The 57,202-nt window shown below is 71.1% G+C and carries 50 protein-coding genes (2 of these 50 cut by a window edge); 22 read left to right on the forward strand and 28 right to left on the reverse strand.

The genetic code is table 11. From position 1 onward, the window contains the following. From IPN03_21335 to IPN03_21355, 5 genes are all read right to left on the reverse strand, one after another. On the reverse strand, positions 1-182 hold the beginning of the coding sequence (locus IPN03_21335; protein MBK9376194.1) for a hypothetical protein. The gene continues 2,779 nt to the left of window position 1, outside the view; only the first 182 of its 2,961 coding nucleotides appear in the window; its start codon is at positions 180-182; its stop codon lies beyond the left edge, outside the window. 75 nt (positions 183-257) lie between these two features. Continuing rightward, complete coding sequence (locus IPN03_21340) at positions 258-1,259, reverse strand: hypothetical protein (GenBank protein MBK9376195.1); 1,002 nt, start codon at positions 1,257-1,259, stop codon at positions 258-260. A gap of 107 nt (positions 1,260-1,366) precedes the next feature. Then, on the reverse strand, positions 1,367-2,134 hold the full coding sequence (locus IPN03_21345; GenBank protein ID MBK9376196.1) for a hypothetical protein: 768 nt from the start codon (positions 2,132-2,134) through the stop codon (positions 1,367-1,369). After that, entirely contained in the window at positions 2,131-2,676 is a 546-nt protein-coding gene (locus tag IPN03_21350) for a sigma-70 family RNA polymerase sigma factor (GenBank protein MBK9376197.1), read from the reverse strand. The genes IPN03_21345 and IPN03_21350 overlap by 4 nt, the downstream gene beginning before the upstream one ends. 65 nt (positions 2,677-2,741) lie before the next feature. Then, a complete protein-coding gene (locus IPN03_21355; GenBank protein MBK9376198.1) occupies positions 2,742-3,755 on the reverse strand; it encodes a PrsW family intramembrane metalloprotease in 1,014 nt (337 codons plus the stop codon). A 96-nt stretch (positions 3,756-3,851) separates the two neighbouring features. Here IPN03_21355 and IPN03_21360 point away from each other — a divergent pair, with 96 nt between their 5' ends. The 5 genes from IPN03_21360 (at position 3,852) to ppk1 (ending at position 9,654) form a co-directional block, all read left to right on the forward strand. Further along, positions 3,852-4,217, forward strand: coding sequence for an ATP-binding protein (locus tag IPN03_21360; GenBank protein MBK9376199.1), 366 nt, complete (start codon positions 3,852-3,854; stop codon positions 4,215-4,217). Positions 4,218-4,253: 36 nt separating this feature from the next. Then, positions 4,254-4,607, forward strand: a complete 354-nt coding sequence (locus tag IPN03_21365; GenBank protein MBK9376200.1) for an STAS domain-containing protein — start codon at positions 4,254-4,256, stop codon at positions 4,605-4,607. A gap of 3 nt (positions 4,608-4,610) precedes the next feature. After that, positions 4,611-5,891: a SpoIIE family protein phosphatase gene (locus IPN03_21370; protein MBK9376201.1), complete on the forward strand. Its 1,281-nt coding sequence runs from the start codon at positions 4,611-4,613 to the stop codon at positions 5,889-5,891. A gap of 80 nt (positions 5,892-5,971) precedes the next feature. Beyond that, positions 5,972-7,303, forward strand: coding sequence for a phosphoglucosamine mutase (gene glmM, locus IPN03_21375; GenBank protein MBK9376202.1), 1,332 nt, complete (start codon positions 5,972-5,974; stop codon positions 7,301-7,303). A 95-nt stretch (positions 7,304-7,398) separates the two neighbouring features. After that, a complete protein-coding gene (ppk1, locus tag IPN03_21380; GenBank protein ID MBK9376203.1) occupies positions 7,399-9,654 on the forward strand; it encodes a polyphosphate kinase 1 in 2,256 nt (751 codons plus the stop codon). Between the two features lie 4 nt (positions 9,655-9,658). Here ppk1 and IPN03_21385 read toward each other — a convergent pair whose 3' ends face one another. The 3 genes from IPN03_21385 to ligA are packed head-to-tail and all read right to left on the reverse strand — an operon-like array spanning position 9,659 to position 13,460. Continuing rightward, positions 9,659-9,874, reverse strand: a complete 216-nt coding sequence (locus IPN03_21385; protein ID MBK9376204.1) for a hypothetical protein — start codon at positions 9,872-9,874, stop codon at positions 9,659-9,661. Positions 9,875-9,909: 35 nt separating this feature from the next. Next, on the reverse strand, positions 9,910-11,379 hold the full coding sequence (locus IPN03_21390) for a sigma-54-dependent Fis family transcriptional regulator (GenBank protein MBK9376205.1): 1,470 nt from the start codon (positions 11,377-11,379) through the stop codon (positions 9,910-9,912). After that, on the reverse strand, positions 11,376-13,460 hold the full coding sequence (gene ligA, locus IPN03_21395; GenBank protein MBK9376206.1) for an NAD-dependent DNA ligase LigA: 2,085 nt from the start codon (positions 13,458-13,460) through the stop codon (positions 11,376-11,378). Before ligA ends, IPN03_21390 begins: the two co-directional genes overlap by 4 nt. A gap of 7 nt (positions 13,461-13,467) precedes the next feature. Between ligA and IPN03_21400 the strand changes: the two genes are divergently transcribed. From IPN03_21400 to IPN03_21410, 3 genes are read left to right on the forward strand one after another with little or no spacing between them, the layout of a single operon-like run. Next, positions 13,468-15,447, forward strand: a complete 1,980-nt coding sequence (locus tag IPN03_21400; protein MBK9376207.1) for a M1 family metallopeptidase — start codon at positions 13,468-13,470, stop codon at positions 15,445-15,447. After that, positions 15,444-16,415 carry a hypothetical protein gene (locus tag IPN03_21405; GenBank protein MBK9376208.1) on the forward strand — a complete coding sequence of 324 codons (972 nt, stop codon included), beginning with the start codon at positions 15,444-15,446 and terminating at the stop codon, positions 16,413-16,415. Before IPN03_21400 ends, IPN03_21405 begins: the two co-directional genes overlap by 4 nt. After that, a complete protein-coding gene (locus IPN03_21410; protein ID MBK9376209.1) occupies positions 16,412-17,002 on the forward strand; it encodes a tRNA-(ms[2]io[6]A)-hydroxylase in 591 nt (196 codons plus the stop codon). Before IPN03_21405 ends, IPN03_21410 begins: the two co-directional genes overlap by 4 nt. 98 nt (positions 17,003-17,100) lie before the next feature. On the opposite strand, the gene IPN03_21415 is transcribed toward IPN03_21410, so the two are convergent. Next, positions 17,101-17,493: a (2Fe-2S) ferredoxin domain-containing protein gene (locus tag IPN03_21415; protein ID MBK9376210.1), complete on the reverse strand. Its 393-nt coding sequence runs from the start codon at positions 17,491-17,493 to the stop codon at positions 17,101-17,103. Positions 17,494-17,639: 146 nt separating this feature from the next. On the opposite strand from IPN03_21415, the gene IPN03_21420 reads away from it, so the two are divergent. From IPN03_21420 to IPN03_21430, 3 genes are read left to right on the forward strand one after another with little or no spacing between them, the layout of a single operon-like run. Continuing rightward, entirely contained in the window at positions 17,640-18,563 is a 924-nt protein-coding gene (locus IPN03_21420) for a hypothetical protein (GenBank protein MBK9376211.1), read from the forward strand. 12 nt (positions 18,564-18,575) lie between these two features. After that, positions 18,576-19,031: a hypothetical protein gene (locus IPN03_21425; protein MBK9376212.1), complete on the forward strand. Its 456-nt coding sequence runs from the start codon at positions 18,576-18,578 to the stop codon at positions 19,029-19,031. 48 nt (positions 19,032-19,079) lie between these two features. Next, positions 19,080-19,634: a glutathione peroxidase gene (locus tag IPN03_21430; GenBank protein MBK9376213.1), complete on the forward strand. Its 555-nt coding sequence runs from the start codon at positions 19,080-19,082 to the stop codon at positions 19,632-19,634. Between the two features lie 55 nt (positions 19,635-19,689). Here IPN03_21430 and IPN03_21435 read toward each other — a convergent pair whose 3' ends face one another. After that, on the reverse strand, positions 19,690-22,881 hold the full coding sequence (locus IPN03_21435; protein MBK9376214.1) for a GAF domain-containing protein: 3,192 nt from the start codon (positions 22,879-22,881) through the stop codon (positions 19,690-19,692). Between the two features lie 285 nt (positions 22,882-23,166). Beyond that, positions 23,167-24,291 carry an NAD(P)/FAD-dependent oxidoreductase gene (locus tag IPN03_21440; GenBank protein MBK9376215.1) on the reverse strand — a complete coding sequence of 375 codons (1,125 nt, stop codon included), beginning with the start codon at positions 24,289-24,291 and terminating at the stop codon, positions 23,167-23,169. Positions 24,292-24,436: 145 nt separating this feature from the next. Here IPN03_21440 and IPN03_21445 point away from each other — a divergent pair, with 145 nt between their 5' ends. Further along, positions 24,437-25,693 (forward strand): MFS transporter, encoded by a 1,257-nt coding sequence (locus IPN03_21445; GenBank protein ID MBK9376216.1) that lies wholly within the window; start codon positions 24,437-24,439, stop codon positions 25,691-25,693. Beyond that, the gene (locus tag IPN03_21450) at positions 25,690-27,024 is read left to right on the forward strand and encodes a 1-acyl-sn-glycerol-3-phosphate acyltransferase (GenBank protein MBK9376217.1); all 1,335 of its coding nucleotides are present in this window, start codon (positions 25,690-25,692) and stop codon (positions 27,022-27,024) included. The genes IPN03_21445 and IPN03_21450 overlap by 4 nt, the downstream gene beginning before the upstream one ends. 52 nt (positions 27,025-27,076) lie before the next feature. Here IPN03_21450 and IPN03_21455 read toward each other — a convergent pair whose 3' ends face one another. From IPN03_21455 to IPN03_21465, 3 genes are all read right to left on the reverse strand, one after another. Further along, a complete protein-coding gene (locus IPN03_21455) occupies positions 27,077-28,048 on the reverse strand; it encodes a xanthine dehydrogenase family protein subunit M (protein ID MBK9376218.1) in 972 nt (323 codons plus the stop codon). A 4-nt stretch (positions 28,049-28,052) separates the two neighbouring features. Beyond that, positions 28,053-30,287 (reverse strand): xanthine dehydrogenase family protein molybdopterin-binding subunit, encoded by a 2,235-nt coding sequence (locus tag IPN03_21460; protein MBK9376219.1) that lies wholly within the window; start codon positions 30,285-30,287, stop codon positions 28,053-28,055. A 67-nt stretch (positions 30,288-30,354) separates the two neighbouring features. Further along, positions 30,355-30,999 carry a (2Fe-2S)-binding protein gene (locus IPN03_21465; GenBank protein ID MBK9376220.1) on the reverse strand — a complete coding sequence of 215 codons (645 nt, stop codon included), beginning with the start codon at positions 30,997-30,999 and terminating at the stop codon, positions 30,355-30,357. Positions 31,000-31,093: 94 nt separating this feature from the next. On the opposite strand from IPN03_21465, the gene IPN03_21470 reads away from it, so the two are divergent. Next, positions 31,094-31,387 (forward strand): hypothetical protein, encoded by a 294-nt coding sequence (locus IPN03_21470; protein MBK9376221.1) that lies wholly within the window; start codon positions 31,094-31,096, stop codon positions 31,385-31,387. Between the two features lie 77 nt (positions 31,388-31,464). Here IPN03_21470 and IPN03_21475 read toward each other — a convergent pair whose 3' ends face one another. From IPN03_21475 to IPN03_21485, 3 genes are read right to left on the reverse strand one after another with little or no spacing between them, the layout of a single operon-like run. Then, entirely contained in the window at positions 31,465-33,186 is a 1,722-nt protein-coding gene (locus IPN03_21475) for a PTS transporter subunit EIIC (GenBank protein MBK9376222.1), read from the reverse strand. Between the two features lie 50 nt (positions 33,187-33,236). Beyond that, the gene (ptsP, locus tag IPN03_21480; GenBank protein ID MBK9376223.1) at positions 33,237-35,777 is read right to left on the reverse strand and encodes a phosphoenolpyruvate--protein phosphotransferase; all 2,541 of its coding nucleotides are present in this window, start codon (positions 35,775-35,777) and stop codon (positions 33,237-33,239) included. A gap of 56 nt (positions 35,778-35,833) precedes the next feature. Beyond that, the gene (locus tag IPN03_21485) at positions 35,834-36,409 is read right to left on the reverse strand and encodes an HD domain-containing protein (GenBank protein MBK9376224.1); all 576 of its coding nucleotides are present in this window, start codon (positions 36,407-36,409) and stop codon (positions 35,834-35,836) included. A gap of 89 nt (positions 36,410-36,498) precedes the next feature. Here IPN03_21485 and IPN03_21490 point away from each other — a divergent pair, with 89 nt between their 5' ends. Further along, positions 36,499-37,296 carry a hypothetical protein gene (locus IPN03_21490; protein ID MBK9376225.1) on the forward strand — a complete coding sequence of 266 codons (798 nt, stop codon included), beginning with the start codon at positions 36,499-36,501 and terminating at the stop codon, positions 37,294-37,296. Between the two features lie 812 nt (positions 37,297-38,108). On the opposite strand, the gene groL is transcribed toward IPN03_21490, so the two are convergent. From groL to rsmA, 10 genes are all read right to left on the reverse strand, one after another. Beyond that, positions 38,109-39,746, reverse strand: coding sequence for a chaperonin GroEL (groL, locus tag IPN03_21495; protein MBK9376226.1), 1,638 nt, complete (start codon positions 39,744-39,746; stop codon positions 38,109-38,111). 15 nt (positions 39,747-39,761) lie between these two features. After that, a complete protein-coding gene (locus IPN03_21500) occupies positions 39,762-40,055 on the reverse strand; it encodes a co-chaperone GroES (protein ID MBK9376227.1) in 294 nt (97 codons plus the stop codon). 173 nt (positions 40,056-40,228) lie between these two features. Continuing rightward, complete coding sequence (locus tag IPN03_21505) at positions 40,229-41,374, reverse strand: DegT/DnrJ/EryC1/StrS family aminotransferase (protein MBK9376228.1); 1,146 nt, start codon at positions 41,372-41,374, stop codon at positions 40,229-40,231. Positions 41,375-41,444: 70 nt separating this feature from the next. Further along, on the reverse strand, positions 41,445-42,155 hold the full coding sequence (locus IPN03_21510; GenBank protein ID MBK9376229.1) for a rhomboid family intramembrane serine protease: 711 nt from the start codon (positions 42,153-42,155) through the stop codon (positions 41,445-41,447). A gap of 132 nt (positions 42,156-42,287) precedes the next feature. After that, a complete protein-coding gene (locus IPN03_21515; protein ID MBK9376230.1) occupies positions 42,288-42,575 on the reverse strand; it encodes an HU family DNA-binding protein in 288 nt (95 codons plus the stop codon). A 129-nt stretch (positions 42,576-42,704) separates the two neighbouring features. Beyond that, positions 42,705-44,042 (reverse strand): hypothetical protein, encoded by a 1,338-nt coding sequence (locus tag IPN03_21520; GenBank protein MBK9376231.1) that lies wholly within the window; start codon positions 44,040-44,042, stop codon positions 42,705-42,707. Continuing rightward, on the reverse strand, positions 44,039-44,965 hold the full coding sequence (locus IPN03_21525) for a methionyl-tRNA formyltransferase (protein MBK9376232.1): 927 nt from the start codon (positions 44,963-44,965) through the stop codon (positions 44,039-44,041). The genes IPN03_21520 and IPN03_21525 overlap by 4 nt, the downstream gene beginning before the upstream one ends. A 19-nt stretch (positions 44,966-44,984) precedes the next feature. After that, entirely contained in the window at positions 44,985-47,453 is a 2,469-nt protein-coding gene (locus IPN03_21530; GenBank protein ID MBK9376233.1) for a DNA translocase FtsK 4TM domain-containing protein, read from the reverse strand. Positions 47,454-47,458: 5 nt separating this feature from the next. Next, complete coding sequence (locus IPN03_21535; GenBank protein MBK9376234.1) at positions 47,459-48,295, reverse strand: undecaprenyl-diphosphate phosphatase; 837 nt, start codon at positions 48,293-48,295, stop codon at positions 47,459-47,461. A gap of 39 nt (positions 48,296-48,334) precedes the next feature. Next, positions 48,335-49,144: a ribosomal RNA small subunit methyltransferase A gene (gene rsmA / locus IPN03_21540; GenBank protein ID MBK9376235.1), complete on the reverse strand. Its 810-nt coding sequence runs from the start codon at positions 49,142-49,144 to the stop codon at positions 48,335-48,337. 74 nt (positions 49,145-49,218) lie between these two features. Between rsmA and trxA the strand changes: the two genes are divergently transcribed. Continuing rightward, on the forward strand, positions 49,219-49,548 hold the full coding sequence (trxA, locus tag IPN03_21545) for a thioredoxin (GenBank protein MBK9376236.1): 330 nt from the start codon (positions 49,219-49,221) through the stop codon (positions 49,546-49,548). Positions 49,549-49,588: 40 nt separating this feature from the next. Here trxA and IPN03_21550 read toward each other — a convergent pair whose 3' ends face one another. After that, complete coding sequence (locus IPN03_21550; GenBank protein MBK9376237.1) at positions 49,589-49,990, reverse strand: hypothetical protein; 402 nt, start codon at positions 49,988-49,990, stop codon at positions 49,589-49,591. Between the two features lie 150 nt (positions 49,991-50,140). Here IPN03_21550 and IPN03_21555 point away from each other — a divergent pair, with 150 nt between their 5' ends. The 6 genes in view from IPN03_21555 to IPN03_21580 are tightly spaced (at most 15 nt apart) and all read left to right on the forward strand, a layout consistent with a single transcriptional unit that may run on beyond the window. Continuing rightward, a complete protein-coding gene (locus IPN03_21555; GenBank protein ID MBK9376238.1) occupies positions 50,141-51,151 on the forward strand; it encodes a MoxR family ATPase in 1,011 nt (336 codons plus the stop codon). A 15-nt stretch (positions 51,152-51,166) separates the two neighbouring features. Continuing rightward, entirely contained in the window at positions 51,167-52,051 is an 885-nt protein-coding gene (locus tag IPN03_21560) for a DUF58 domain-containing protein (GenBank protein MBK9376239.1), read from the forward strand. Then, positions 52,048-53,121, forward strand: coding sequence for a hypothetical protein (locus IPN03_21565; GenBank protein ID MBK9376240.1), 1,074 nt, complete (start codon positions 52,048-52,050; stop codon positions 53,119-53,121). Before IPN03_21560 ends, IPN03_21565 begins: the two co-directional genes overlap by 4 nt. Further along, on the forward strand, positions 53,118-54,161 hold the full coding sequence (locus IPN03_21570) for a VWA domain-containing protein (GenBank protein ID MBK9376241.1): 1,044 nt from the start codon (positions 53,118-53,120) through the stop codon (positions 54,159-54,161). Before IPN03_21565 ends, IPN03_21570 begins: the two co-directional genes overlap by 4 nt. Beyond that, positions 54,158-55,915 (forward strand): VWA domain-containing protein, encoded by a 1,758-nt coding sequence (locus IPN03_21575; GenBank protein ID MBK9376242.1) that lies wholly within the window; start codon positions 54,158-54,160, stop codon positions 55,913-55,915. Before IPN03_21570 ends, IPN03_21575 begins: the two co-directional genes overlap by 4 nt. After that, on the forward strand, positions 55,912-57,202 hold the 5' portion of the coding sequence (locus tag IPN03_21580; protein ID MBK9376243.1) for a BatD family protein. It continues 563 nt past the right edge of the window; only the first 1,291 of its 1,854 coding nucleotides appear in the window; its start codon is at positions 55,912-55,914; its stop codon lies beyond the right edge, outside the window. The genes IPN03_21575 and IPN03_21580 overlap by 4 nt, the downstream gene beginning before the upstream one ends.

Raw genomic sequence — 57,202 nt, forward strand, 5'->3', positions numbered from 1 at the left:
TGGAAGCGGAGCGCGTTCTCGAACGAGCGGGCGACGTGGGGGACGAGGTACGACTGGCCCGGGGCGAAGTAGACGAGGCGCAGGTCGTCGGTCTCGAGCGTCGAGACCTGGCCCCTCGCCGGCAGGACGACCACGAACAGCACGGCCGCCGTGACGGCGGCGCGGACCGCAGGCGAAATCATGCCCGCAAAGGCATGCGACACATGCCGACCGGGAGGCGCCGTCGCGGCGCCTCCCGGTCTTTCGACGGGCACGTGTTACTGGGCCGACCGGGCTTCGTTCGACATCGCCCGCACGAACGCCTCGTTGGACAGCGCCGAGCGGAACGCCTCGTTGTCGAGGGCCCGCACGAACGCCTCGCTGGACAGGGCCGAGCGGAACGCCTCGTTGCTCAGCGCCGAGCGGAAGGCCTCGTTGTTCAACGCCCGCACGAACGCTTCGTTGGAGAGAGCCGAGCGGAACGCCTCGTTCGACAGCGCCTTCACGAACGCCTCGTTCGACAGGGCCGAGCGGAAGGCTTCGTTCGACATCGCAGAGCGGAAGGCCTCGTTGTCCATCGCCCGCACGAACGCCTCGTTGGAGAGAGCCGAGCGGAAGGCCTCGTTGTTCATCGCCTGCTTGAAGGCTTCGTTGTTCATCGCCGCACGGAACGCCTCGTTCGACATCGCCGAGCGGAACGCCTCGTTGGACATCGCCTGCTGGAACGCCTCGTTGTTCAGCGCCCTCACCATGGCTTCGTTCGACATCGCCGAGCGGAACGCCTCGTTCGACATCGCGCGCACGAACGCTTCGCTCGACATCGCCCGCACGAACGCCTCGTTCGACAGGGCCGAGCGGAACGCCTCGTTCGACAGCGCCGAGCGGAAGGCCTCGTTCGACATCGCCCGCACGAACGCCTCGTTGGAGAGGGCCGAGCGGAAGGCCTCATTCGACAGCGCCGAGCGGAAGGCTTCGTTCGACAGGGCCGAACGGAAGGCCTCGTTCGACAGCGCCTGCTGGAACGCCTGGTTCGAGAGGACGTTCCGGAGCTGGGGGTCCTTGACGATCTTGTCGTAGACGTCCGTCTGCATGAAAGCCTGGAGGTCCGGGTTGTCGAGAGCGACATCGGCCCTGGTGATCTGGCCGGACTGGTGACGCACCGCGGCGCCGACCGTCCCCTGGGCGCCCTCCTCGTTGGGCGGGAAGCCGTTGATCGCAAAGTAGCCGATCGCTCCGACTGCGACGATAGCGACACCCGACAGCACGACTTTCTTGTTCATCGCCTTCCTCTTCCTGAGCAGCCGTACGGGCTTGCTCCCGCCAGTTGAGATGTCAGATCAATTACACCAGAGACGGAAGAAAGTTGGTGACGCGTCCCGGGGGCTCGTCATCGAGGTCGTTCCCGGCCGATGGAGAGGTCCCACGCCTCTCCGTCACCCAGCCGCAGCCGCAGGGTGCGTCCCACCGGATCGCCGATGCCGAACGAAACCTCGTACCGGCGCCGGCCGACCGGGTGGGAAAAGCGCACCCGGCCCGATGCCATCACCACGTCTCCGCCCGAGGGTCCGTCCTGCGAGAAAGTAAGCGGAGAGAGGCTCGAGCCGTCGAGGTCGAGGGTCACGTCGAAGGGACGCGTCGCCTCGAGCTCGAGGTCGAGGACGAGGAGCCCCTCCTCGATTCGCGTAACCGCCTCTCCTGTAATCCCTTCGCGGGTGATTGAACGCCGGTCGAGGGTCCCGGCCGCCATCCGGTCGTGGGAGAGCGCCGTGCCCGACACCGCCGCCCGCTCCGACCGCGAGAGGACGGTTTCCGACGGGAGGAAGCCTCCCAGGAAGACTCCGAGAACCAAGGTGCAGGCGCACGCCGCGAGGGGCGCCGGGCTGAGGAGGGAACGAAGCACCTCGATCCAGCCGAGCCGGGGCTCCTTCTCCGGCTTCCGGTGCCGCACCGCGGACATCACGCCATCGACAAAGCCGGGCGGCGGGACGAGACGCTCCGCCCGTCCCAGCGTCTCCGAGACGCGCCGCAGGGAGCCGAGCCGGTCGTCGAGATCGGGATGCGCGGCGAGCAGGACTCGCAGGCGGGCCGCATCGGCGGCGGAGTTGATGCCGTCGATCTCGCCCTGGATCAGGTCGTCGTGCGCCGGTCGGCTCATCGGGCACCCCGGGCATCCAGGATCTCCGCGAGCCGCTGGCGGGCCGTGTAGAGCCTCGACTTCACGGTCTTCTCCGGAATCGCGAGCGCGACGCTCATCTCGCCGTACGAGAGCTCGGCGAAGTGCCGGAGGACGACGACCTCGCGCGAGTCGACCGGCAGGGCCATGAGGGCGTCCCGAACGGCCCGGCCACGCTCCCGCGACTCCAGGTCGTCCTGGGGGCCGCCGGGCGCCGCGACGGCCCACGCCGGCTCGAGGGACTGGCACGGTCGGTTCCGCTTGAGAAAGTTCAGCGTGTCGTTGACGAGGATGCGGTAGATCCAGCTGAAGAACTGGTAGCCGGGGTCGTAGGTCCCGAGCTTTTCGTACGCCTTCACGAAAGCTCCCTGCGCCAGGTCGCGGGCGTCCTCGCGGTCGTGGACCATCCGGTAGGCGACGTTGTAGAGAACCCGCTGGTATCTCGCGACCAGAGGGCGGAACGCCTCCGCGTCGCCCTGCAGGCACCGTCGCACCAGGTCGGCGTCGTTCTCATCCTGGCTCAATTACAGCAACGTCCCCGAAAAGTTGGTCGGGAAGCGCTCCCGACGTTCAGGCCTGCGCCACCGGGCTACCCGGTGGCGCCCTCGGTCTCGAGCATGTAGATCTGCCAGAGGTGCCGGCTCGAGGTCTGGAGCATCGGTTGCAGGGCCAGCCGGCCCGTCGGTCCGATCGTGCGCTCGAGGTAGCGCAGCTCCTGCAGGTTCGCCCTGACGTCCTCGCCAACCTCGATCGGGAGCCCTGCTTCCCGCGCCATCAGGATCCCCTTCGCACGGATCGAGAGCTCCAGGTGGACGCGCAGCAGGCACATCATGTCGGCCACGACCGGGCCCTCGAAGCGCGACTTCAGCGAGAGGAGGTACCGGCCGACGCGCGTCTGGGAGACGTCCTGTCCGAGCGTGGTCTGGAGCAGGTCCACCTCCGAGTCGAATCCTGCGGCGAGCCATTCCCGCGTGCCCCTCTCGCTCCTCGAGAAGACGGCGACGAGGAGAACCGGCAGCGTCACGAACAGAAGCAGCGTCGCCAGGACGGGGGGCAGGATGAAGTGGTTGTAGAGGGAGTGGATCGCGACGGCCACGGCGAGCCCGGGGAGCACGACGGCGATACCGGCGCGCGGATGGCGGTCCTCGAGTCCTTTCGCCACGACCGCGAGGATCGACGTCGTCGCGCCGTGCAGCACGGCGGTGCCGAAGCCCCGGACGATCCAGAGGAAGACACTGCCCTGCCCCAGGGCGCGAAGGTACTCGACGTTCTCGACGAGAGCGAATCCGGTGCCCACCGCGAAGCCGAGAATGGCCGCGTCGACCAGGAAGCCGACCCGCCTGCGGGCCAGCAGGTAGAGCAGCGGGAGCGCCTTGAGAAGCTCTTCCGTGACGGGCGCCACGTAACGGGAGAGCGTGACGCCGGAAACGAACTCCCCGTCCAGAAGCCCGCCGTGAAGCCGGGCCGCGACGAAGGCCGCGAAGGCGCCTGCCAGGATGAGCCGGAGGACCGCCTGGAGGGGAACCAGCTTGAAACTGTCCAGGAGGACGAGTCCGCCCAGGAACACGGAGACCGGCACGAGCGCCAGCGCTGCATTGAGCATTCGTGAAGCTATGATACATAGTCTCAGATAGGCACGATGCAGTATCCCGCTCGACACACGGTTTCCGTGGCGGGCTCGCGCAAGGGACTCGGTCGCGTGACCGAGGAGTTCGAGTGCTTCTCCTCGGCTCACGGGCTCCCGGACCCGGTACGACGATCGATCCAGGTCGTCCTCGACGAGCTCCTGTCGAACACGGTCCGCTGCGGGGGCGACGGCGGCCGGGAGGTCTGGATCGAGGTCGGCTTCCTGCTGGAACCTCATGCCCTCCGCGTGGAGATCGTCGACGACGGGACACCGTTCAATCCCCTCGAGAGAGAGGGCCCGGACACGTCGCTCCCCCTCGAGAAACGACCGGTCGGCGGCCTGGGAGTCATGCTCGTGAGGCATCTCGTCGACGAGATCGCCTGGGACGGCGAGGGAGGGCGGAACCGTGTCCGGCTCTGCAAACGCCTGGATGGGTGAGCGTCCTTCGCCTCACGCCTTTGGAGGTCAGCGCCGATGAAGATGAGCGACGACAAGCGGGGCGACGTCCTGATCGTCCGGCCCCAGGGCCGGATCGACACGACCACGAGCGAGGAGCTCGAGCGGTGGATCGGAACCCGCCTCGACGGCGGGACCCGGCGGCTCGTCGTCGACATGACCGCGACCGACTACATCAGCAGCGCCGGGCTGCGCGTGCTCCTCGTGACCCTGAAGCGGCTGAAGGGGAGCGGCGGGACGCTCGTCCTCGGGGGCCTGAACACCAGCGTGCGGCAGATCTTCGAGCTGGCCGGCTTCCTCTCGATCTTCGGCGTCGAGGCGGACGTGGACCGGGCCGTCGCGAGGGCGGCGGGTGCTGCCGGAGGAGCCTGACCCGTGAACCCCGCGTCCGAGGGGCGGCCGGGCGAGGCGACCCTGGTCCGGAACATGAACTCGCTGCTCGAGGTGTCGAAGGCGCTCGGCGCAGAGGCGCGGCTCGACTCGCTCCTCGCCGTGATCGTGAACAAGGCCACCGAAGTGATGGAGGCCGAGCGGAGCAGCATCTTCATCTACGACGACGCGACCGAGACGCTCTGCCTCCGCGTGTCGGAGGACCTCGCTCAGGGCCAGATCCGCGTCCCGCTCGGCGTCGGGATCGCAGGCCACGTCGCCCGGACGCGGGAACCCCTGAACGTCCCCGACGCCTACGCGGACCCGCGGTTCAGCCCGCAGTTCGACCGCGACACCGGCTTTCAGACGCGCTCGATCCTCTGCGCTCCCGCGCTCACGAACGCGGGCCGCCTCATCGGCGTGATCCAGGTCCTGAACAAGGTGGGCCGCTCCGCCTTCACGGCGGACGACGAGAGCCTGCTCGCCGCATTCGCCTCCATCGCGGGCATCGCGCTCGACCGGGCCCGGCTCGTCGAGGCGTTCCTGGAGAAGGAGAAGATCGAATCGAGCCTGCGGCTGGCCCACGACATCCAGATGGGGATGCTCCCCAAGCACTTCCCTCAGCGGCCCGAGATCGACCTCTTCGCCACCCTTCGCCCCGCAAAGTCGGTCGGCGGCGATCTCTACGATTTCCGGCTGGACGGCGACCGCCTCTGGTTCGTGGTGGGAGACGTGTCGGGAAAGGGTGTCCCCGCGGCGCTCTTCATGGCGGTCACGAAGGTGCTCTTCGGCGTGAGCGTCGAGGTCGAGTCGTCGCCAGCGGCCGCACTGGGCCGGGTGAACAGGGCCCTCTGCCGGGAGAACGAGCATTTCCTCTTCGTCAGCGCCTTCCTGGGACGGCTGGACGTGAGGACCGGGGAGCTCGAATACGCCAACGCCGGCCACAACCTCCCCTATCGCCTCTGCGGCGACGGATCCGTTTCGACCCTCCCCGCTTCCCCGGGTCTCGTCATGGGGGTGAACGACGACTTCGTGTACCGGACCGAGAGCGCCCGCCTCGAGCCCGGCGACGGCGTCTTCCTCTTCACGGACGGCGTCACGGACGCGATCGACACGAAGAGCGAGCTCTTCTCGGAGGCCCGCCTGGAGGCCTTCCTCGGAACCACGAAGGGGTGGAGCCCGGTGGAGGTCGTCGCCGGGGCCCTGCGGGCGCTCGACGACTTCGTCGGTGCGGCCTCCCAGTTCGACGACATCACCGCCCTGTCGATCCGCTACCGGCCCGACTGATCCCTCGCACCTCCCGGTCCCTCACCCGTCGGAGCCCGCCCGGCTTCCACGTCCCCCCGGTCCCGTAAACTCCGCAGAACATGCGTTCTCTCTTCGGCACCGACGGGATCCGCGGCAGGGCCGGCGAATACCCGCTCGATCCGGCCACCGTCTCGCGGATCGGCGCCGCCCTCGCCGTTTCGCTCCGCGACAGGGGCCGGACGGGAACGCTCACGGTCGTCGTCGGCTGCGACACCCGCGTCTCCTCCCCCGTCATCGTGTCCGCGCTCGCGGGCGGGCTCATGGCCGCCGGCGCCACCGTCCGCTTCGCCGGCGTCGTCCCGACGCCGGCCGTCGCCCACCTCGTGAAGGCGCTCGGTGCCGATGCGGGAATCTCCGTCTCGGCCTCGCACAACCCCTGGCCCGACAATGGGATCAAGATCTTCTCCTGGGAGGGCAGGAAGCTCCCCGATGCCGTGGAAGCCTCCATCGGGAAGCTCATCGCGACGGCCGAGGCCGTCGCTGGGGTCGAGATGCCGGAAGACCCGGGGCTCGCCGACCTCTACGAGACCCACCTCGTCGGGACTCTCCCGGCCCGCCTCGACGGCCTCAGGGTCGTCGTGGACTGCGCCAACGGCGCCGCGTTTCGCGTCGCGCCCGAAGCGTTCCGGCGCGCCGGGGCCGAGGTGATCCCGCTCGCGATCTCACCCGACGGCCACAACATCAACCGGGGCTGCGGCGCGCTCCACCCGGAAGCGATGGCCGAAGCCGTCGTGAAGGCGGGGGCCGACCTCGGCCTCGCCCTCGACGGCGACGCCGACCGGGCGATGCTCGCCGACGGGCAGGGACGCGTCCTCGATGGCGACGACGTTCTCCTGCTCTGGGCGCTCGAGCTCGAGCGGGAGGGAAAGAAGCCCGGCAGCGTCGTCGGGACCGTCATGTCGAACTGGGGGCTCGAAGAAGCCCTCACCGCTCGCGGTATCCCGCTCGTCCGGGCCGCCGTCGGAGACCGGTACGTCGTCGAGGAGATGGAGCGCTGCGGAGCCCTGCTCGGCGGCGAGCAGTCGGGTCACCTCATCCGTGCCGACCTCACGACGACCGGGGACGGGACCCTCACCGGCCTCCACGTCGCCGCGACCGTCGCGGCCACCCGCGTTCCCCTCGCCGCGGGGCCCCGCCTCGTCCGGGCCCCCCAGGTCCTCCTGAACGTACGGGTCCGGGAGAGGGTCCCCTTCGAGAGCATCCCGGGCTTCGCGCGCCTCGTGGCGGGCGCCGAGGAGCGGATTGCCGGGAGCGGCCGCATCCTGGTCCGGTATTCGGGGACCGAGCTCCTCGCCCGGGTCATGGTCGAGGGGGTCGACAGGGGGACCGTCGATGCGATCGCCGGCGAGCTGGCAGGCGCCCTGCGCGAGACCCTCGGCGTGTCACACTGAGCGGCGAAGGAGCGACACACGTGATCCGCCACGAGCAGCGCCCCCGTCGCAAGCGAAACGCCGACGTCCTCGTCGAGCCCGATCCGCTCCTGCTCGTGCCGTCCGCCCAGGTCGACGACTCCCCGGCGCCGCCCGAGGGAGACGACGCTCCGGCGGTCCCGGAGAACGACGCCAGTCCTTCCGCCACCCCGCTCACGCCGCTCCTGAACCGCGAGCTCTCCTGGCTCGACTTCAACCAGCGGGTCCTCGAGGAGGCGCGCGACGAGCGGTGGCCTCTCCTCGAACGGCTGAAGTTCCTCTGCATCTCGGAGAGCAACCTCGACGAGTTCTTCATGATCCGCGTCTCGGCCCTCCGCGACCAGCTCTCCGCCGACCTCTCCGAGAGGTCGGACGACGGGCTCACGGCGCGGGAGCAGGTGATGCTCGTGAGGAAAGGGGTCCTGGCGATGGAGGCCGAGCAGACCGCCTGCCTCCACGAGGACCTCCTCCCGCGGCTCGCGGCGGCGGGCATCTCGGTCCTCTCCTGGGAGGAGCTCGACGACGAGCGGAAGGAGGCCGCCCGCGGCTATTTCCGCAGGAACGTCCTCCCCGTCCTCACGCCGCTCGCGGTCGACCCCGGCCACCCCTTCCCGTTCCTCTCGAACCTCTCGCTGAACCTCGCCATCGAGACGAAGAACCCCGAGACGGGCGAGGTCAAGTTCGCCCGCGTGAAGATGCCCCCGGCGATCCCGCGGCTCCTCTCGCTGCGCGTGATCGTCGAGGGCAAGAAGAAGGTCAAGGCCGCGCGGGCGGAGTTCCTCCTCCTCGAGGACCTCGTCCAGGCGAACCTCGACGAGCTCTTCCCCGGCCTCGAGATCCTCGCTTCGTACCTCTTCCGGATCACGCGAGACGCCGACATCGAGATCCAGGAGGACGAGGCCTCCGACCTCCTCGCCACGATCGAGCAGGAAGTGCGGAGGCGGCGGTTCGGGGCCGTCGTCCGCGTCGAGGTGACGCCGAAGACGCCGAAGCGGATGCGCAAGCTCCTGATGCGGCAGCTCGAGGTGTCCGACTTCGACATCTACGAGGTGGCCGGAATGCTCGGCGCGTCCGACCTGATGGCCCTCGTGAAGCTGGACCGGCGCGACCTGAAGGACCCCCCGTTCACCCCCGCTCTCCCGGTGCCGCTCGCGTCTCCCGACGGGTCGATCTTCCAGGCGATCCGGCTGGGGGACGTCCTCCTGCACCACCCGTACGACTCGTTCGGCCCCGTCGTCGAGCTGATCGAAGAGGCCGCCGAGGACCCGAAGACCCTGGCCATCAAGATGACGCTCTACCGGACGAGCTCAGACTCGCCCGTCATCCCCGCCCTCATCCGCGCCGCCGAGAACGGCAAGCAGGTGGCCGTCCTCGTCGAGCTGAAGGCCCGCTTCGACGAGGAGAACAACATCGTCTGGGCCAAGGCGCTCGAGCGCGCCGGCATCCACGTGGTCTACGGCGTCGTCGGCCTGAAGACGCACGCGAAGATCGCGCTCGTCGTGAGGCGCGAGAAAGACGAGATCCGCCGCTACGTCCACCTCGGCACGGGCAACTACAACCCGGCGACGGCGAAGGTGTACACCGACCTCGGCCTCCTCACCTGCCGGCCCGAGTTCGGCGAGGACGCCACGCGCCTCTTCAACACGCTCACGGGCCTGGCCACCCGGACGAGCTACAACCGGCTCGTCACCGCCCCCCGCGACATGCACCGGACCGTGCGGGAGTGGATCGCCCGCGAGACGGCGCACGCCCGCGCGGGGCGGCCCGCACGCATCCGGGCCAAGCTGAACGCCCTCGTCGACCGCGGGACGATCGAGGCGCTCTACGAGGCTTCGCAGGCCGGGGTGCCGATCGACCTGATCGTCCGTGGCGTCTGCTGTCTCGTGCCCGGGCTCCCGGGCGTGTCGGAAACGATCCGGGTGCGCTCGATCGTCGGACGATTCCTCGAGCACAGCCGCTTCTTCCTCCTCGAGAACGGCGGCGAGCCGGAAGTCTGGGCGTCCTCGGCCGACTGGATGCCGCGCAACTTCTTCCGGCGCGTCGAGGCCTCGTTCCCGATCGTCGAGCCCGAGCTGGGACGGAGCCTCTCCGACGCGTTCGACGTCCTGATGGCCGACAACGTGAGGGCCCGGGCGCTCCGGGCGGACGGGACCTACGAGAGGTGTCATCCGGGGCGCGGCGAGCCCGCGATCGACTCCCAGGCGTACTTCCTCGACCAGGCCCGCCGTCGCGTCCTGAAGGCCGCGGAGCACTTCGTGAAGGGCTCGGCCGCCGACGATTTCGACCGCGTCCCCGAGCCGCGCGAGCGCGGCCCGGAGGACGAGGAGCGCTGAGGCCTTACCTCTCGAGCTCGAAACCCGGGGGATGCATCAGGACCGGCTCCGCGTAGAGCATCGACGTCTCCCCGACGGGGAGCAGCATCACGTGCGTGTTCGAGCCGTACTGGACGTGGACCTCGTAGAAGCCGTGAGGGGAGACGGCGATCAGCGTCCCGGGCTGCTTCTTCAGCTCCGCGCTCGCGCAGGTGATGTAGATCTTCGCCGGAATGTCCATGCGGCTCCTCCTGAGGCTGTGCTTGCGGGAGGATTCTAGCCGGAGGAGTCCGGCCCTTCGTCGTCGGCCTCGTCCTCTCCCTCGTCGCCTCCGACCCCGCCCCGGTACTCCTTGAGCTTTCTCTGGAGCGTCCGAAGGCCTATGTCGAGGCGCTCGGCCGCCTTCCGGCGGTTGCCTCCCGATGCCTGGAGCGCCGTGAGGATGGCCTCTTTCTCGATCTCCGCCATCGTCTTGCCGATGAGGATCGCCGAGGGCGGCACGTACCGGGGTCCTTCCGGCCGGACCCCCTCCCCTTCCGCGCCGTCCTCCGCGTCCCCCTTCACGTCGGGCGGCAGGTCGACGACGTCGATGCGCGGCCCGGCCGCGCTGAAGACCGCCCACTCGATGGCGCTCTTCATCTCCCGGACGTTCCCGGGCCAGGAGTAGGACATGAGGGCCGACAGCGCCGCGGGCGTGAAGCCGGTGACGGGGCGGTCGTGCTCCCTCGCGAAGACCTCCCGGAACCGCTCGGCCAGGAGGGCCAGGTCCTCGCGCCGGTCCCGCAGGGGGGGCAGGTCGACGACGACCCCCTTGAGCCGGTAGTAGAGGTCCTGGCGGAAGCGCCCGACCTCGATCTCCTTCTTCAGGTCGCGGTTCGTGGCGGAGACGAGGCGGAAGTCGGACTCCTTCGAGTCGTTCCCGCCCACCGGCGTCACGCGCCGCTCCTCGAGGACGCGCAGGAACTTCACCTGCAGGTCGGGCGGCATCTCGGAGACCTCGTCGAGAAAGAGCGTGCCGCCGTGGGCCTGCTCGATCCGCCCCATCCGCTTCACGAGCGCACCGGTGAAGGCGCCCTTCTCGTGCCCGAAGAGCTCCGACTCGATGATCTCCCTCGGGATCGCGCCGCAGTTGAGCGCGACGAAGGCGCGCGGCCGGCGGGGCGAGTTGTGGTGGAGGGCGTTGGCGACGAGCTCCTTGCCCGTCCCCGACTCGCCGGTGATCAGGACGTTCATCTTCGTCGGCGCCACCTTCCGGAGGACGTCGAAGACCCTCTCCATCGCCGACGAGACGCCGATGATCGCCTCGAAGCCGTAGCGCTTGTCGAGCCGCTCGCGCAGCTGCTTGATCTCCCCGGCCTGCCGCGCCCGCCCGAGCGCGGCCGAGGCCCGCAGGCGCAGGTCGTCGCGGGCGACGGGCTTGGCGACGTAGTCGACCGTGCCGAGGTCTTTCGCCTTCAGGAGCGTCTCGATGTCGCCGAAGGCCGTCACGAGGAGGACCGAGACGTCCGGGCGCGCCGCCGCGAGCTCCGTCGCGAGCTCGATCCCGGTCTTGCCCGGCATCTTCAGGTCGGTCACGACGAGGCCGACGGACGGGTCGTCGATCGCCCGGGAGAGGGCCGAGTCGGCGTCGCCGAACTCCTCCACGCGGCGCCCGTCGGTCGCCAGCGTGAGGGCCATCGCCTTGCGGCTCCCCGCGTCGTCGTCGACGACGAGGACGAGCGGCTCCCGCGGGGGAGCCGCGCTCACGCGATCCCCCCGAGCGCCGCGTCGAGGTCGGCCTCCGACCAGACGGGAACGCCGAGGGCCTGCGCCTTCGTCAGCTTGGAACCCGCGTCTTCTCCGGCCACGACCGCGGCCGTCTTCTTCGAAACGCTTCCGCTCACCTTGCCTCCGGCTCTCTCGATCGCTGCCGCCGCTTCTTCTCGCGTCCGCCTCGGGAGCGTCCCCGTCAGGACGAACGTCTTCCCGGCCAGCGGCCCTCCGGGGGCGGGCGCCCCCTCCAGTTCGTTCATACGGACGCCGGCCGCCTCGAGTTTCGACAGGAGCAGGACGTTGGCGGGCCTGCCGAGCCAGTCGAGAACGGATCTCGCGGTTTCGGGGCCGATCTCGGAGACTCCCGTCAGGTCGTCCTCGGTCGCGCCCCGCAGGGCCTCCATCGTCCCGAATTGCCGGGCGAGGACTTTCCCCGTCTTTTCGCCGACGTGCCGGATCCCGAGCCCGAAGAGGAGCCGCGCCAGGCCCGCCGCTTTCGACTTCTCGATCTCGGAGAGGACGTTGCCGGCCGACTTTTCGCCCCAGCGTTCCAGGGCGGCGAGATCCTCGACCCGCAGACCGTAGAGGCCGGCGACATCGGAGATGAGCCCCGCGGCGAGGAGCTGGTCGATCCGCTCGTCGCCGAGCCCTTCCACGTCCATCGCCCGCCGGGCGACGTAGTGGCCGATCGCCTCTTTCAATTGCGCCGGGCAGGAAGCGCTCACGCAGCGGACGGCGACCTCGCCCTCCTCGCGGACGACCGCCTCCCCGCACTCGGGACAGGCCGCCGGCATCGCGAACGGGACGGCGCCGGCCGGACGCGCCTCGAGCAGCACGCGCGTCACCTTCGGGATGACGTCCCCCGCCTTCTCGACGGCGACCGTGTCACCCACGCGGACGTCCTTGCGCGAGAGGTCTTCGTAGTTGTGGAGCGTGGCGCGGCGGACGGTCGTCCCGGCGAGGAGGACCGGCTCGAACTCGGCGACGGGCGTCAGGACGCCCGTGCGCCCCACCTGGACGACGATCGCCGTCACGCGCGTCGTCGCCTCCTCGGCCGGGAACTTGTAGGCGAGGGCCCAGCGCGGGAACTTCGCCGTCGCCCCGAGCCGCTGCTGGTCTTCGACGGGGCTCACCTTGAGGACGGCGCCGTCGGTCTCGAGGTCGAGGGTGTGCCGCTTCTCGCGCCACTCGGCGAGGAAGGCCTTGACCTCCTCCGCGCTCCGCGCCACGGCGCGGTGCGGGCTCACCGGGAGACCGAGACGGACGAGCGCCCCGAGCGCCTCGGCCTGCGTCGTCGGAGCGCCTTGCCCTTCCCAGCGGGCGACGGAGTAGAGGTAGACGGACAACTTCCGCCGCGCCGTCTCCCTCGAGTCGAGGAGGCGAAGCGAGCCGGCCGCGGCGTTTCGCGGGTTTGCGAAGAGGGGATCGCCCGCCTCCTCCCGCGCGGCGTTCAGCGCGCGGAACGCGGACTTGCCGAGGTAGACCTCGCCCCGCGCCTCGAGGAGGCGCGGCGCGCCCGGAGGCAGCCGGAGCGGGAGGACGCGGATCGTCCTCACGTTCGGCGTCACGTCCTCGCCCGTCGTCCCGTCGCCGCGCGTGGCGCCTCGCACGAGCACGCCGTCCTCGTAGACGAGGGAAACCGAGAGGCCGTCGATCTTCAGCTCGCAGACGACCTCGGGGAGCCTCCCGTCGAGCCGGTCGCTCACCCGCGTCAGCCACGCGTCGAGCTCCGTCTCGTCGTATGCGTTCTCGAGCGAGAGGAGCGGCACCTCGTGCCGCACGTTCGGGAGGTCGTCGACGGGGGCGCCTCCGACGCGCCGCGACGGCGAGTCGGGGGTGACGACCTCCGGATACGCTTCCTCGATCGCGAGGAGCTCCCGGGAGAGGGCGTCGTACTCGGCGTCGCTGACCTCGGGTCGCGCCAGGGCGTAGTAGAGGTGCTCGTGCCGGCGGAGCTCGTCGCGCAGCACGGCGGCGCGAAGGGCCGCGGCGTCCGCGTTCTCGGGAAGCGTCACAGCCGGATTGTAGGGGGGCGAGGGCGGGCCCCTTCCCAAGAGGACGGGCCCGCCTAGCATCGCCGCCGTGCAGCGGAGACAGGCGATCCTCGGCCTCGCGGCCCTTTTCATGGCTTCCCTCCCCGCGCTCGGCGCTTCGAGGGTGCCCCCCGTCGCCTCCTACCGGATCGAGGCGGCCTGGGACGCGGAGCAGAAGACGCTCGCCGGCCGGGAGACGGTCACCTTCGTCAACCGGACGTCCCGTGAGCTTCCCGACGTCGTTCTCCACCTCTACCTGAACGGCTTCCGCAACACGCGGTCCACGCTCTGGCGCGGCCTTCCCCCGCCGTCGGGCTCCGCGGACTTCGGTTTCTGCGAGCTCAAGCGCGTCGCCCTTCCCGACGGGACCGACCTGACGCGCCAGATCTCCTTCGAGACTCCCGCGAACGACAACGCCGACGACCGGACGCTGGCCCGCATCCCGCTCCCGCGGCCGGTGAGTCCCGGCGCAGTGCTCGTCCTCGAGGTCGACTTCGAGTCGCGTCTGCCGCGCGGCGTCCTGCGCACCGGCTGGAAGGACGACTTCGTGTTCGCAGGGCAGTGGTTCCCGAAGCTCGCCAAGGCCACGAACGCCGGCTGGCGCGGGAGGCCCTTCCGCTGGGCGACGGAGTTCTTCGCCGACTTCGGCACCTACGACGTCGCGCTTCTCCTGCCTGCCGAAGTGAAGGGAAAAGTGGCGGTGACCGGACGCGTCGTCGAGGAGACGGAGGAATCCGCGGAGCGCATCCGCGTCCGTGCCCACGCCGAGGACGTCCACGACTTCGCCTTCGCGTTCTCCCCCCGCTTCGAGGTGAGGAAGGAAACCGTCGCCCCGAAGGGGCTCCCGACGGTCGACGTCCTTCTCTTCCTCCAGCCGGACCACCGGCGCTCGAGGGAGCGCTACCTTCGCGCCGCCCGCGAGGGTCTCGCCCTCTTCGGAACGTGGCTGACGCCCTACCCGTACCCGGCTCTCACGATCGTCGACCCTCCGGCCGGCTCCGGCGCGGAGGCGATGGAGTACCCGACGCTCTTCACCGGCGCGACGGCGTGGCTCTCCCCCGCGTCGGGAGGCGAGCCGGGCGCGGTGACGCTGCACGAGCTCGCGCACCAGTGGTTCCACGGGATGCTCGCGTCCGACGAGACGAGCGAGGCGCACCTGGACGAGGGACTCGCGACCTGGATCTCCGCGAGGGCCGCGACGAGGATCTTCGGGACTCCGAGCCCCGTCGTGGAGGCGTTCGGCATCCCGATTCCCCTGCGCTCGCTGAAAAGGCCTCTCCCCGAGGGGGAGTCGCAGGACGCGCTCGACCAGGCCGCGTTCTCGCGCTCCGATCCGACGCTCCGGGAGACGTGGCGCGCTCTCGACGGCGCCGCCGTCAGGACGAACGCCTACTCCCGCACGGCGCTCCTCCTCGAGTCGGCGGCGCGGACGAGCGGGGAGCAGCCCGTCTTCGCGGCCGTCCGGGAGTACGCACGCCGCTACGCCTTCCGCCACCCGACGACGAGCGACTTCCTCGGCGTCCTCGGCGAGGTGGCGGGTTCCGAGGCGCGCGACCTCGTCGAACGCGGCTGGGCCTCGGCGGGCGCGGTGGACTATGCCGTCACCCGGGCCTCCACCCGGCGGGCCGCGCCTGCCGCCGGGTACCTCGGCGAGGGGCCCCGGCGGGCGTACCGCGCCCCGTCGGAGGCGGCCCGGTCCTTCGAGTCGACGGTCGTCGTCCAGCGCCTCGGGGAGATCGCGTGGCCCGTCGAGGTGGAGATGCGCTTCGAGGGAGGGCAGACGGTCACGCGCCGCTGGGACGGTCGCGCCGAGTGGATGCGGTGGCGGATCACGGGCCCGCGGCTCGTTTCGGCCGTCGTCGACCCGCGCCGCGCCTGCCTCCTCGACGTGAACCGCCTGAACGACGGCCTGCGAACCGAGCCCGACCCGACGGCCGCCCGGGCCTGGGGTCACCGCCTCCGGTTCCTCGCGCAGAACCTCCTCGAGCTCTTCGCCCTCGTGGCGGTCCTGCCGGGGGTCACCCGGTGAAGGGCAACGCACTCCCGTTCCTCTGGGTGCGTGGCCTCGTGGCGGCCGCCACGACGTGGAAGGCCCTGCTTCTGGCCCTCGCCCTGAACGCCGCCCTCGCCATCGTCGTCACCGCCCCGCTCGCTTCGCGCCTGCACGACCTGCTCGACAGCCGGCCGGCAGGGCAGGAGCTGGCGAAAGGCTGGGACGTCGTCCTCGGGGCGCACCTCCTGCGCTCCGAGCCCGGCCTCCTCGGCGACCGCGCGCGCCTGGACGCGCTCGAGCAGGGGACTCTTCCCCTGGCCGAGGCCCCACGCCTCTCCGGCCCGCTCGCCGGCCTCCTCGCGGCCGGCCTCCTCCACGCCGCCCTCTCGGCGCTCCTGGCTGGCGGCTTCGCCGGGCGTTTCGCCGCCGAGCGGGACCGCGGCAGCCTCGGGGCGTTCCTGACCGACGTCGTCCGCCTCGGCCTCCCGTCCTTCCTCATCGGCGCCCTCGGTTTCACGGCGATCCTCGGCGCGTTCCTCCTCTTCATCGAGATCCCGCGCGAAGCGACGCTCTCCCCCGAACTGCGGTGGGACTGGGAGCGGACGGGCCTCTCCCTCCTGCGCCTCTTCGCGTTTCTCGTCGCCGCGGGCGCCGTTCGCGCCGTCGTCGCCCAGTCGCGCGCCGCGCTCGGCCTGGCGAAGACCGCGAATCCCTTCCTCGCCCTCGCGTCGGGGCTCGGTTTCGTTCTGGGCCGCCCCGTCAAGGCGCTCCTCCTCGAGGCGTCCTTCGGCGTCACCGCGCTGCTCCCGCTCACGCTCTGGCTCCTGTTCGCTCCGTCGTGGAGCGGCGGCGACGCGCGCCTGCTGGCGCTCCTCGTCCTCGGCCAGCAGGCCGTCGTCCTGCTTCGCCTGTTCGCCCGGACGGCGCTCCTCGGCGCGGCCGCGGCCTGGATGCGAGGGGCCCGCGAGGCCTCGCGCCCCGCTCCTGCGAAGATCGAGACGTGATCGAGCTCCTCACGAGGACTCCCCCGTCCTGGGCCGAGCGCGCCGTCTCGCGCCTTCCCGAGCTCGTCGCCGACCACGCCGTCTGCGAGCTGCAGGCCGCCGTCTTCGCCCTCGCCCTCGTCGGCCGCTACCCGGGCAATCCGGCTCTGGTCGACCGGCTCTCGGCCCTCGCCGCCGAGGAGCTGCGCCACTTCCGCAAGGCGACGAAGGAGGCGCGGCGTCTCGGCGCCCGATCGCACACCCGCCGCTCGAACCCCTACGTTTCGGCCCTGCGTGCGGCGTGCCGCTCGGGTCGCGAGCCGGAACAGGGGCTCGACCTCCTCCTCTGCGGGGCCCTCGTCGAGGCGCGGAGCCACGAACGCTTTCTCCTCCTCGTGCCGCACCTCTCCGCCGAGCCGCGCCTCGCGAAGCTCTACGCGGAGCTGGCGGTCGCCGAGGAGCGGCACGGACCGGCCTACCTGGGCCTGGCCGAGCGGCACGCGGGAAAGGAAGCGACGGCCGCCCGGCTTTCCGAGCTCCTCGTCGTGGAAGCGAGGGCGCTCGAGGGCCCTCCCGTCGGCCCCGTGGCCGTCCACTCGCCGGGATAGAAGTGGATCGGGGAGGCTCGCCACGAGCCTCCCCGCGGCGCCACGGGCGCCTCCCCTCCACTACGGACCAGCGGATCGGGAAGGCTCGCCCGCTGGCGTCAGACTGGTTCGTCCGGCAGCCGGCGACGCGCGATGACGTACTCCTCGACGGGGCGACCGCCGAGGAGGTGCTCGTCCATGATCCGGTCGAGGACGGGAGGGTCGCAGGCGCGGTACCAGATCCCTTCGGGGTACACGACGGCGATCGGCCCCCCCTCGCAGATCCTCAGGCAACCGACCCGGGTCCGGAGAACGCCGCCCTCCTCCGAAAGCCCCCGCTTCTTCAGGCCGTCCTTGAGGTGTGTCCATGCCTCGAGAGCCCTGTCCCCGTCCGCGCACTTCGGGTTCTCCCGGTCGGCGCAGAGGAAGACGTGCCTGCGCGCGACCGCAACCCCGATCTTCGCGACTTTCCGGGCGATCTTCTCGGCCTCGGCATCGGGCTTCTCGTCCATGGCGCGGTCCTCTCGTCACGAGTGTAGGCGAGTACCCCGACCGTCTACGCGCGCGAAGGGTTCGCGCCGGGCCGGCGGGGCCTCGATCCCGTTATAGACTCGCCCGCGACCCCAGCCCCACAGCGCAGGAGTCGAGGAGCGAGACGATGGGTCTCCTGAAGGATTTCCTCAGGATCGAAGCCGACCGGCGAGGCGCCCTGGCGGCGCTCCGGGTCGAGGCACAGTCGCGCAGGCTCCAGATCGACGAGATCGGAGCGGAGGCCAAGCGCAAGCGCGACGAGGTGGCGATGATCGAGGAAGGGCTGCGCCGCCTCGCGGAGGACGTCGCCCGGACCGAGGAGGAGCTCCTCGAGATCGAGTCCCGCAGGGAGGACCACGATCGCGAGTCGCACGAGCGGAAGATCGAAGCCGTGCGGTCGAGCCTCGAATACGACCGCGCCGACGGCCACCGGATCGCCGAGGACTTCCGCCACCTCCGCTCGGCCTTCGAGACCGAGCGGGCCCGGCTCCTCGCCGAGGCCGACACCGGCCGGATGATGGACAACTTCTTCCAGATCGAGGCGTTCCTCAAGGACACCGGCACACCGATCCCCGACGCGGCGCGCAAGGCCCTGATGAAGGAACGGCAGGACCTGATGGGCCGGATCGGCCCGCTCGTCGCGCCACCGCCGGCGCCCGACGGGGTCTTCAAGGCGACCGTCGTCTACTCCGCCCTCGAGGAGGGGGAGCCCGCGGCCGTCGTCGCGGTCGGCCTTCCCGACGAGGCCGAGCCGTCCGGCGCGCACGACCTCGCGGCCCTCCTGCTCTACGGCTCCTACGCGGCCGTCGTCGAGAAGATCGGCCCGGGCGTCCCCCGGCCGCGGCGGGAAGAGGGGGTCGTCATCTACGAGCAGCCTGCCGGTTCGCGCGCTCCCGACGAAGCCGCCCTGGACCTCTTCCTCGCGGTCAAGGCGGGTCTCGAGAAGGCGGCCGCCGCCGCCGGGGTCCCCTGCGAGCTGACCGGCGTCTTCCTCGAGCCCGAGATCGCTTCGGCGGTCTTTTCCCGCGGCGGCCAGGGCCGCCGCTTCTGACCGGAGGCAGCCATGGCCGTGAAATGGATCGGCGACGCCGCGCAGGAGCTCGGCATCACCCCTCTCGACGCCGTCGAGATCCTGGCTTCGCGCCAGGAGTACCCGATGAACGGCCTCGTCGACGAGGACCGTTTCAAGACCCTGCGCCTGATGCGGAGCGGAAAACGCCTCGAGACGTCCGGATCGCAGCCGATACCGGTCCCCGACCGCCAGGCCTCGCCGCTGACGGTCCCCGTCACGCCGCCCGCCCCGTACGCTCCCGTGACGGCCCATCGCGCCGCGGAGACCCACCCGCCTGCCGCGCCCTCCGTTGCACCGCCTCCGCCTCCCGTGAACGTCATCCCGGCGCCCCCTCCGATCCGTCCGCCCGTCGGCGAGGCCACGTCCGTGACGGCGCCCCTGCAGACGATTCCGGGACGGGAGGGGGAACGCACCGTCATCCTGCCGCCCGTCGACCCGAAGCGCTGACATCCGCGCCCGGTCGGAAGGCGTAGTTACGACCGGAGGTCTGGAACGATGAAGCTCTGGCAGAACGTGGCGGTCGCGGCCGTCCTCGGGATCGCGACGACGGCCTCGGCCGCGGACGCCGGTGTCCACGCCTTTTCGCTCGACCTGAACGACGGCTCCCCGAAGAAGCTCGCCGACTACAAGGGGAAGGCCCTCCTCGTCGTCAACACCGCGAGCAAGTGCGGCTACACGAAGCAGTACGCCCCGATGGAGCAGCTCTACCAGAAGTACAAGGACCGCGGCTTCGAGGTCCTCGCCTTCCCCGCCAACGACTTCATGGGTCAGGAGCCGGGGACGAACGAGGAGATCCGGGCCTTCTGCACGGCGAACTACAAGACGACCTTCCCGCTGTTCGCGAAGATCTCGGTCAAGGGGGACGGCATGCATCCCCTCTACAAGTACCTCACCACCCTGCCCGGGTTTTCCGGGGACATCACGTGGAACTTCAACAAGTTCCTCGTCGACCCGACCGGAAAGGTCGTCGCCCGCTTCGGGACGAGGGTCGACCCGATGTCGGAAGAGGTGACGAAGAAGCTCGAGGAGATCCTCCCGAAGAAGGGCTGAGTCCGGCGCCCGCGCCCTCTTCTCCTCACGAAGGCCCGGTGCGACCGGGCCTTCGCTATTCCGGCCCTGTCGCCAGGAACAGCTCGACGAGACGCGGCTCCAGATGGGTCCCCGCGATCCGGTGAAGGTAGTCGCGGACCTCGGGCACGGCGACGGCCTTGCGGTACGGCCGGTCGGAGATGAGCGCGTCCCAGATGTCGACCACCGCGAAGACCCTCGCCGCCAGCGGAATCTGCTCGCCCCGGAGGCCCAGCGGATAGCCGGTCCCGTCCCACTTCTCGTGGTGGGCGACGGGGATGTCGAGCGCCGGCCGCAGGAAGCCGATCCCGCCCAGCATCTCCTCTGCGTACGTCGGGTGGAGCCGCATCACCTTCCACTCGTCGTCGGTGAGCGGGCCCGGCTTCTGCAGGATCCGGTCCGGAATGCCGACCTTGCCGATGTCGTGGAGGAGCGCGCCCCGACGGACGTGAACCAGCGCCGCGGCGTCCATACCGGCCCGGCGGGCCAGGTCCACCGTCCGTTCGACCACGCGCTGCGTGTGCCCCTCCGTCTCGCTGTCGCGCAGGTCGAGCGCGCGGACCCAGCCTTCGAGTGTGGCGTCGTAGGCACTCGCCAGCTCTTCCGCTGCACTCTTCAGGTCGCCGACGAGGCGGGCATTGGCGATGGCGACCGCAGCCTGCTCGGCGAAGAGGCGGACCGTCTCCACGTCGTCGGCGCCGAATCGCCCGGGCACCTCGTGGTTGACGAAGAGGCTCCCCAGGACCTCACCCCTCCAGAGGACCGGTACTCCGATCACGGAACCGATGCCGGCAGTCGCGAAGACCGGCGCCCGGTTCGGCCACGCCCGATAGTCGTCGAGGAGGATCGGCTTTCGCGTCCTGGCGACGGTTCCCGCGACCCCCTCGCCGGACGAGAGCACCACCCCGACGTAGCGCGAGAGGCCTCCGTTCGCCAGGGCGAGGCTCAGCCTCCCGTCCTCCCGCACCAGGTAGAGGCCGGCCATCGTCGCGTGCACGAGGCCCTGCGCCCGGTCGATGATCGCGCGCAGCAGCTCGTCCCTCTCGAGGCTCGAGCCCAGGTCGACGCCCGTTTCGTGAAGAGCGAGGAGCGTCGCGACGCGCTCCGAGTTCACCTCGAGCAGGCGTGCCTTCGCCAGGGCGAGAGAGAGCTGGTTCGCGGCGTCGGCGCCCGCTTCGAGCGCCATCCCATCGCGGCCCCCGGCGATGGCCAGCAGGCCCAGGGGGTGCGCCCCGTCCCTGAGCGGCCAGGCGATGACGGAAGCTCCCGGGACCAGCTTCGATGCGACGGAGCCGTCGTCACCCGGCTCCCGGCCTCCGCCGAGCAGGGCTTTCGCCTCCGTCGCCAGCAGCGGGCTCGAGGCGGCTTCGGCGAGAAGGCCGCACCCTCGGGCGAGCGAGAGGCGCCCGCGGTTCTCGTCCCACTCGGCGACGAGGGCGCCCGCCGCGCCGAACCTTTCCCCCGCCGCCCGCGCGAGGGCGTCGAGGAGCCCGGGCGTGGTCTCCTCCCGGAACGATGCGGAGGCGACGTCGGCCCGAAACGCCCTCTCCCTGCGGGCCCGCGTGCGCTGCGCCTCGGCGTCGATGCCGTCGATGGCGGTCGCGATCCCGTCGGCCAGCTGCTCGATCAGCTTCGACTCCTCGGCGTCGAACACGCCCCGACGGGGAGCGTGCACGACGAGGACACCGAGGGCGCGCTCGCCCTTCCAGAGCGGCAGGGCCAGGGCCGTTCCCTCCGGATGCTCCGACAGGGTCGGACATTCCGGGCAGGACAGCGCGCCCGCGCTCTCGTCGACGAGGACGGCCGCTCCCCTGAGGAAGGCCGCCTTCCCGCACGACGGGCCTCCGTGCAGCGTCTTCAGGTCGATCCGGAAACGGGCCGGATCGCAGGGCCCGGAGGCGGCCGCGAGGCGCACCTCGCTCCCGGTCTCGTCGAGGAGGCCAATCCACGCGAAGACGTAGTCGCGGTCCGCGACGAGGGTGGCGCAGATCCGCCCGAGCAGCTCTCCTGTTTCGCGCGCCTCCGAGAGGATCTCCTGGACGTGCGTGATCGTCCGCAGGATGCGGTTGAGCCTCTCGAGCCGCCCCTCCCGCTCGCGGAGCGCCTCCTCCACGCGGCGGCGTGCCGTGATGTCGAGGAACGACGCGACGACCTCGCCGGGACCCGTCTGGAAGGCGTGGACGAGAAAGGCTCCCGCGACCCGGCCGTCCGAGTAGACGACGCTCTCGTCGTGCCACGGCAGCCCCTCCGACGCGGCCCGCCTGTAGGCGTTGGGGATCTCGGTCCCGGCGAGACTCGGGAACGCTTCCTCGATCGTCCGGCCGACGAACGGGCGGTGGTCGACTCCCAGGATCGTGTCGGCGGCCGGGTTCGCCCCCGCGAAGACGAGTTGCCCGTCGCCGTGGAGCCGGTAGCGGTGCAGGCCTACGGGAATCGACGCGACGAGCCGGCGGCTCTCCTCCTCGAGATGCTGCTCCTGCTCCCGCGCTTCCCGCCGCTCGATCTCGGCGGCGGCTCGCCCGGCGAAGAGAACGAGGGCCCGGACTGCCGAGTCGCCGTCGTGGAGCGGGCGCCGCGAGAGCGCGGCGAGGAGACCGAGAGGGCTTCCGCCACCCGACGTCAGCGGGACGCCGACGTAGCTGGAAAGCCCGCTTCCCGCGAGCAGGAGGTCTTCCGGAAAGAGCTGCGCGACACGGCAGGGGAAGACGCACGGAACCCGTCCAACGACCTGCTCACAGGGCGCGCCGTGGAGGTCGTAGGTGAACGGTGCGGCCGCGCCTCCGTCCGCCCAGACGGCGAGCGTCCTCACGCACCGGGACTCACCCTCCTCGATCCGCCCGACGATGGCCATCTCCATCCGAAGGGTCCGGGCGAGGCCCTCGACCAGGCGGTCGAAGAATCCGTCGGCGCCGGGCGTGTCGAGGGAAACACCGAGCACGGCCGCCGCCCGCTCGAGGCGCCGGGCCGCCGTGACGTCGGCCGCGAAGACGACCAGCCTCTCCTCCGAGGACTCCGGGTCGGCCAGGCGGCGGGCCGAGAGGCGCAGCTCGATCTCGGTTCCGTCCTCCAGGATGGCGCGGCCGTCGCACGAAGAGCTCCCTCCGGCAGCGACACCGTCGAGCAACTGGGCGGAACCATCAGCGAGGAACGTCGAAAGGGGCTCCCCTTCGCTCCCTCCCCCGATCCCCCGACGCCACGTTGCCGCAGCGGCCTCGTTGGCCGCAAGCACGGCTCCGCTCGTCGTCGTCAGGAAGGCGGGGTCAGGCGAGGCCTCGAGGACCGTCGACAGCGGGCAGGAGCGACCCTCTCGTCCCCCGGCGGGCGTCGCCCCCCGTCCGCTCCCATGCGGAAAGGCTTCGTCGTCAGGGGGGAATCCGGCGGCCGAAGTCATCGTCCCTCCACGGCCAGGTCCTCTCGCCTGTCACACCGCCAGGATGACTCTAGCAGGACGGCCCTGAAGACGATGCGCCCCGCCGTGCCGGGGCCGGGAGGAACGGCGCTGGCGGGAACGTCGTCAGCGTGGGAGCAGGACGCGCACCTCCCGCGCGATCTCGAGGCAGGAGGTCAGACCCGGAGACTCGATCCCGACGAGGTTCACCCAACCCGGGAGGCCCCGTTCCGACTCCTCCGCGATGACGAAGTCGCGAAAGGGGCCTCCCATCGCCTGGAGGCGTGCCCGTATTCCCGACTGGTCGGGAGAAACGTCCTCCGGCCCGAGCGAGGGAAGGAAGCGCCGGGCGGCCACGAGGAACGAGTCCCGGCGCCCCTCGTCCACGGCATAGTCCTGCCGACGGGTCGAGAGGACCTCGACGTCGGGACCCAGCTTCATCTCGCCGTCCAGGTCGACCGTCAGGTGGATCCCGAGGACGCTTCCGAATCCGACGGGATGGACGGGGTAAAGGAGGCGCCGCGCGAGCGGGCGGTGGGCGGAGCGGATCCGGAAGTAGCTCCCTTTCGTCCAGATCTGGCGGTACCCCGCGGTCTCCGGGTCGAGCCCGGGAAGACCGGCGACGCGATCCGCGTCGAGGCCGGCCGCGTTCACGACGCGCGGCGTCGTCAGCCGGACCTCCTCGCCCGAGGGATCCGAGAAGACGAGCTCGTAGCCGCCGGCAATCGGTTCGGCTCTCCTCAGCTCGTGCCGGAACGCGAAGCTCGCGCCGTGCTCTTCGGCCAGCGTTCGAAGCACGCGGAGAAGGCCGTGAACGTCGAGGATGCCGGTCGAGGGTGAAAGGACGGCCGCAACGGCACGGACGTGAGGCTCCTCGGAGCGAAAGCGGTCGATCGGGGTCTCCACGAGCTCGACGCCGTTCGCGCGCCCTCCCGCCGCGACTTCGGCGAGACGCTCCTCCTCCGCCGGCTCCACCGCGAGGAGCCACTTGCCGATCCGCCGGAACGGGATGCCGTGCGCCTCGCAGAACGCCGAGAGGCTCCGGTTGCCGCGCACGCAGAGCCCGGCCTTCCAGGACCCGGCCGGGTAGTAGATCCCCGCGTGAACGACCTGGCTGTTGCGCGAGCTCGTTTCCTGCCCCGGCGAGGCGTGCCGCTCGGCGACGACGACCGAGAGCCCCGTCCGCGAAAGCGCGGCCGCGCACGCGAGCCCGACAGCGCCCGCTCCCACGACGACGACGTCGGCGTCCACGGCGCCGATCGTCGCACCTGCGGCCGCGACCCGTCATCTCCCACGTGGCGGCATCTCCTCGCGGCGTTCCGGCGGCGCGCGCGGGCCGATTCCGCCGCCGGGCCGTCGCGGGGGCTCTTTATCGTGTAAAACCCCGCCGACACGCATGAGCGACTCCAGGGCGCCCGTCACCGGCTCCGTGCCCGCGCGGCTCGCCGCGCGCGGCCTCGCCGTCCTGACGCTCATCAACCTCTTCAACTACCTCGACCGGTTCGTCGTCGCCTCGCTCGTCGAGAGCCTGCGCGCCTCCGAGCTGCGCCTCACCGACACGCAGGCGGGCGCGCTCATGACCGGGTTCATCGTCGTCTACATGGTCGCCTCGCCCTTCTTCGGCGTCCTCGGCGACAGGGGCTCGCGGCCGCGCCTCCTCGCGCTCGGCGTCTTCGTCTGGAGCCTCGCCACGGCCGCCGCGGGGCTCGCGAAGAGCTTCGCCTCGCTCTTCGCCGCGCGCGCGGCCGTCGGCATCGGCGAAGCCGCCTACGGGACGATCGCCCCGAGCCTCCTCGCCGACTACTTTCCGAGGGAGAAGCGCGGCCGGGTCTACGCGATCTTCTTCTGCGCGATTCCGATCGGTTCCGCGCTCGGCTACATCGTCGGCGGCTACGCCGACGCGCACCTCGGCTGGCGCGCGGCCTTCTTCGTCGCCGGCCTCCCGGGCCTTCTCCTCGCGCTCCTGGCGCTCACGCTGCCCGACCCCCCTCGGGGCGCGAGCGACGAGGGGGAGCCGCCCCCCAGGGGCGCCTCCACCGAAACCGGCTGGGGCTCCTACCTCGCCCTCGCGAAGAACCGGCCCTTCCGCATCGCCGTCCTCGGCTACGCGGCCTACACCTTCGGCATCGGCGGCATGGCCTTCTGGATGCCCGCGTTCCTCGAGCGGGTCCGTGGCGTCCCGAAGGAGGCGGCGACGGTCCAGTTCGGCCTCGTCGTCGTCGTCACGGGGTTCGTCGGGACCTTCGCGGGAGGCTTCCTCGGCGACGCCCTCCTGAAGCGGACGAAGGAGGCCTACCTCTGGGTCTCCGGCGTCGCGACGCTGATCGCCGTCCCCTTCGCGTTCGTCGCGCTGACCGTCCCGGATCCGCGCGTCTACTTCCCGGCGCTCGTCGTCGCGCAGCTCTTCGTCTTCGCCTCCACCGGCCCGATCAACTCCGCCATCGTCAACGACGTCCTGCCGTGGCAACGGGCGGCGGCCGTGGCGGCGTGCAACTTCACGATCCACGTCCTCGGCGACGTTCCCTCGCCGCCGCTCCTCGGCGCCCTTTCCGACGCGTCGTCCCTCGAGACCGCCGTCCTCCTCGTCCCGATCGCCTTCCTCGTCGGAGGGGCGATCTGGACCTGGGGGGCCCTTTCGGGGCGTCGCGGGTGATCCGGACCGCGGCCACTTCCGTCTCGCGCCTCGTCCTGCGCGTCTTCTACCGCCGCATCGAGGCTTCGGGCCTCGCGCGCATTCCGGCTTCGGGCCCCACGATCCTCGTTCTCAACCACCCGAACGGCCTGATGGACCCGCTCCTCCTCCTCTGCCTCTCGCCCCGCCCCGTCGCGTTCCTGGCCAAGTCGCCCCTCTTCTCGATGCCGTTCGTCTCCCTCTTCGTAAAGGCGTTCGACTCCATCCCGGTGTACCGGCCACAGGACCCCGACGCGGACGTGCGGCGCAACCGCGAGACCTTTGCGAAGGCACGGGACCTGCTCCGGCGAGGCGGAGTTCTCGCGCTCTTCCCCGAGGGCGTCTCTCACGACGAGCCGCGCCTGATGCCGCTGAAATCGGGCGCGGCGCGTATCGCCCTCGGCGCGGCCTCAGAGGGACCCGTGACGGTCGTTCCCGCGGGCCTGACCTACGAGGCGAGGGACATCTTCCGGAGCGGCGCGCTCCTGCGCCTCGCGGAGCCGTTCACGGTCGAGCCGATCCCGCTCGACGAGAAGGGCGAGCCGCCGCGGACCGCCGTGAAAGCTCTCACGGGACGGCTGCGCGTCGCGCTGGAGGAGGCCACGCTCCAGGCCGACGACCAGGCGACCCTCGACCTCGCCGCGGCCGCCGAGAGCCTCTTCGCGCCGGGAGGCGAAGCCGAGCTCGACGCCCGTTTCGCCCTCAGGCGCCTCCTCCTCGAGAGAGGTGCGCTCCTCGGCGCATCGCTGCCCGAACGCCACGCGGCGATCTCGGCGCGCATCGAGCGCTTCGCCCGCGTCCTCTCGACCTCCGGGCTCTCTCCTGCCGACCTCGACGCCGGAACGGTCCGCGCCGAGCTCGCCGCTTCGGCGCTCGCAGCTCTCCTCGTCGCGCTCTTTCTCGCTCCCCCCGCGCTCGTCGGCCTGGCTGCTCACGCGCCCGCCTACAACCTGATCGGCCCTCTCGCCCGGCGCCTCTCGCGCGGCAACACCGACATCGTCGCCACGATCAAGGTCCTCGGCGCCTTCCTCTTCTTCCCGCTCACCTGGCTGGCCCTCGGCACCGCGGCCGGGCTCGCCTGGGGCCTTCCCCTCGGCCTTCTCACGGGCCTCGCGCTCCCCCTCTGCGGCACCCTCGCCCTGCTGCTCCTCGAGCGGTGGGAGCGGACGCTCGCCGCCCTCCGCGTGCTTGGCCTCTCGCTCTTCCGTCGCCCCACCCTCGCCCGCCTCCGCTCCGAGCGGGCCGGAATCGTCGCGGAGATGCAGGCCCTCGACACCCTCCTCGGACCCGCAGAACAGAAAATCAAGACCTGACCCCCTCGGAGAACCCAAGGGGGTCAGGTCTACCTTCTACACTCTGCGGCGGTCAGACGAGGGAGAGGAGCGCCTCCTCGACGGCGCCCTTCACGAGCGGGACCTTGTAGTCGTTGCCCGACATCGGCTCGGCTCCCTTCACCGCGGCCTCGGCCGCTTCCGCGGCAACCTTCGCGTCGAGAGGACGTCCGACGAGGAGCTTCTCGACCTCCGGGACGCGCCAGGGGGTCGGGGCGACGCCCGAGAGAACGACGCGGGCCGATGCGACCTTGCCGTCCTTCACCGACAGCGCGAGGGCGACGCCGCCGAGGGCGAAGTCCCAGGCGCCGCGTGCGCGGACCTTCTTGTAGAGGCCTTTGCCGCCCGCGAGGGGCGCCGGGAGGAGGATGTCGGTGATCACCTCACCGGAGGTCAGCACGGTTTCGCGGGTGTGATCGACGGCGGGAAGCACGAACAGCTTCTCGACCGGCACGCTCCGCGTTCCCTTCGGCCCGGCGATCCGCGCCGTCGCCTGGAGCGCGACGAGAGGCGAGGCCGTGTCCGAGGGGTGGACGATGAAGCAGCCCGAGCCGCCGAAGATCGCGTGGTAGGTGTTCTCGCCCTCGACGGCGTAGCACGTCTCACCGCCTTTCCTCGCGCAGTCGAAGTCGCCGCGGAAGTACCAGCAGCGGGGACGCTGGCAGAGGTTCCCGCCGAGCGTTCCCTGGTTGCGCAGCTGCGGGCTCGCGGCCGCGGCGGCACCCTGGGCGAGGGCTGGCCATCCCTTCGCGAGGTCGGCGTGGCGGGCGATCTCGGCGAGCGTCGCGAGGGCGCCGATGCGGAGGCCGCCGTCCTTCGTCGCGGAAATTCCCTTCAGCTCGGCGAGGCCCGAGAGGCTGACGACGGCCTTCGCGCCGAAGACGCCGTCGCGCAGGCAGCCGACGAGGTCGGTGCCCCCGGCGTGGGCGCGCGCGCCCGGCTCGGACAGGGCCTTCACGGCCTCGGCGACGGTGCGGGGACGGACGTAGCGAAAGCTCGGGAGCATCGCGTCACCCCTTCTTCCCGCGCCCGGAGAGGAGCGCGACGAGCCTCGGCGGCGTGATCGGGGAGTCGAAGACCCGGACGCCGACGGCATCGTGGACGGCGTTTGCGATCGCGGCGGCCGTCGGGATGGTCGATGGCTCGCCGACCCCCTTGGCGCCGGCGGTATTGCACTCGGTGTCGACGAGGTCGACGGAGAGGACCTTCTGCTCCGCCGGCACGTCGAGCGCCGTCGGAATCTTGTAGTCGTGCCAGTTCGCGTTGCACATCTTCCCGGTCTGGCGGTCGAGGACCCGCTCCTCGGTCCGGCCGAGGCCGAGCCCCATGACGAGGCCGCCCTGAACCTGGCACTCGAAAGTGAGCCTGTTCATGACCCGGGCGCTGTCCTGCGCGGCGAGGAGTCGGGTCACCGTCACCTCGCCGGTGCGCGTGTTCACCTCGACCTCGGCGAAGTGCGTCGCGAACATCGAGATGACCTTCCCTTCGACGTTCGGGCCGCGCGTCCCGACGCCGACGAGGACCTGGTGCCTCTCGAGCGCCTTCACGGCGGTGACGGCGACCTTCTTCGACGGGTCCTTCGACGAGACGACGTCGGGACCCTCGAGCCGCAGCTCCTCGACGGGAAGCTTGAGGTCCTCCGCGGCCCCTGCGAGGAGCTTGTTCCTCACCTCGATCGCCGCGGCGCGTGCCGCCGGCATGTCGGACGGCACCGTCTTCGAGCCGCCGCTCGGCCCGCTGTACTGCGTCGTCCCGGTGTCGGCGTGCTCGATCTGGATCTTCTCGACCGGCACGCCGAGCTCCTCGGCGACGACCTGCGCCATCACCGTCTTCGTCCCGGTGCCGATGTCGGCGGCGCCGGTGTTCACGTTGACGCTCCCGTCCGCGTAGAGCTTCACGACGACCGTCGCCGGCGGGCCTCCCCCGTAACCCCAGAGGGCCGACGCGACGCCGACCCCCTTTCGAATCGGTCCGTCCCCCTTCGCGCGCTTCGTCGCCTCACTCCAGCCGAACGCCTTCGCGCCGTCGCGGAGCGTCTCCGCGAGGCCTGTCGACGTGTAGGGCTGGTTCCCGCGGCGCTGGCTCACTTTCGGAACGTTCGCGAGCCGGAGCGCGACGGGGTCCATCCCGAGCTTGACCGCGAGCGCGTCCATCGCCTGCTCGAGCGCCCACGCTCCCTGGGGGAAGCCCGGGGCCCGCATCGCGCGGGCCCGGCCCGCGTTGATCGCGACGTTCTCGTCGCGGGCCTTCACGTTCGGGCAGGTGTAGAGGTCCGTCGCGAGGAAGGACGTCGACGCGCCGTTGGGGTAGGCCCCGCCGGAGCCGATCGAGGAGAACTCGATCGCCGTGAGCGTGCCGTCCTTCTTCGCCCCGACCTTCACGGTCATCGTGTTCGCCGGGCGGTTCCCGGAGGCGAGGAACTCCTCCTCGCGGGTGAGGAAGAGCTTGACCGGCCGAGCCGTCGTCTTCGCCAGGAGCGCCGCGATGACCGTGTACTTCCCGGCCTCGAGCTTCGAGCCGAACCCGCCCCCCATGTAGTGGCCGATGACGCGGACGTTCGCGAGGGGGAGCTTCAGCGACTGCGCCACGGCCGTCTGGACCTCGAAGACGCCCTGCGTGGTGTCCCAGACCGTGAGGCGGTTCCCGTCCCACTTCACGACCGATCCGTGCACCTCCATCGGGGAGTGGATCTCGCAGGCGGTCGAGAACGTCCCCTCGACGACGGCGTCCGCCGCCGCGAAACCCGCCGCGACGTCGCCGCGTGCGTAGTCGGCCGGGTCGCCGTAGCGGTTCGTCCCTTCGTGGATCGGCGGAGCGTCGGACGCGAGCGCCTCGCGCGGGTCCAGGACGAACGCGAGCTCCTCGTACGCGACCTTGATCGCCTTCAACGCGTCGAACGCCTGGGCGCGGGTCTCCGCGGCGACCGCGGCGACCTCGTCTCCCTCGTACCGCGCCCTCTCGTCGAAGAGCTTCGAATACCACTTGCCGCGCCCGCGGAACCACGGGATGTCCGCGCCCGGCGTCTTCCCGGTGATCACGGCGCGGACGCCCGGCATCTTCTCCGCCGCGCTCGTGTCGACCGACTTCACGACGGCGTGGGCGTGCGGGCAGCGGAGGATCGCCGCGTGGAGCATGTCGGGGAGGGCGAAGTCGAGCGGGTAGACGGCCGAGCCGCTGACGCGCTCGTAGGCGTCGACACGCGGCAGCGGCTTGCCCACCACCTTCGTCTCGCCCCACGGCGGCATCTCCACCTTCGGAGGGGCGGTCTCGGGGACGGGGCCCTGGAGCCAGTAGAGAAGGTCCGTCACGGAATCACCTCCCCTTCCGCAGCGTGGCGGCCTTGCCGACCGCGTTGAAGATGTGGGCGTAGGCGCCGCAGCGGCAGAGGTTGCCGCTCATGCCGAGGCGGATCTCGTCCAGCGTCGGCTCCGGGCTGGCGCGCAGGAGCCCTTCGGCCGCAACCACCTGTCCGGGCGTGCAGTAGCCGCACTGGAAGGCGTCCTCCTCGACGAACGCCTTCTGCACCGGCCCGAGCTCCTCGCCGTTCATCAGCCCTTCGACCGTCGTCACCTCTTTCCCCTCGGCCTCGAGGGCGAGCGTGAGGCAGGAGTACCGCGGGACGCCGTCGATGAGGACCGAGCAGGCGCCGCACTCGCCCCGCTCGCACCCCGGCTTCGTCCCGGTGAGGCCCAGCTTCTCGCGCAGGACCGACAGGAGCGTGTCGCGCGGCTCGACGAGGACCTTGTGCGTCCGCCCGTTCACGACGAGCGTCAGCTTCGACGGCTCGGCCGCGGGGAGCTCGGCGACGGGCGTCGCCCCCGCCCGCGGAGCCGAGAGCGCATCCTTCGCCACCACGACGCCGACCGCTGCCGGGACCACCGAGCCGAGGAAGCCTCGACGGCTGACGCCGCCGGGCGCGGAGTCGAGGTCGTTGGGATCGTCCGTTCTGTCGACCATGCGTCCTCCCGCGGCCGGGGCTTGGCGCGGCGCGGCGTCCCCGGCCCGATCGAACATGTTACGACGCGACGGGGTGACACAATGGGTCGGAACGATGCGACGCGCTCTCGTCTTCATCGCTGCGCTCGCCCTCGCCCCAGCAATAGGGGCGCAGCCGCGTCCCGGGCCGACGACGCTCCCCGGGGGCGTGGCGCCCGGCGGGCTCGCTGCCCAGGCGGGCGGCATCAAGCTCAACCGGAAGGTGAAGGCCGAGTTGAAGCAGGACGCCCCGGCCCGGTCGCGTGCCCCGGTCCTGAAGGGGGGCAGGATGCGCCCTTTCCTGGAGCCTCGAGCTTCGACCTCTCCGCCGCCGAAGACGAAAGCGAAGCCCGCTCCCCGGAACCCGTAGCCCAGACCAGCGCCCTGTCGCGGACGAAGCCACCTGTCGGGACGGGGGATGGGCCTCGACCCGGCCTCAGCCGAGGGTCATTCTCCCGATTCCCGAAGGACCTGCGCCAGAGCCGCAGCGAGGGCGTCGGCGTCCTCTCCACGGACGAGGTGAACGACGCCGCAGGGCAGGCGCATGACCCCGCCAATGCCCGCGGCGAGTGTCGCCGGCTCGTCGAGCAGCGCCGGATCCGCGAGGGTGACGCGGACCCGCGTCCTCGCGCACGCCTCCACCGTCCGGACGTTCGGAGCCCCGCCGAGCGCCTGCAGGACGACCCTGGAAAGCAACCGGACCTCCGGCGACGGTCGTGCACTGGAGGACCGCACGGTCGCAGCGGGAGTGCACGGCGACGACGCCGCTCCGAGAACGCCTTCCATGGCCGTCTTGAGGTTCTCCGAGCGGGTCCCGAAGACCGCCTGGACGGCGTTCCCGATGACGACGACGCCCGCCGCTCCCAGCGCCCGCAGCGCCTTCTCGTCGGCACCGTCGAGGTCACGGACGGTGACCCGGATGCGCGTGATGCACGCGTCGAGGCTCTCGATGTTCCGTGCGCCGCCGAAGGCGGCGACCAGCCTCTCGGCGAGGCCTGCGGCCTCGGCGGGGGCAGGGCGGCCGGCTCCCGGGGCCGGCAATGGCGCGGCCACTGACTCTTCCCTCCCAGGCGTCTTCAGGTCGAAGCGGAGGATCGCCGCGCGGAAGACGCCGAAGTAGAGGAGGCCCCAGAGCGGCCCGAGAAGCGGCACGAGCCACGGCCGGGTGTCCATCGACCAGTAGAGGACGAGGTCGAAGAAGCCGTGCGAGAACGTGAACCCGAGCTTCATCCCGGCGAGGTTCGCGACGACGAAAGCGAGGCCCGCGAGGAGCGCATGGAGCGCATAGAGGAGCGGCGCGAGGAAGAGGAACGAGAACTCGATCGGCTCGGTGATCCCCGTCAGGAACGACGTCGCCGCGGCCGAAACCATGATCCCGCCGACGCGCGCGCGATTCTCGGGGCGGGCGCAGCGCCAGATGGCGAGGGCGGCCGCCGGCAGGCCCCACATCTTGAAGAGGAAGCCTCCGGAGAGGATCCCCGCAGTCGGGTCCCCCGCGAAGAAACGGGTGATGTCGCCGCGGACGGTCTTCCCCGCCGCGTCGACGAACGACCCGATCTCGAAGAAGAACGGGACGTTCCAGATGTGGTGCAGGCCGAACGGCAGGAGGAGGCGCTCGACGACGCCGTATACGAACGTCGCCGACGTGGGCCGGCCGTAGGCGACCTGGTCGGACAGGACGTGGATCGCGCGCTGGACGGGCGGCCAGAGAACGGCCAGGGCGACGCCGAGGAAGGTCGCCGCGAGACCGGTCAGGATCGGCACGAGGCGCTTGCCGCCGAAGAAGCCGAGCCAGGCGGGAAGCTCGGCCCGCGCATAGCGGTTGAAGAGCGACGCCGCGAGGAGACCGACGAGAATTCCGCCGAAGACCCCCGTCTCGACGGAGTCGAATCCGAGTATCCGTGTCGTCGGCAGCCCCAGGAGGCGTGCCCCGGCACCCATCGTCGCGAGGAGGACGACGTGGCCGACGACGGCCGCCACGGCCGCTGCCCCGTCGTTCTGCGTCAGGCCGAGCGCGACGGCGATGGCGAAGATGAGAGGGAGGCTCGTGAAGATCGCCCCGCCCGCCTGGCCGAGAACGCTCGCGACGGCGTCGGGCAGGAGGCCGAGCTTCGCGCTCCCGAGCCCGAGGAGGAGGCCCGCCACGGGGAGGACGGAGACCGGGAGCATCAGCGCCCGGCCGATCTTCTGCAGGAGCCCGAAGGCCCGGCCCGCAACGCTCACGGCGCGCCCCCCGTCTGCGAGAGGAGGGCTCTCACCTCGGCGGCCGTCGTCGTCTCGAGTGCGCGGACGGCGACCGCGCGGCACGCGTCGAACGAGACCTCGCGGACGCGCGCCTTCACCGACGGGACCTGCCCCGCGCCGACCGACAGCTCGCCCACGCCCAGTCCGAGGAGAAGTGGTATGGCCGCGAGGTCTCCCGCGAGCGCCCCGCAAACCGCCGAGGGGATCCCGTGCCTGCGCGCGGCGGCGCAGGTGCGGGCGATCAGGTGGAGGACTGCCGGGTCGAGGGCGTCGGCGCGCGGAGAGAGCCGCGGATGCCCCCGGTCCATCGCGAGGGTGAACTGCGTCAGGTCGTTCGTCCCGATCGTGACGAAGGCCGCCTCCTTCAGGAACGCGTCCGCGAGGATTGCCGCGGAGGCGACCTCGACCGTCATGCCCGCACGCCGCCGGGACGCGCCGAGACGCTCGCGCTCCTCTTCCAGGTCTGCGGTCGCCCCGCGCCACTCGTCGAGAACCGAGACCATCGGGAACGTCACCCTCACGTCGTACTCCTCCGGCACCCTGAGGAGCGCGCGGAGCTGGGCCCGGAACAGGTCGGGCCGGTCGAGGAAGACGCGCAGGCCGCGCTCGCCGAGCGCCGGGTTCTCCTCCTCGGGAAGGGGAAGCCAGCGCAGCGGCTTGTCGCCCCCCGCGTCGAACGTCCTGACGACGATCGGCCGGCCGGGCCCGACCGCCTCGGCCACGGCGCGGTAGACCGCCTCCTGCTCGTCTTCCGAAGGGACGTTCGCGCGGTCGAGAAAGAGGAGCTCGGAGCGCAGGAGCCCGATACCCTCCGCACCGGAGGCGATCCCTTCCTCCGCGTCGACGAGGCTCCCCGCGTTCGCCAGGACCGCGACCCTCACGCCGTCCATCGTGAGCGCGGGCTCGGCCGCCGCGAGGCGGTCTGCGCTCCGGCGCGCCGCGCGCCGCTGGCAGCGCAGCCGTATCGCCTCGCGCTCGTCGTCGTCCGGCGAGAGGCGCAGCTCGGCGGCGTCTCCGTCGAGGACCGCCAGCGTCCCCTCGGGAATCTCGAGCGCGCGGGCGTCGATCCCCGCCACGGCGGGTATGCCCATGGAACGGGCCAGGAGAGCCGCGTGCGACGTCGCCCCTCCCGACACCGTGCAGAAGCCGGCCACACCTCCCCGGCCGAGCGTCGCCGCCTCCGACGGTGACAGGTCCTCTGCCACGACGATCGAGCCCTCCGGAGGCGAGGGGGGCGAGGAGCGCTGCCCGACGAGGATGTGCAGGACGCGCCCCCCGGCATCGCGCAGGTCGGCCGCGCGGGCGGCCAGCGCCGGGTTCGGCAGGCGCGAGATCCGGTCGGCGTACCGGCGCACCGCCTCGCGGAAGGCCCAGGCGGCGCTCTTTCCCGCGACGATCTCGTGCTCGGCCTCGGCGAGGAGGAGCGGGTCGTCGAGGAGCGCGACGTGCGCCTCGAAGATGTCGGCGTGCTCGCTGCCGGCCTCGGCGCCGACGCGCGCCTCGAGCGACCGCAGCTGGACCTTCGCCTCCTCGAGGGCGAAGTCCAGGTCGCGCCGCTCCGTCCTCTCGTCCTCGCCGTTCTCGAGGACCTCGGGCTCCTCGCGCACGAGCCGCGCCACCGGCCCCGCCGCGCATCCGGGGGCCATGGGCACACCCGTGAAGACGCGCTCCCTTCGGGGCGCGACTCTCGGGGCCGTCGAGAGAGGCGCCCCGGGCTCGTTCCCGTCCACGGCTTCCAGGACCCGGGCGAGGGTCGCGAGCGCCTTCCCCGCGTCGGGACCCGTCGCGCGAAGCCTCACGATCTCGCCGTGGACGACGCCGAGAGAGAGGAGCCCGACGATGCTCCGCGCGCTCGCCATCGAGGTCCCCGTCTCCACGAGGACCTCCGCCCGGAACCGCCGTGCCGCGCTCGCGAGGGCCGCCGCAGGCCGGGCGTGGAGGCCGAGCCGGCGAAGGACCCTCACGTCCCGCGACTTCTCTCCGAGAACGGGACCGGACGGAACGCCGGCAACCGCGGCGAGCCTCAGGACGAGGAGATCGTCGATCCCCGCCGTCACGAACCCCGCGGCCGCCTGCATCCCCAGGACCCGCTCACGGCTCGTGACGACGACCGGCGTCACGAGGCTCCGCGCCGAGCGCGCGACGAGGTCGGCGTCGAATGCGAGGAGCGCTTCCCCCGCGACGACCCGGCGCCCCTGCGCCACGCGCGGCACGAAGCCGCGGCCGCCGAGGGCGACCGTGTCGAGGCCGACGTGCAGCATCACCTCGACTCCCGAGTCGGTGGTGAGCGCGATCGCGTGCCCCGCCGGGTGGATCGTCGCGACGACGCCGTCGCACGGGGCGAGGAGGAGCGACGAGACCGGGTCGATCGCCACGCCGTCGCCGAGGAGGCGGTGCGCGAAGACGGGGTCGGGAACCCTGTCGATCGGGACGACGGGTCCCGACAGCGGCGCCTTGAGTACCAGCGTCGGCTCGGCGGCAGCGGCGAAGGAGCCGCCTGGGGGTCGTTCGTCCATGGCAACGGGAAGGGGACGGCCAGTATAGGCCGGGCCTCCCGCTCCACCGGGTTTCGTCAGGCCTGGCCGTTGCCGGAAACGGCCTCCAGCTCGACGACGGTCCGCGCGAGCTCCTCCACGATCGGGGCCGTCCCGGCCTCACGGAACGCCTCGACGAGGGCTCCGAGGTACCAGAGCGTCTCGTCCCGGCCGGCGTTGAACCTCTTCCAGAGAATCGGGCCATGGATCCGCAGGTCGGTGACCATCGTCCGGGCGTTGTGGAGCTTGTCGGCGGCCGAGACGAGCCTCACGTGGGCCGGCTCCCGCCGGACGCGGGCCACGTACGCCTCCTTGCGCGCCCGCCACGGCGGCTTCGGGGTGACGTCCGTGTCGGTGCAGCCGTCGACGATATCGGCGACGACGTCTCCGAACCGCCCTCGGATCGCCTTCGCCGTCGGCAGCCCCCCCTGGTCCTCCACCGCGTCGTGCAGGAGGGCGGCGATCGCCTGCTCTTCCGTCCCACCGTGCTCGAGGACGAGCGCGGCCACCGAAAGGAGGTGGGACACGTACGGGACGCCCGTCCCCTTCCGCGGCTGCTGCCGGTGGAGGTCGACCGCGTAGACGAGGGCCTCGTCGAACTTTTTCGACAGGATCAGCGGACCGTTCTCGGACATGCCCCAATCCTGACACGAACCGGCCCGGACCCGTTCCTTCCTCCGCCGTAAACCGTTAGCCTTCCGGAATGCCGATCGACAAGAAGACGCCTCCCAGGCCCGCCCGACGCCAGAGCGCCCCGAAGCCCGCTCCCGCGCCATCGCAGATCAGCGACCCCGCCGGCCTTGCCGACGTCCCCCCGCCACTGGCCTTCGAGCGAACCGCCGCCGCCGCCGAAGACGAGGGTTTCGACCCCGCCACCGCCGCGGTCTTCGCGGCCATCGTCGCGGTCGATATCTTCTGCGTCGCTGAGGCCAATGCGAAGTCTCCGGAGCAGTCCCTCGACGCTCTCGTCTACGCCGCCGACCTCGCAGAGCGCGCCCTCGAGGCGGACGGGGCCGGCGACGATCAGTTCACCCACCTCTTCGCTCCGCGCCTCCCCTTCGACATCCTCCTGCAGGACACCGGGCGCGTGACGGCGGCCGACCTCTTCCTCGCCCGGTTCGAGGCCGACCTTCCGAAGGAAGCGGCCCGCGCCGTGAAAGCCCTCATCCGCGCGGAGGACACCGTCGCCCGCGCGACCTGGGTGGGAAAGGACGTCACGATCGAGGACCTCTCAACGGGCCGCGCGCTTCCCGGACCCGCCCTCTGGCGGCGCGGAACCAGGCCGTTCGTCTGCCGCCTCGTCCGGTACGGAAGCGTCCACGTTCCCGTCGCCGTCGAGCGCGTCCAGGGACGCGCCAACGTCGAGACGCTTCTCGCGGAGGTGAGCCTCGCCTCGACGGTCGCGCGCGACGTCCTGAAGGCCGGCGGCCTCCGTCTCAGGAGCACGAAGAAGGGCTTCGGTCTCGGCGCGCGGCTCCTCGCGGTGCCGGAGGAGAGCTAGGACTCGAATCGAATCCGAAGGACCAGGAACCGGAGAACCGGAGAACCGGAGAACCGGAGAACTAGCTTCACCATCTCGTCCTTTCGGCAGGGGGCCGCGCGCGGTGCGGTACGTCTCACGGCCGCCTGCTGCGCGCGCCCGACCCGCTTCCGAGTCCGCTGCGGCCGGGCGGGGGGCCCGCGCGAACTCCTCGCTTCGCTCGTCAAACACGCGCGCGGGCCTGATCCCCGCCCGGTCCTCGCGAACTCGAGCGGGTCCCCGGGCGTGCTCGGGGGCGGCTCGCGAGACGCACCACCCCACCCGCGGCCAACGAGCTTCAGCATTCGACTGGGAGCCGCCTTCGGCCCCAATCGGGGTCGCCCCAATCGGGGTCGCCCCAATCGGGGTCTGGTCTACGTTCTACACTCTGCAATTGCTATAGCAGAAAATCAAGACCTGACCCCGGCCGGGAAACACTGCTGCACCTGAGTTCCGAGCGGGCGGGAGGGGGGCCGGCTCCGCGAGCAGGCCGCCGGATCACGCGAAGCACGCGCGGGGCCCGCCGGCTCCGCGAGCAGGCCGCCGATCGGGTCGCGCGCGCGGAGGAGGCGCCGCGGGACACCCCTCCCGTCCGCGACTCGTGAGGCACGGTGAAGTGAGTTGGCTCTGCTCTCCGGTCTCTCTTCTCTCCTTCTCTTCTTCTCTCCTCATCGTGGTCACTAACGCCGGGCATGCACGCGAAAAGGCCCGGCGCCTTTCGGTGCCGGGCCTTTCCTTCCCTGCGCGGAGGGGGCTTTGGGGAACCCGGCGGACCGGGTTCCCCGAGGGAATTCCTAGTACATGCCGCCCATGCCGCCGCCGCCACCGGGCATCGCGGGGGCCTTGTCCTTCTCCTTGATCTCGGAGATGAGGGCCTCGGTCGTCAGCATGAGGCTGGCGATGGAGGAGGCGTTCTGCAGCGCCGACTTCGTGACCTTGGCCGGGTCGATGATCCCCGACTTGAGCAGGTCCTCGACCTTCTCGGTGGCCGCGTTGAAGCCGATGTTGCCGCCCTTTTCCTTGAGCTCCTTGAGGATGACCGCGCCCTCGATCCCCGCGTTCGCGATGATCTGGCGGGAAGGCTCCTCGAGGGCCCTCTTGACGATGTTGATGCCGACCTGGATGTCGCCCGCTTCCTTGAGCGTGCCGACCGCGTCCATGGCGCGAAGGAGCGCCACGCCGCCGCCGGGGACGATGCCGTCCTCGACCGCCGCCTTGGTGGCGTGCATCGCGTCCTCGACGCGGGCCTTCTTCTCCTTCATCTCGGTCTCGGTGGCCGCGCCGACCTTGATGACCGCGACGCCGCCGACGATCTTGGCGAGCCGCTCCTGGAGCTTCTCGCGGTCGTAGTCCGAGGTGGTCTCCTCGATCTGCGCCCGGATCTGCTTCACGCGGCCCGAGATCGCTTCCTTGCGCTTGCGCTCGGTCGTGTCGACGACGATGGTGGTGTTCTCCTTGTCGACGACGATCTTCTTGGCCTCGCCGAGGTCGTCCCACTTGACGTTCTCGAGCTTGATGCCGAGGTCCTCGGAGATCATCTTGCCGCCCGTGAGGATCGCGATGTCCTCGAGCATGGCCTTGCGGCGGTCCCCGAAGCCCGGCGCCTTGACGGCGCAGACCTGGAGCGTGCCGCGGAGCTTGTTCACGACGAGCGTGGCGAGGGCCTCGCCCTCGATGTCCTCGGCGATGATGAGGAGCTGCTTGCCCTGCTTGGCGGTCTGCTCGAGCACGGGGAGGAGGTCCTTCATCGAGGAGATCTTCTTCTCGAAGATGAGGATGCGGGCGTTCTCGAGGACGGACTCCATCCTCTCGGCGTCCGTGACGAAGTAGGGGGAGAGGTAGCCGCGGTCGAACTGCATCCCCTCGACGACCTCGAGGGTCGTGTCGAGGCCCTTGGCCTCCTCGACCGTGATGACGCCGTCCTTGCCGACCTTGTCCATCGCCTCGGCGATGATCTTGCCGATCTCCTCGTCGCCGTTGGCGGAGATGGTGCCGACGAAGGCGATCTCCTTGGCGTCGACGCTCTTCTTGAGCTTGTCGATCGACTCGACGGCCTTCTTCACGGCGATCTCGATGCCGCGCTTGAGCTCCATCGGGTTGTGGCCGGAGGTGACCATCTTGATCCCCTCGCGGTAGATGGCCTGCGCGAGGACCGTGGCGGTCGTCGTGCCGTCGCCGGCGATGTCGGAGGTCTTGGAGGCGACCTCGCGGACCATCTGGGCGCCCATGTTCTCGAGCGGGTCGGCCAGCTCGATCTCCTTGGCGACGGTGACGCCGTCCTTGGTGATCAGGGGCGAGCCGAACTTCTTCTCGATGACGACGTTGCGGCCCTTGGGGCCGAGGGTGACCTTGACGGCGTCGGCCAGCTTGTTGACGCCGCGGAGGATGCTCTGGCGAGCGTCCTCGCCGTAGGTGATGTTCTTGGCAGCCATTTCTCTAACCTCGCCTTACTTCGCGTCGACGATGGCCAGGACCTCGTCCTCGCGGAGGATGAGGAAGTCCTGGTCGTCGAGCTTGATTTCTGTGCCGGCGTACTTGCCGATGAGGACCTTGTCGCCCGTCTTGACGGTCAGGGCCACGCGCTTGCCGTTGTCGTCGAACTTGCCCTCGCCGACGGCTTCGACCGTGGCCTCCATGGGCTTCTCCTTGGCGGTGTCGGGGATGATGATTCCGCCGCGGACCTGTTCCTTGGTCTCGATCCTCTTGACGAGGATCCGGTCATAGAGAGGACGAATCTTCATTGGGTGCTCCTTCGTGGGTTTAGGGTCTCTCGGGGCAGTAGGCCCCTGTTGGAGGTTCTGCTGGCGCCCGTTGGCACTCGCTCGTGGCGAGTGCCAAGAACTTACGACCTGCGTGCGTTCTTGTCAAGTGAGGAGATACGCACGCCCGGAAGTAACGCTCCGGAGACGGCGCTCTATTCCCTCGAGAACTGCGCCAGGTGGTACGCGACGAAGGCCTTCTGCGACGGGGCCAGCTCCGGAAATACTGGCAGCGCAAGGGTTTCCAGCGCCGCCCGCTCCGCTTCCTCAAAGTCGCCAGGCTTCCCGCCGAGCCCGGCGAAGCACTCCTGGAGGTGGAGCGGGACCGGGTAGTAGACGGCGTGGCCGATCTTGAGCTGGACGAGACGCTCCTTCAGAGCCTCCCGCCTTCCCCGGGCGACCCGGACGACGAACTGGTTGTAGACGTGGAACGCCCCGGGCGCCTCGCGCGGGAAAGCCGATCCCGCCTTCCTCGAAGGTCCGCCCCCATGCTCGAAGTAGCGTTTCTGGATCTCGGCCGCGTTCTGCCGCCGGCCCGCGGCCCAGGAGTCCAGGTGCGGGAGCTTGACGTGAAGGACGACGGCCTGGAGCGCGTCCAGGCGGAAGTTCCCGCCGACGAGCTTGTGGTGGTAACGGCTCGTCTCCCCGTGCATCCGGAGGGCGCGAAGGGTCGCGGCGAACCCGTCGTCGTTCGTCGTCACCATCCCGCCGTCTCCGAAGCCGCCCAGGTTCTTGGACGGGAAGAAGGAGAACGCTCCGAATTCGCCCATCGATCCCGCCTTGCGCCCCTTGTACGAGGCTCCGAGCGACTGGCAGGCGTCCTCGATGACCGGGATCCCCTTCGCCTTCGCGACCGCCAGGATCGGGTCCATGTCGGCACACTGCCCGTACAGATGGACCGGCTGGATCGCCTTCGTCCTGGGAGTGATCGCCTTCGCGAGCTTCTCCGGGTCGACGTTGCAGGTCACGGGGTCGATGTCACAGAAGACCGGCCTCGCGCCGAGGCGGACGACGGCCCCGGCCGTAGAGAAGAACGTGTAGGGCGACGTCACGACGTCGTCTCCCGGACCGATGCCGAGCGCCATCATCGCGGCGAGCTGGGCGTCGGTGCCGGAGGACATGCCGATCGCGTGCCTGGCCCCGACGTAATCGGCGACCGCTTTCTCGAACGCCTCGACCTTCGGGCCGAGGATGAAGCCCTGGCTCTCGAAGAGCTCGTCCGTTGCCGCGCGGATCTCGTCGCGGAGGGTGGCGTACTGCTTCTTCAGGTCGAGGAGGGGGACGGGGACGGCGAGCGGCATCGTCGGTTCCATAGCGGCCGGGAAGCATACGGCAGGGCGGCCCCGGTGATCACCAGGTCCGGGAGGCCCGTTACCGGATCCAGTACCGCGGCGCGGGGCGTCTGGGGGGCTTCAGGAGGGCGAGCAGGGCGATCCCTGCCGCGAACCCGCCGACGTGGGCCCACCAGGCGACACCTCCCGCGGCCGCTCCCGGCTGCCCCGAGGTGACCAGCGCGGCGGAGCCCTGCCAGAACTGGAGGAGGAACCAGAGGAGGAGGAAGAGGAAGGCCGGGACCTCGACGAGAGGAAAGAGGAAGAAGAGGGGCACGAGCGTGACGACCCGTGCGTGCGGGTAGAGGACGAAGTACGCGCCGAGAACGCCGGCGATCGCCCCCGAGGCACCGACCATCGGTACGAGCGACGCCGTGGCGAACAGCCCCTGGAGAAGGGCCGCCGCTGCGCCGCAGCCGAGGTAGAAGAGAAGGTAACGACCGTGGCCCAGAGCGTCCTCGACGTTGTCTCCGAAGATCCAGAAGAAGAGGAGGTTCCCGGCAAGGTGAAGAAAACCGCCGTGGAGGAACATCGAGCTGAAGAGCCCGAGGGCTCCCATGGGAAGGCTCCCCGTCCCCAGGTTTCCCGGGTGGAACAGCCGCGCCGGGACGAAGCCGAAGGTCCTCACGAGCGCCTCGCCTCCGTTTCCGGCGAGGAGCTGCAGGAGGAAGACGCCGACGCAGGCCACGATGAGAGCGCCGTTGACGAGCGGGACGGTACGGGTCGGGATGGTGTCGCGCAGCGGGATCACGGCCTCGGGATGATACGGGCGACTCCCCCGCCCCTCCGAAAAACGAAACGCCCCGGGGAGCCCCGGGGCGCCGCAGAGGCCTGAGCCTCCACGCGGAGGGGCGCGGGGCCCCTCGCGTTCATCGCCGGAAGACTACTTCCTCTTCTTGTTGAGGAGGGTCTTGAGGTCCTTGCCGGCCTTGAACTTGGCAACCTTCGACGCGGCGATCTTGATCTTCGCCTTCGTCTGCGGGTTGATACCGATGCGGGCCTTGCGGTCGGCCACGCTGAAGATCCCGAGGCCCGGGACGGCGACGCGCTCGCCCTTCTTCAGGTTGTCGCTGATCGAGTCCACGAAGGCCTCGAATGCGGACGTCGCGTCCTTCTTCGACAGCTCCGTCTGCTTGGAAATCGCCTCGACGATCTCGGCTTTACCGGCCATGTGCGGATTCCTCCTCTTTCTCTCTGTGTCGTGCGTGCTCCGGGTCTACGCCCCGGAAAGCGTCACGTTTGTTCGAACGGCTGAAATGTAGGATTACGCCAGCACCTTGTCAACGGAAAACCCGCGTATTCAGCGGCTCCCTCCGCCCTTCCGGAGGACGACGGCGGAAAACCCGTCGTTCGAGGCGCCCGGCGGGACCCGAAAGAACCCGTCCGGACGGAGGGCGGCCCGGAGCGGAACGGGGAGCCCGGCTTCGGCCGGGCGCTCCGGCGCCGCGTCCGCGCGAGAGGAGAGAACGCCGGCGACGACCCCTTCGTTCTCCTCCGGCTCCAGCGAGCAGGTGACGTAGACGACGCTCCCGCCCGGAGCGCAGAGGTCGAGCGCAGCGTGGAGAAGCGCCTGCTGTACGCGGGCGAGCGCAGGCAGGTCGTCCGGCGAGAGACGCCAGCGGATCTCCGGGTTCTTCCGGAGCGTCCCCGTCCCGGAGCAGGGCGCGTCGAGGAGGACGGATCGAAACGCCCCGCGCGGCAACGGCGGGCGCGACGCATCGGCGCGGACGACGAGAACGTCGTCCCGCCGCCCTGCCGCCAGGAGTCCGGCGGCGAGCCGGCGCGAGCGGGTGGGATTGCGCTCGAGGGCCACGACGCGCCTCGCCTTCCCGCGGGCGAGAAGGGTTCGCGTCTTTCCGCCCGGGGCGGCCGCCAGGTCGACGACGACGTCCGCCGGCTCGACGAGCTCGCACATCGCCTGCGCCGCGACGTCGACGACGGCGAGGCGCCCCGACGCGATCGCCGGGTGGCTTCCCGCCGCAGGCGAGGAGAGGGTGAGGGCCAGTGGCGCCCAGGGAGACGGCGTTCCGTCGAGCCCTTCCTCGTGGAGGCGCTCGCGGAGGGAATCCACGTCCCCGTCCCGAGGATCGAGGAGAACGTCCACAGGCGCGTCCACGTCGTCTTCGCGCAGCGCCGCTTCCGTGGCGGCGAGCCCGAGGTCCGCGATCCAGCGCCGCACGAGCCACTCGGGATGCGAGGACTCCAGCGCGAGCCGGGCGATCGGGTCGGTCCCCCGCGGCAGGACGACCCGCGGCGGCTTCACTTCCTTCGTCAGGCGGCGAAGGACGGCGTTGACGAGCCCCGCGGCACGCTCCGAGCGGGCGCGCACGACCTCGACCGTTTCGCTCACGGCGGCGTGCGCCGGGATCCGGTCGAGGAGGAGAAGCTGCGCGGCGCCGGCGCGCAGGGCGGCGCGGACGTCCGGGTCGAGCCCTTCGAGAGGCCGGGAGAGGCTCCTCCCGAGGACGTGGTCGAGGAGAGAGCGGTTGCGCAGGACCGACCGGACGATGGTTCTCAGGAGCGGCCTGTCTCGCGGCGCGAGGCTCACCTCGCGCGCGGCGAGGAGGGGTGCGGCGAAGGCGCGGTCCCTCTCTACCCGAACGAGGATCTCGACGGCGAGCCCTCTCAGGGAGGTCACGACCAGACCTCTCCCGCCACGACCCGCTCGCCACGAGAGAAGGCGCCGGCGCCGAGAGGCTTGCGCCCCTCGGCCTGCAGGGTCGTCACCGAGAGTGCCCCTTCGCCGCACGCGAGGACGATCTCGTCCCCGGCCGCAAGCACCTCTCCCGGGGTCGCTCCCCTTCGGCCTTCCGTCCCGCGGGCCGCCAGGAGCTTCACTCGCCGCCCGCCGCGATACGCGAAGAGGCCGGGCCACGGCGTAAAGGCGCGCAGCCTGCGGGCGAGCTCGAGCGCGGGGCGCGTGAAGTCGGCCCGTCCGTCCTCGCGGCGAATCTTCGGGCAGGCGGTCGCGAGCGCGTCGGCCTGAGGGGCGGCCAGGGCCTCGCCGGAGGCGATCCGCGGGAGGGTCGCGACGAGGAGAGCCGCCCCGGCTTCGGCCAGTCGCGCGGAGAGCCCACCGGCGTTCTCGTCCGCGCCGATCGGCGTCCTCAGGTCCGCGAAGACCCCGCCCGTGTCCATCCCCGCCTCCATCCGCATGATCGAGACGCCCGTCTCCGCGTCGCCCGCAAGGAGCGCCGCCTGGACCGGCGAGGCGCCGCGCCACCGCGGGAGGACCGAGCCGTGGACGTTGACGCACCCGAGACGGGGCAGGTCGAGGACGCGCTGCGCGAGGATCTTCCCGTACGCGACGACGACGAAGAGGTCCGCGTTCGCTTCCGCGAGCCGCGCCACGGCCACGTCGTCTTTCAGGGTCTGCGGCTGGAACACCGGAATCCCGAGCTCTCGGGCACGCCGCGCGAGCGGAGGGTCGGCGACCTCGGCCGATCGCCCCACAGGCTTCGCCGGCTGGGACACGGCGAAGACGACCTCGTGACCCGCGGCGACGAGGGCCTCGAGCGAAGGAACGGCGAAATCGGGGGAGCCGAAGAAGACGATGCGCATGCCGGTGGGGATCGCCGCCTCAGCGCGGCTGGCGATCGACGTCGTCGTAGTAGTCGGGCGGCATGAGCACCTCGCGGCTCTTGGCCCCCCCGCTCGGCGGGCCGACGATGCCGTCGCGCTGCATCATGTCGATGAGCTTGCCCGCGCGGGAGAAGCCGATCTCGAGCCGCCGCTGCAGGAACGAGATCGAGGCCATCCGCTCGCGGACGACGAGGCGCGCCGCCTGCTCGTACATCGGGTCGGCGTCGTCGGGGTTCGCCTTTCCGCCCCGGCCGCCGGCCTCCATCACGGGCTCCCGCTCGGCCGTGACGGACTCGTCGTAGATCGGCTTGGCCTGCTTCTTCAGGAAGCGGCAGATGTCCTTGATCTCCTCGCCCGAGACGAAGCCGCCGTGCACGCGCTGCAGGTACGACGTCCCGGGCGGGAGGAAGAGCATGTCCCCCATCAGGAGGAGCGCCTCGGCGCCGGTGGCGTCGAGGATCGTCCGCGCGTCGATCTTCGTCCGGGTCGTGTAGGCGATGCGGCAGGGGAGGTTCGCCTTGATCGTCCCGGTGATGACGTCGACCGAGGGACGCTGCGTCGCCAGGATGAGGTGGATGCCGACGGCGCGCGCCTTCTGGGCGAGCCGCGCGACCGACTCCTCGATGTCCTTCGGGGCGGTCATCATCAGGTCGGCGAGCTCGTCGATGACGACGACGATGTAGGGCATCGGCGAGATGGTGCCGTCGGGCCCGTCGGCCTTCAGCTTCTCGCCGATCTTCTCCCTCACCTCGGCGAGGGCCTCGGGGTCGCGGATCGCGGCGTTGTACTGCTCGATGTTGCGGACGCCGGGCCACTCGGAGAGGAGCTTGTAGCGCCCCTCCATCTCGTCCACGGCCCACTTCAGGGCGTTCGCCGCCTTCTTCGGGTCGACGACCACCGGCACGAGGAGGTGCGGCAGGTCGTCGTAGTCCTTCATGTCGTTCATCTTCGGGTCGACGAAGATGAACTTCACCTCGTCGGGGCGCGCCTTGTAGAGGATCGACGTGATCATCCCGTTCACGCCGACGCTCTTGCCGGCACCCGTCATGCCGGCGACGAGGAGGTGGGGCATCCGCGCGAGGTCGGCGACGACGGGATTCCCCTCGACGTCGATGCCGAGGGCGATCGTCAGGAGCGAGGGGGACCTCTTGAACTTCTCGCTCTCGATCACCTCGCGCAGCGAGATGAGGTCGCGGTTCCGGTTCGGCACCTCGATGCCGATCGCGGCCCGGCCCGGGATCCGCTCGATGCGGACCTTCTCGGCCGCCAGCGCGAGGGCGAGGTCGTTCTCGAGGCCGGAGACCTGCGCGACCTTGACGCCCGCCGAGGGCTTGAACTCGTAGGTCGTGACGACGGGCCCCGGCCGGTAGCTGTCGACGACGCCCTCGACGCCGAACTCGAGGCACTTGGCGGCGATGAGCTCCATCGTCTGCTGGAACTCCTCGCGCGACTTCTCGCGGTCCCTCTTCACGGCGGAGCGCAGGAGCTTCTCGGGCGGAAAGATCCAGCCGTTCGATTCCTTCGGCGAGGGGAACGGGAGGACGCGCTGGGGCGGCGTCTCCACCTTCTTCAGCTGCGCGGGGCGCGACACCGTGACCGGGCGGGCGGGCGCGGACGCGGGAACGGAGGCCGTCGTCGCGCTCCCCTCGCCGCCCGAGACGTCCCCGGAGCCCGCCGCGCGCCGGATGGAGAACTGCCCCGAGCCGCTCCTCTCTCGGACGCGAAGCGTCGCGAGCGAGGGAATGGTGACGACCTCGCCGCCCGGTTCCTCTTCCTGTTCTACCTCGGGGGGCGCCTCGCGCGCCCTTTCGAGGTGTTTCTGCACCACGGCCCTGCGCGTCCGCTCCTTCTCCTCGACCTGCCTCTTCTTCTCCCGTTCGACCTTCCAGTCCGAGAAGCTCGCCGAGGCGCGCACGGCCGCGCCGCGCAGCGCCTCTCCGAGCGAAAGCGACGCGACGAGGAGGACGCCGATGAGGAGGCCGGCCGACAGCGCGATGACGGCGCCGGGCGGGTTGAGGGCGGCGACGAACGCGCCCGCGAGGAGGTCCCCCACGAAGCCGCCGGCGCCCAGGCTGCCGCCGAGGAGCTGGGGGCGCCCGAGAGCGAGGTGGAAGAGAGGCGCGGCGGTGAGGAGGACGACGAGGAGCCCCAGCGCCTTCGTCCCCCAGGCCCCGAGGGCGCGGGAGCGCAGCCGCGCCAGGCCGAGCCCGAGGACGACGATCGGCAGGGCGAAGGCCGCGAAGCCGAAGAACTGGAGCGTCGCGTCGGCGAAGGAAGCGCCGACGCGCCCCGCCCAGTTTCCGGGGCGGGCGTCGGGGTCGGCGACGGACGAGAAGAGCGACGGATCGGCCGGGTCGTAGGAGAGAAGCGACGCGACGAGGAGGAGCCCGGCCGCCACGACGAGAATTCCGAGGAACTCGTCGCGCCGGCGGTGCGGGGCTTCGGGCCTGTGGGAGCTGTCGGTCATCGGCGTCAGAGGAGGCCCGCGGCGAGGACCGCGATGCCGAGCAGCGCGGTGTAGACGATGAACGGCTGGAGCTTCATGGAGACGACGAGGCGCAGGAGGGCCGCGACCGCGACGTACCCGACGAGGGCGGCGACCACCATCCCCGAGAGGTAGACGCCGACGTGGCTGCCGGCCGTCACGAGGTGCCCGGTTGCGCGGTACTCGCTGACGTTCTCGACGAGGGCCGCGGCGAGGATCGTCGGAACCGAGAGAAGGAAGGCGTACTCGGCCGCCGCCCGCCGCGACAGTCCCGCAAAGAGGCCCATCGAGATCGTGTTCCCCGAGCGCGAGAGCCCCCGGAAGAGGGCGGAGAAGGACTGGAAGGCGCCGATCAGCACCGCGTCCCGCACGCGCATCTCCTCGAGCGACCGGCCTCCCTCGCCGCGCCTCGCGCCGACCGCCTGCGCTCCGGCGAGCAGGAGCGACGTGGCGAGAAGGGCCACGCCCATCCTCGGGAGGTTGTCCATCCCGTCGAGGGCGAACTGCTTCAGCGGAAGGGTCAGCGCCCCCGTGAGCCCGACGGAGACCGCGAGCATCAGGGCCATCTTCCAGGAGGCGCGCCGGGACGCCGGATCGCGCGACACCGCGCCGCGCAGCAGGCCGCCGATCTTCTCGCGGAAATAGACGACGACCGCGACGAGCGTCCCGACGTGGAGCATCACGTCGAAGAGGATTCCGGGCTGGGAGAAACCCGGCAGCAGCCTCTGGGCGAGGATGAGGTGGGCGCTCGAGGAGACCGGCAGGAACTCGGTCAGACCCTGCAAGGCCCCCAGCAGGATCGCCTGCCAGAACGTGACCGACATCGACGAAGTTTAGCAGGGCAGGGGCTGCACCCTGCGCCGTCAGCGGCCCGGAGCGGTTCCGGGGCGCGGTCCGAGGAGGCGCGCCAGGCCGAGAAATGCCTCAGGTCCGAGCTCTTCCGCCCGTGCCGTCGGCAGGAGACCCGCCGCGGCCACCGCCGCCGCCGCGGCCTCGCGCCCCCACGCCGCGCCCAGGGCGTTCGTCAGCGTCTTGCGCCGCACCGCGAAGCCGGCCGACGCGACGGCGATCGCCGCCGCGGCCCCTTCGGGCGCTGCAGACGGGACGAGCTCGACCACGGAGGAGACGACCTTCGGCCGGGGCGTGAAGTCCCCCGGCGGGACGTCGAAGAGGCGCCTGGCTTTCGCGTGCAGCGCCACGTCGACCGAGAGAAAGCCGTAACCGTCGTCTCCGGGGCGGCCGCAGATCCGCTCCGCCACCTCGCGCTGCACCATCACCACGAGCCGCGAGAAGAGGTCCGGGCGGCGGGCGAAGGCCCGTACCATCGGCGTCGCAGACTCGTACGGCAGGTTCGCGACGAGGGGGACCGGTGGCGCCGCGCCCGCTTCGGCGAGAGCCACGGCCGGGTCGAAGCGCAGGGCATCCGCCTGGATCACCCGAAGCTCCTCGCAACCGAGCTCCGCCGTCAGCCGGCCGGCGAGGAGCCCGTCGATCTCCACCGCCAGGACGCGGACCCCGCGCGAGAGGAGCGGGCGCGTGAGGGCGCCCCGGCCGGGACCGACCTCGAGGACCCAGCAGCCCGCCTCGGGGGCGAGCGCGTCGACAATCCGCCCCGCCGTCCGGGGGCTCGACAGGAAGTTCTGACCGAGCCGGGGTCTCCTTGACGGTCTCACGACTGCCAACCTACCATGCCCCCCGGCCGGCGCCCGAAGGGGTGCCGCCACGCTCCCAGAAGAGAGGAACCCATATGGCAGGAAACGTCCAGGAGTTCACCGCCGCGAGCTTCGACCAGGTGGTGCTCAAGAGCGACAAGCCCGTTCTCGTCGATTTCTGGGCCGTCTGGTGCGGCCCGTGCCGCCAGGTGGCCCCTGTCGTCGAGGCCCTGGCCGGAAAATGGGGCGAGACGGTCAAGGTCGGCAAGGTCAACGTCGACGACCACCCGTCGATCGCCGAGAAGTACAACATCATGTCGATCCCGACACTGATTCTTTTCAAGGACGGCGCCGTCGTCGAGCGCGTCATCGGCTTCGCCTCCCAGGCCGCCCTCGAGCAGAAGTTCCAGCAGTACGTCGCCTGATTGCGCGCGAAGGGTCTGCCCTGCGGGCAGGCCCTCCGCGTCACGGCGTGCGCGGCGGCGGGGCCGCTGCGATCGGACCCGGCAGGATCTTCCGGGCGACCGGCCCCTCCGGGCCGTCGACGTAGAGGACCCTGACGCGATCGCCCTTCCGGACCTCCACTTCGATCCGGGTCTCGGCGTCGAGCCGGAAGACGCGACCGGTGGCGCCGACCTCGGCCAGGACGAGGTACTGCCCGGGGGTGATGTTCATGCACGCCCCCGCGGCGCGCAGGTACGGCTCCGGTGTCGGTGCCGGCGGGCCGTAGTAGGGCCGCTGCACCGGCGTGGGCACGGGGCGCCTGGTCTTCTTCCGCTTCTTCGTCTTCGCGTCGGCCGGAGCCGGGATGAGGAGCGAGAGAAGGAGAAACGCCGCGGTCGCGAGGGGGAACGAGGGCCGGCGCATCAGGCGGGCGAGGATAGCCGAGCCGCGCCGGAACGTCGCGGCACCAGCGTTGCTCTAAGAGGTCGGGTGCCGCTTCCGACACGCCGAAACGGCAGCGCTCCGCCCGAGTAACGTCCGCCTGCGCGTCCCTTTGACGCGCCCCGAGGAACGATGAGCATTGCCCCCACCGACGCGGCCGCCCTCACCGAGAGAATCCGGGAAAGCTCCCTCGCCGTCTCCGCCCTCCTTGCGGAGGTGCGAAAGGTCATCGTCGGCCAGCCCAAGATGGTCGAGCGGCTCGTCATAGGCCTCCTGGCCGACGGCCACGTCCTCCTCGAGGGGGTCCCGGGGCTCGCCAAGACGCTCGCCGTCCGGACCCTCGCCCGCGGGCTCGACGCGAGCTTCTCGCGCATCCAGTTCACGCCCGACCTGCTGCCGGCCGACCTCATCGGGACGCTCGTCTTCAATCCCAAGACCCAGGAGTTCGTCGCGCGGCGCGGGCCGGTCTTCGCCCACATCGTCCTCGCCGACGAGATCAACCGCGCCCCGGCCAAGGTCCAGTCGGCCCTCCTCGAAGCGATGCAGGAACGGCAGGTCACGATCGGCGACGAGACGATGCCGCTCCCGAAGCCGTTCCTCGTCCTGGCGACGCAGAACCCGATCGAGCAGGAGGGGACCTACCCGCTTCCCGAGGCGCAGATCGACCGCTTCCTGATGAAGCTCAGGGTCGGTTACCCGACGAAGGCCGAGGAGCGCCAGATCCTCGACCGGATGGGAGACGCGACGGAGACCCGCGCCTCGGCCACGGTCCGTCCCGTCCTGACGCCGGCCCAGATCGAAGGGCTCCAGCAGCTCGTCCGCGAGCTCTACGCCGACGAGCGGATCAAGGGCTACCTCGTCGAGCTCGTCGCGGCGACCCGCGAGCCGCGGGCTTACGGCCTGCCCGAGCTCGCCGACTTCGTCCAGTACGGCGCCTCTCCCCGAGCCACCCTCGCGCTCCTCTCGACCGCCCGCGCCCACGCCTTCCTCCAGGGCCGCGGGTACGTCATCCCCGAGGACGTCAAGGAAGTCGCCCCGGACGTCCTGCGCCACCGGGTCCTCCTCTCGTACGAGGCCGAGGCGGAGAACGTCTCGAGCGACCAGGTCGTCTCCCGCATCCTCGAGCGGATCGAAGTTCCTTAGAGGGTTTCTTCCGCAATGCTCCCCCGCGAGATCGTCAAGAAGATCCAGAGGATCCGGATCACGACGAACCGGCTCGTCGACGCCGGGCTCGGCGGGGAGTACCACTCCGTCTTCCGCGGGCGCGGCATGGAGTTCTCGGAGGTCCGCGCCTACGTTCCCGGCGACGACGTGCGGGCCATCGACTGGAACGTCACGGCCCGGACCGGTGTCCCGCACGTGAAGAAGTTCGTCGAGGAGCGCGACCTCACCACCCTCCTCGTCGTCGACCTCTCCCGGTCGCAGGAGTTCGGCTCGCGATTCCTCACCAAGCGCGCCCTGATGGCCGAGCTCGCCGGCCTGCTGGCCTTCGCGGCCGTCAAGAACAACGACCGGGTCGGGGCCCTCCTCTTCACCGATCGCCTCGAGCGCTTCATCCCTCCCCGCAAGGGCTTCGACCACGCCCTCGCCATCCTGCGCGACGCCCTCGTCCAGCCGATGAAGGGGACGCGGACCGACCTCGCCCTCGCGCTGAAGACCGCCGCCTCGCTCCTCAAGCAGCGCGCCGTCGTCTTCGTCCTCTCCGACTTCCTCGCGGCCGACTACGAGAAGCCGCTGAAGATCCTGAGGCGCCGGCACGACGTCGTCGCCATGCCGATCACCGACCCGCTCGAGACGGCCCTCCCGGCGCGCGGCCTCGTGAGGCTGCGCGACGCCGAGACCGGCCTGACGCGCGTCTTCGATGCCGGCGACCCCGCCTTCCGCGCCGCGTGGCAGAAGCGCGGCCGCCCCTTCCCCGACCCGGCCGAGGTCTTCCGCTCGTCGGGCGTCGACTCGATCCCGCTCTCCACGGACGCCCCGTACGAGCGCGCGCTCGTTCGATTCTTCAAGGAGCGCGAGCGCAGGAGGTCGGCGGGCCGATGAGGCGGACACTCCTCCTCGCGTCCCTCCTCGGCCCGGTGCTCGCGGCGCCGCTCGCCGGTGCAGACGGCCGGCCCTCTCTCCCGGCCGCGACGATCCCCCCTCCGATCGTCGTCACGTCGACGGCCGACCGGACGACGGTGGCCGTCGGCGAGCGGGTGACCGTCGTCTATTCCGCGAGGATCCCGGAAGGGGCGACGCTCGAGCTCGAGTCCCTCGTCTCCCCCGCCCGGCCCGAAGGGCAGTCGGCCACGGCGGGATTCGTCCTCGACTTCGAGCCCGTCGATCCTCTCGTCTCGGAGAAAGGGAAGGGGCGCACCGGCCTCGTCGACGTGCGGCAGACGGTGAGGCTCGCCGCCTTCGTCCCGGGCGAGACGCGCGTCCCCGGCCCCGTCTTCTCCTACGAGGGACCCGACGGAACGAAGGCCGTCGTTCGCCCGCCCGAGGTCACGCTCACCGTCTCCTCGCGCCTGCCGGCCGACCAGGAGCCCGGACAGCTCGCTCCGAAGCCCGAGCGGCCCGTGCGCATCCCATCGCGCAGCCCCTGGTTCTGGGCCTCGATCGCCGCCGGCATCCTCGCCGTCGCGGCTCTCGTCCTCTGGCTCGTGAAACGGCGAAAGAAGAAGGGTGCGGCTCCCGCGGAGAGCGTCCCGCCGCCCCCGCCGCCCGACGTCGAGCTGGAGGCCGCGCTCGCCGCCCTCGCCGCCCGGGCCGCGTCGCTCGACGGTGACGCGCGTCCTTTCTACACGGAGCTGACCCACGCGGCGAAGCGTTTCCTCGAGCGCCACCTCGGGCAGCCGGTCCTGGAGTGGACGACGTTCGAGACCGTCCGTCGCCTGCGCGAGGGCGGCACCGAGCCTCCGCGCGAAGTGGCGCTGCCGGAGCTCCTGACCGGCGCCGACCGGGTGAAGTTCGGCCGGGCGGGATCGACCCGCGAGGACGCGGCCCGGGCGCTCGAGAACGCGCGCCACCTCCTGGCGTGGGGACGCGTGAGAATGGCCGCGCAGGCGGCCGCCGAGAAGGCCGCGGAGAAGGCCGCGGACAAGCCTGCCGGGAAGGGGGCGGGTCGATGAGCCTCCTGGCCTCGCTCCTCCCGTCCGGTCTCTCCTTCCGCGACCCGCTCTTCCTCCTGCTCCTCGTCGCCCTCCCGATCGCGATCGCCTTTCGGATCATCCGCGAGCGCAGGGGCGACTCCGCCCTCGTCGTCCCGACGCTCGCCTTCGTGGCGCGCGTGAAGCCGGGCTGGCGCGTGAGGTTCCGGCACGTCCCGTTCGTCCTCGGCTGCCTCGGCTTCGCCGGGCTCGTCGTGGCGCTCGCCCGCCCCCGCGTCGGACTCGAGAGGACCGAGTCGTGGACCGAGGGCGTCGACATCATCGTCGCGCTCGACGCCTCGGGTTCCATGGCCGCCGAGGACTTCAAGCCGAAGAACCGGTTCTTCGTCGCCAAGGCCGCCACGCGCACCTTCGTCGAGGGGCGCCCGCAGGATCGCCTCGGCCTCATCGCCTTCGCCGGCCGGTCGCGGACCGTCGTCCCCCTGACGACCGACCGCGCGATGCTCCTCACCCGCCTCGCGGAGCTGAAGCTCGGCGACCAGGGAGACGGAACGGCGATCGGCATGGCCCTGGGAAACTCGCTCGCCCGGCTCGGAGCCTCGAAGGCGAAGTCGAAGGTGGTCGTCCTCGTGACCGACGGCGGGAACAACGCGGGGGAGATCGACCCCGACACGGCCGCAAACGTCGCGAAGGGGCTCGGCATCCGCGTCTACACGATCGGCGTCGGCACGGCCGGCGGCCCGGTGGAGATCCCGGTGCCGGTCCGGGACCCGGACACGGGGCGCGTCGTCGAGCGGCGGGTGATGGCACAGATCGACGTCGACGAGAAGCTCCTCGGCCGCATCGCCGAGACGACGGGCGGACGCTTCTTCCGCGCGACCGACCCCGCCGGCCTCGCAGAGACCTACGCCGAGATCGACCGCCTGGAGAAGACCGAGGTGAAGACGACGACCTTCACGCGCTGGCGCGAGACGTTCCCCCGTGTCGCGATTCCCGCGGCCGCGCTCCTCGCCATGGCCGCCGGGCTCGCGCTCTTCGCCTTCCCGGTGGCCCCGCGATGAAGGACCTCTTCCTCGTTCCGTTCTGGCTCGGCGCGACGCTCGGCGCCGCGCTCCTGGCCGTCGTCGCCGCGTGGCTCTCGGCCCGTCGCAACCGCAGCCGGCGCGAGGGGCTCGTCGCCCCTGCCCTCGCGGAGAAGGCGGGTCTCCTCGCTCGCGACCGCTGGACTCCGTTCGCCGCGGCGCTCGCGGTGGTCGTCGTCCTCGGCGCGGGGCTCGCGCTCGCGCGTCCGCGCTGGGGCCTCGTCACGGAGACGGTGGAGCGCCGCGGGGCCGACGTCGCGATCGTCCTCGACACCTCCGCCTCGATGCGCGCGACCGACGTCACCCCGTCGCGCTTCGTTCTCGCGCGCCAGGCGGCGCTCTCTCTCGTCGAGAAGCTCCCCGGTGACCGCCTCGCCCTCGTCGGCTGCGAGGGGGAGGCACAGGTCCTCGTCCCCCTCACGCTCGACTCCGCCGCCGTCGCCCTCTTCCTCGAGGCTCTCGAGCCGGGCATCGGCACGCTCCCCGGCACCTCGCTCGCGGCCGGGCTCGCCGCGGCTGCCGAGCTGATGCCCCCGGGCACGTCGGCCGGACGGCAGGTCGTCGTCCTCTCCGACGGCGAGGACCTCGAAGGGGGCGTCGACGAAGCGATCGCGAAGGCGAAGAGCGAAGGCATCGTCGTCCACACCGTCTTCGTCGGGGCCGAAGGGCGCGGCGCGCCCGTTCCCGAGGTCGACGTCTCCGGCAGGCCCACGGGCTTCAAGACGGAGGACGGGGCGCCGGTCCTCTCGCGTCCCGACCCCGCGCTCCTCCGCCGCCTCGCCGCGGAGACGGGGGGCAGCTTCAGCATCGTCCACCCCGGCCGGACCGACCTCGACGGCGTCGCCCGCGAGGTCGACAAGGCCGCGCGCCGCCCCCTGTCGGAGACCGTCGGCACGAACCGCCAGGAGCGGTTCCAGCTTCCGCTCGGCGTCGCCGTGGCCGCTCTCGCGCTGCTCCTGGTCGGACCGCTCGGATTCCTCTTCCGGCGGACGCGGAGCGTTGCGGCCGGATTCCTGTCGGTCGCGCTCGCCCTGGCCTCCGGACCGCTGCGCGCACAGGGGGCACCGGCCGGCGTTTCCGCACCGGCCCTGGCCGCACCCTCCTCAACGGCCCCGCCGGTTCCTCCCGCGCCCGCCTCGCTGAAGGAGCGGATCCTCTCGCGCCCCCCCTTCACCACCGCCCGCGGCGAGGCGCTCGCCGGAAAGAAGGCTCTCGACGAGAAGCGCGTGGAGGAGGCCATCGGCCGCTTCGCGCGGGAGGCGGTGCTCGCCCCGAAGGACCCGTCGGGGGCCTACAACCTGGGCACGGCCCTGTCGGTCGCGGGCCGGGGCGAGGAGGCCCTCGCGGCGCTGAAGAAGGCGAAGGGAGCCTCCCGCGGAGACCTCGCCGCCGACGCGTCCTTCAACTCCGGCAACGTCCTCCTCTCGGGCCAGCAGTGGGAGGCCGCCGCGGCCGCCTATCGCGACGCGCTCCGGGCGCGCCCCGGCGAGGCCGACGCGGCCTGGAACTACGAGCTCGCGCTCCGGCGCCTCGAGCAGCAGAAGAAACAGCAACAGCAGCAGAAACAGGGCGGTCAGCCGCCGCCGAAGAAGGACGACTTCGAGAAGAAGGCGAAGATGAGCCGCGACAAGGCCGAGCAGCTCCTCCAGGCCATCGCCCGAAACGACCTCGAAGAGCAGCGGAAGAAGGTCGCCGAGCAGAAGAAGCAGCGCCGCGCCGGGAGGGACTGGTGACGCGCCGCCCCACCCGGTCCCCCATCGTCCTCGCCGCTGCCCTGCTGACGCTCCTTCCGGCCTCGCTCCAGGCCGTGCAGGAAGAGCCCGAGGTCCGGGTCATCGTCGACAACCCGCGTCCTGCAGCGGACGACGTCGTTCGGCTGACCTTCTCGTTCACCGGCCCCGGCGTCGGAGGGAGCCTCCATGCCCCGGCGTCGCTGCCGCTGAAGAACCTCGTCGTCGTCGGCGGCCCGAACACCTCCACGCAGATCAGCTTCTACAACGGCCAGCTCTCACGCCAGGCGAGCCTCACCTACTTCCTCCAGCCCTCCGGGCCGGGCCCGGCCGAGATCGGCGAGACGACGTTCAAGGTCGGCGACAAGGACGTGAAGGCGGGCGCCTATCTCCTGGAAGTCGGCACGGCGCGCCGTCCGCCCGGCGCCGGGCCGGGCAACGCGCCCGCCAGCGAGGACCCGTTCGGCCGGACGGCGCCGCGACCGGGGCCCCGCCGCGCCGGCGCCGAGCGCGACTTTCCCGCGGAAGACCCGATCCTCGTCTTCGTCGCGACGCCGAGCAAGGAAGCGTCGTTCGTCGGCGAAGAGGTGACGATCCTCTACGAGCTCGTGACGCAGGCCGAGGTCCAGGGCATCGAGTACGTCGAGGCTCCGCAGTTCCCCGGCCTCTGGGCCGAGGACCTCGAGCGGTCCGAGCGGCCGCAGGGCCGCCGAGACACCCTGGATGGGCGACCCGTCGCCCGCTTCACGCTTCTCAAGAAGGCGGTCTCGGGCCTGACGCCCGGTTCCGTGACGATTCCTCCGGCGAAGATCCGGATCGGCGTCCGCGCTGCGATGGACCCCTTCGGCGACCCGTTCGCCATGCTTCGGCCGAGGGTCCTGGAGCGGGAGACGAAGGCCCTGACGCTGAAGATCCTCCCGATCCCCGGCCGGCCCGATTTCAAGGGTCCCGTGGGGCAGTTCGGCGTCACCGCCAGCGTCGACCGCAAGAGCGTTCCCGCCGGAGAGGCGGTCACGCTGAAGGTCCGCCTCGCGGGAAGCGGAAACCTCAGGACCGCCACGGAAGCGCCCCACCTCTCGATTCCCGGGGTCAAGGTCTATCCCCCGTCCTCGCGCACGCTCCCCGCACGGGGCTCCGCGAGAGGGGGTGCGAGCGCCGAATGGGACTTCGTCGTCGTCCCCTCCGAGCCCGGCTCCCTCGTCATCCCTCCGATCTCTCTCGAGGTCTTCGACACCGCCGAGAAGAAGCTCGTCGTGAAGCGCAGCGCGCCGATCACGCTCGTCGTCGAGA

It is taken from the genome of Holophagales bacterium (assembly GCA_016719485.1).
Taxonomy (GTDB): Bacteria; Acidobacteriota; Thermoanaerobaculia; order UBA5066; family UBA5066; genus UBA5066.

Bases quoted from the DNA above. Each gene is read 5' to 3' on its own strand.
- IPN03_21340 (MBK9376195.1), bottom strand. From the start codon at position 1,259: ATGAACAAGAAAGTCGTGCTGTCGGGTGTCGCTATCGTCGCAGTCGGA.
- IPN03_21345 (MBK9376196.1), bottom strand. From the start codon at position 2,134: ATGAGCCGACCGGCGCACGACGACCTGATCCAGGGCGAGATCGACGGC.
- IPN03_21355 (MBK9376198.1), bottom strand. From the start codon at position 3,755: ATGCTCAATGCAGCGCTGGCGCTCGTGCCGGTCTCCGTGTTCCTGGGC.
- IPN03_21365 (MBK9376200.1), top strand. From the start codon at position 4,254: ATGAAGATGAGCGACGACAAGCGGGGCGACGTCCTGATCGTCCGGCCC.
- glmM (MBK9376202.1), top strand. From the start codon at position 5,972: ATGCGTTCTCTCTTCGGCACCGACGGGATCCGCGGCAGGGCCGGCGAA.
- IPN03_21385 (MBK9376204.1), bottom strand. From the start codon at position 9,874: ATGGACATTCCGGCGAAGATCTACATCACCTGCGCGAGCGCGGAGCTG.
- ligA (MBK9376206.1), bottom strand. From the start codon at position 13,460: ATGCTAGGCGGGCCCGTCCTCTTGGGAAGGGGCCCGCCCTCGCCCCCC.
- IPN03_21415 (MBK9376210.1), bottom strand. From the start codon at position 17,493: ATGGACGAGAAGCCCGATGCCGAGGCCGAGAAGATCGCCCGGAAAGTC.
- IPN03_21420 (MBK9376211.1), top strand. From the start codon at position 17,640: ATGGGTCTCCTGAAGGATTTCCTCAGGATCGAAGCCGACCGGCGAGGC.
- IPN03_21425 (MBK9376212.1), top strand. From the start codon at position 18,576: ATGGCCGTGAAATGGATCGGCGACGCCGCGCAGGAGCTCGGCATCACC.
- IPN03_21430 (MBK9376213.1), top strand. From the start codon at position 19,080: ATGAAGCTCTGGCAGAACGTGGCGGTCGCGGCCGTCCTCGGGATCGCG.
- IPN03_21445 (MBK9376216.1), top strand. From the start codon at position 24,437: ATGAGCGACTCCAGGGCGCCCGTCACCGGCTCCGTGCCCGCGCGGCTC.
- IPN03_21455 (MBK9376218.1), bottom strand. From the start codon at position 28,048: ATGCTCCCGAGCTTTCGCTACGTCCGTCCCCGCACCGTCGCCGAGGCC.
- IPN03_21460 (MBK9376219.1), bottom strand. From the start codon at position 30,287: ATGCCGCCGTGGGGCGAGACGAAGGTGGTGGGCAAGCCGCTGCCGCGT.
- IPN03_21465 (MBK9376220.1), bottom strand. From the start codon at position 30,999: ATGGTCGACAGAACGGACGATCCCAACGACCTCGACTCCGCGCCCGGC.
- IPN03_21470 (MBK9376221.1), top strand. From the start codon at position 31,094: ATGCGACGCGCTCTCGTCTTCATCGCTGCGCTCGCCCTCGCCCCAGCA.
- IPN03_21475 (MBK9376222.1), bottom strand. From the start codon at position 33,186: ATGCTCCCGGTCTCCGTCCTCCCCGTGGCGGGCCTCCTCCTCGGGCTC.
- ptsP (MBK9376223.1), bottom strand. From the start codon at position 35,777: ATGGACGAACGACCCCCAGGCGGCTCCTTCGCCGCTGCCGCCGAGCCG.
- IPN03_21490 (MBK9376225.1), top strand. From the start codon at position 36,499: ATGCCGATCGACAAGAAGACGCCTCCCAGGCCCGCCCGACGCCAGAGC.
- groL (MBK9376226.1), bottom strand. From the start codon at position 39,746: ATGGCTGCCAAGAACATCACCTACGGCGAGGACGCTCGCCAGAGCATC.
- IPN03_21500 (MBK9376227.1), bottom strand. From the start codon at position 40,055: ATGAAGATTCGTCCTCTCTATGACCGGATCCTCGTCAAGAGGATCGAG.
- IPN03_21505 (MBK9376228.1), bottom strand. From the start codon at position 41,374: ATGCCGCTCGCCGTCCCCGTCCCCCTCCTCGACCTGAAGAAGCAGTAC.
- IPN03_21515 (MBK9376230.1), bottom strand. From the start codon at position 42,575: ATGGCCGGTAAAGCCGAGATCGTCGAGGCGATTTCCAAGCAGACGGAG.
- IPN03_21525 (MBK9376232.1), bottom strand. From the start codon at position 44,965: ATGCGCATCGTCTTCTTCGGCTCCCCCGATTTCGCCGTTCCTTCGCTC.
- IPN03_21530 (MBK9376233.1), bottom strand. From the start codon at position 47,453: ATGACCGACAGCTCCCACAGGCCCGAAGCCCCGCACCGCCGGCGCGAC.
- IPN03_21535 (MBK9376234.1), bottom strand. From the start codon at position 48,295: ATGTCGGTCACGTTCTGGCAGGCGATCCTGCTGGGGGCCTTGCAGGGT.
- trxA (MBK9376236.1), top strand. From the start codon at position 49,219: ATGGCAGGAAACGTCCAGGAGTTCACCGCCGCGAGCTTCGACCAGGTG.
- IPN03_21550 (MBK9376237.1), bottom strand. From the start codon at position 49,990: ATGCGCCGGCCCTCGTTCCCCCTCGCGACCGCGGCGTTTCTCCTTCTC.
- IPN03_21555 (MBK9376238.1), top strand. From the start codon at position 50,141: ATGAGCATTGCCCCCACCGACGCGGCCGCCCTCACCGAGAGAATCCGG.
- IPN03_21560 (MBK9376239.1), top strand. From the start codon at position 51,167: ATGCTCCCCCGCGAGATCGTCAAGAAGATCCAGAGGATCCGGATCACG.
- IPN03_21565 (MBK9376240.1), top strand. From the start codon at position 52,048: ATGAGGCGGACACTCCTCCTCGCGTCCCTCCTCGGCCCGGTGCTCGCG.
- IPN03_21570 (MBK9376241.1), top strand. From the start codon at position 53,118: ATGAGCCTCCTGGCCTCGCTCCTCCCGTCCGGTCTCTCCTTCCGCGAC.
- IPN03_21575 (MBK9376242.1), top strand. From the start codon at position 54,158: ATGAAGGACCTCTTCCTCGTTCCGTTCTGGCTCGGCGCGACGCTCGGC.